Source organism: Buttiauxella massiliensis (assembly GCF_902500225.1).
GTDB classification, from domain to species: Bacteria; Pseudomonadota; Gammaproteobacteria; order Enterobacterales; family Enterobacteriaceae; genus Buttiauxella; species Buttiauxella massiliensis.
Map to the genome: position 1 here is coordinate 288,358 of NZ_LR722652.1, position 57,671 is coordinate 346,028.

At 52.3% G+C, this 57,671-nt stretch carries 42 protein-coding genes (2 of these 42 only partly in view); 33 read left to right on the forward strand and 9 right to left on the reverse strand.

Features of this window, described 5'->3' with window-relative positions:
- The 4 genes from GC128_RS10035 to GC128_RS10050 all read right to left on the reverse strand — a co-directional run.
- Nucleotides 1-712, reverse strand: the 5' portion of a protein-coding gene (locus GC128_RS10035) for a glycoside hydrolase family 1 protein (RefSeq protein WP_151994167.1). Its footprint begins 680 nt before the window's first position; only the first 712 of its 1,392 coding nucleotides appear in the window; it begins with the start codon at nt 710-712; its stop codon lies beyond the left edge, outside the window.
- A gap of 9 nt (nt 713-721) precedes the next feature.
- Nucleotides 722-1,036, reverse strand: coding sequence for a PTS sugar transporter subunit IIB (locus GC128_RS10040; RefSeq protein ID WP_064515503.1), 315 nt, complete (start codon nt 1,034-1,036; stop codon nt 722-724).
- 332 nt (nt 1,037-1,368) lie between these two features.
- Nucleotides 1,369-2,262 (reverse strand): diguanylate cyclase regulator RdcB family protein, encoded by an 894-nt coding sequence (locus tag GC128_RS10045; protein ID WP_151994168.1) that lies wholly within the window; start codon nt 2,260-2,262, stop codon nt 1,369-1,371.
- Nucleotides 2,259-4,625: a dynamin family protein gene (locus GC128_RS10050; RefSeq protein ID WP_151994169.1), complete on the reverse strand. Its 2,367-nt coding sequence runs from the start codon at nt 4,623-4,625 to the stop codon at nt 2,259-2,261. The genes GC128_RS10045 and GC128_RS10050 overlap by 4 nt, the downstream gene beginning before the upstream one ends.
- A gap of 383 nt (nt 4,626-5,008) precedes the next feature.
- Between GC128_RS10050 and GC128_RS10055 the strand changes: the two genes are divergently transcribed.
- The 3 genes from GC128_RS10055 to yjdN all read left to right on the forward strand — a co-directional run bounded on the left by GC128_RS10055 (nt 5,009) and on the right by yjdN (nt 6,474).
- On the forward strand, nt 5,009-5,344 hold the full coding sequence (locus tag GC128_RS10055) for a zinc ribbon domain-containing protein YjdM (RefSeq protein ID WP_034457014.1): 336 nt from the start codon (nt 5,009-5,011) through the stop codon (nt 5,342-5,344).
- Nucleotides 5,345-5,756: 412 nt separating this feature from the next.
- Complete coding sequence (locus GC128_RS10060) at nt 5,757-5,957, forward strand: hypothetical protein (RefSeq protein ID WP_151994170.1); 201 nt, start codon at nt 5,757-5,759, stop codon at nt 5,955-5,957.
- A gap of 79 nt (nt 5,958-6,036) precedes the next feature.
- Nucleotides 6,037-6,474: a VOC family metalloprotein YjdN gene (yjdN, locus tag GC128_RS10065; RefSeq protein WP_151994171.1), complete on the forward strand. Its 438-nt coding sequence runs from the start codon at nt 6,037-6,039 to the stop codon at nt 6,472-6,474.
- A 54-nt stretch (nt 6,475-6,528) separates the two neighbouring features.
- Here the strand turns inward: yjdN and GC128_RS10070 are convergent, their stop codons facing one another.
- A complete protein-coding gene (locus GC128_RS10070) occupies nt 6,529-7,743 on the reverse strand; it encodes a phospholipase effector Tle1 domain-containing protein (RefSeq protein WP_151994172.1) in 1,215 nt (404 codons plus the stop codon).
- 191 nt (nt 7,744-7,934) lie between these two features.
- Between GC128_RS10070 and phnC the strand changes: the two genes are divergently transcribed.
- From phnC to phnP, 14 genes are read left to right on the forward strand one after another with little or no spacing between them, the layout of a single operon-like run.
- A complete protein-coding gene (phnC, locus tag GC128_RS10075; protein ID WP_151994259.1) occupies nt 7,935-8,717 on the forward strand; it encodes a phosphonate ABC transporter ATP-binding protein in 783 nt (260 codons plus the stop codon).
- Nucleotides 8,718-8,751: 34 nt separating this feature from the next.
- The gene (gene phnD, locus GC128_RS10080) at nt 8,752-9,768 is read left to right on the forward strand and encodes a phosphonate ABC transporter substrate-binding protein (RefSeq protein ID WP_151994173.1); all 1,017 of its coding nucleotides are present in this window, start codon (nt 8,752-8,754) and stop codon (nt 9,766-9,768) included.
- Between the two features lie 59 nt (nt 9,769-9,827).
- Entirely contained in the window at nt 9,828-10,610 is a 783-nt protein-coding gene (phnE, locus tag GC128_RS10085; RefSeq protein ID WP_151994174.1) for a phosphonate ABC transporter, permease protein PhnE, read from the forward strand.
- A gap of 16 nt (nt 10,611-10,626) precedes the next feature.
- The gene (phnF, locus tag GC128_RS10090; protein WP_151994175.1) at nt 10,627-11,352 is read left to right on the forward strand and encodes a phosphonate metabolism transcriptional regulator PhnF; all 726 of its coding nucleotides are present in this window, start codon (nt 10,627-10,629) and stop codon (nt 11,350-11,352) included.
- Nucleotides 11,353-11,814 (forward strand): phosphonate C-P lyase system protein PhnG, encoded by a 462-nt coding sequence (gene phnG / locus GC128_RS10095; protein WP_151994176.1) that lies wholly within the window; start codon nt 11,353-11,355, stop codon nt 11,812-11,814. It abuts the gene before it with no gap.
- Entirely contained in the window at nt 11,811-12,395 is a 585-nt protein-coding gene (gene phnH / locus GC128_RS10100) for a phosphonate C-P lyase system protein PhnH (RefSeq protein WP_151994177.1), read from the forward strand. The genes phnG and phnH overlap by 4 nt, the downstream gene beginning before the upstream one ends.
- Nucleotides 12,395-13,459, forward strand: a complete 1,065-nt coding sequence (locus tag GC128_RS10105; protein ID WP_151994178.1) for a carbon-phosphorus lyase complex subunit PhnI — start codon at nt 12,395-12,397, stop codon at nt 13,457-13,459. Before phnH ends, GC128_RS10105 begins: the two co-directional genes overlap by 1 nt.
- Nucleotides 13,452-14,300 (forward strand): alpha-D-ribose 1-methylphosphonate 5-phosphate C-P-lyase PhnJ, encoded by an 849-nt coding sequence (locus tag GC128_RS10110; RefSeq protein WP_151994179.1) that lies wholly within the window; start codon nt 13,452-13,454, stop codon nt 14,298-14,300. The genes GC128_RS10105 and GC128_RS10110 overlap by 8 nt, the downstream gene beginning before the upstream one ends.
- A complete protein-coding gene (phnK, locus tag GC128_RS10115) occupies nt 14,297-15,055 on the forward strand; it encodes a phosphonate C-P lyase system protein PhnK (RefSeq protein WP_151994180.1) in 759 nt (252 codons plus the stop codon). Before GC128_RS10110 ends, phnK begins: the two co-directional genes overlap by 4 nt.
- Nucleotides 15,056-15,064: 9 nt before the next feature.
- Complete coding sequence (gene phnL / locus GC128_RS10120) at nt 15,065-15,766, forward strand: phosphonate C-P lyase system protein PhnL (RefSeq protein ID WP_151994181.1); 702 nt, start codon at nt 15,065-15,067, stop codon at nt 15,764-15,766.
- A complete protein-coding gene (gene phnM, locus GC128_RS10125) occupies nt 15,756-16,892 on the forward strand; it encodes an alpha-D-ribose 1-methylphosphonate 5-triphosphate diphosphatase (protein ID WP_151994182.1) in 1,137 nt (378 codons plus the stop codon). The genes phnL and phnM overlap by 11 nt, the downstream gene beginning before the upstream one ends.
- Entirely contained in the window at nt 16,892-17,479 is a 588-nt protein-coding gene (gene phnN / locus GC128_RS10130) for a ribose 1,5-bisphosphokinase (RefSeq protein ID WP_151994183.1), read from the forward strand. The genes phnM and phnN overlap by 1 nt, the downstream gene beginning before the upstream one ends.
- Nucleotides 17,472-17,930: an aminoalkylphosphonate N-acetyltransferase gene (gene phnO, locus GC128_RS10135; RefSeq protein ID WP_151994184.1), complete on the forward strand. Its 459-nt coding sequence runs from the start codon at nt 17,472-17,474 to the stop codon at nt 17,928-17,930. Before phnN ends, phnO begins: the two co-directional genes overlap by 8 nt.
- On the forward strand, nt 17,908-18,666 hold the full coding sequence (phnP, locus tag GC128_RS10140; protein WP_151994185.1) for a phosphonate metabolism protein PhnP: 759 nt from the start codon (nt 17,908-17,910) through the stop codon (nt 18,664-18,666). The genes phnO and phnP overlap by 23 nt, the downstream gene beginning before the upstream one ends.
- Here the strand turns inward: phnP and GC128_RS10145 are convergent.
- Together GC128_RS10145 and yjdP are read right to left on the reverse strand one after the other, a co-directional pair.
- A complete protein-coding gene (locus GC128_RS10145) occupies nt 18,650-19,261 on the reverse strand; it encodes a hypothetical protein (protein WP_151994186.1) in 612 nt (203 codons plus the stop codon). The genes phnP and GC128_RS10145 overlap by 17 nt on opposite strands.
- A 236-nt stretch (nt 19,262-19,497) precedes the next feature.
- Nucleotides 19,498-19,839, reverse strand: a complete 342-nt coding sequence (gene yjdP, locus GC128_RS10150) for a DDRRRQL repeat protein YjdP (protein ID WP_151994187.1) — start codon at nt 19,837-19,839, stop codon at nt 19,498-19,500.
- Nucleotides 19,840-20,263: 424 nt separating this feature from the next.
- Here yjdP and GC128_RS10155 point away from each other — a divergent pair, with 424 nt between their 5' ends.
- The 6 genes from GC128_RS10155 to GC128_RS10180 all read left to right on the forward strand — a co-directional run bounded on the left by GC128_RS10155 (nt 20,264) and on the right by GC128_RS10180 (nt 41,469).
- Complete coding sequence (locus GC128_RS10155; protein WP_151994188.1) at nt 20,264-22,042, forward strand: sodium:solute symporter family protein; 1,779 nt, start codon at nt 20,264-20,266, stop codon at nt 22,040-22,042.
- 476 nt (nt 22,043-22,518) lie between these two features.
- Nucleotides 22,519-35,238 (forward strand): Ig-like domain-containing protein, encoded by a 12,720-nt coding sequence (locus GC128_RS10160; protein ID WP_151994189.1) that lies wholly within the window; start codon nt 22,519-22,521, stop codon nt 35,236-35,238.
- Between the two features lie 36 nt (nt 35,239-35,274).
- Complete coding sequence (locus GC128_RS10165) at nt 35,275-37,182, forward strand: TolC family protein (protein WP_151994190.1); 1,908 nt, start codon at nt 35,275-35,277, stop codon at nt 37,180-37,182.
- 8 nt (nt 37,183-37,190) lie between these two features.
- Complete coding sequence (locus tag GC128_RS10170; protein WP_226812051.1) at nt 37,191-38,018, forward strand: efflux RND transporter periplasmic adaptor subunit; 828 nt, start codon at nt 37,191-37,193, stop codon at nt 38,016-38,018.
- Nucleotides 38,018-39,367: an efflux RND transporter periplasmic adaptor subunit gene (locus GC128_RS10175; protein WP_151994260.1), complete on the forward strand. Its 1,350-nt coding sequence runs from the start codon at nt 38,018-38,020 to the stop codon at nt 39,365-39,367. Before GC128_RS10170 ends, GC128_RS10175 begins: the two co-directional genes overlap by 1 nt.
- A complete protein-coding gene (locus GC128_RS10180; RefSeq protein WP_226812053.1) occupies nt 39,364-41,469 on the forward strand; it encodes an HlyD family efflux transporter periplasmic adaptor subunit in 2,106 nt (701 codons plus the stop codon). Before GC128_RS10175 ends, GC128_RS10180 begins: the two co-directional genes overlap by 4 nt.
- Nucleotides 41,470-41,704: 235 nt before the next feature.
- Here GC128_RS10180 and GC128_RS10185 read toward each other — a convergent pair whose 3' ends face one another.
- Nucleotides 41,705-44,269, reverse strand: a complete 2,565-nt coding sequence (locus GC128_RS10185) for an ATP-binding protein (RefSeq protein ID WP_151994192.1) — start codon at nt 44,267-44,269, stop codon at nt 41,705-41,707.
- Between the two features lie 151 nt (nt 44,270-44,420).
- On the opposite strand from GC128_RS10185, the gene GC128_RS10190 reads away from it, so the two are divergent.
- The 8 genes from GC128_RS10190 (at nt 44,421) to GC128_RS10225 (ending at nt 52,613) form a co-directional block, all read left to right on the forward strand.
- Entirely contained in the window at nt 44,421-45,947 is a 1,527-nt protein-coding gene (locus GC128_RS10190) for a sugar ABC transporter ATP-binding protein (RefSeq protein ID WP_151994193.1), read from the forward strand.
- Complete coding sequence (locus tag GC128_RS10195) at nt 45,937-46,959, forward strand: ABC transporter permease subunit (RefSeq protein ID WP_151994194.1); 1,023 nt, start codon at nt 45,937-45,939, stop codon at nt 46,957-46,959. The genes GC128_RS10190 and GC128_RS10195 overlap by 11 nt, the downstream gene beginning before the upstream one ends.
- A 33-nt stretch (nt 46,960-46,992) precedes the next feature.
- A complete protein-coding gene (locus GC128_RS10200; protein ID WP_151994195.1) occupies nt 46,993-47,925 on the forward strand; it encodes an ABC transporter substrate-binding protein in 933 nt (310 codons plus the stop codon).
- Between the two features lie 85 nt (nt 47,926-48,010).
- On the forward strand, nt 48,011-48,736 hold the full coding sequence (locus tag GC128_RS10205) for a D-lyxose/D-mannose isomerase (protein WP_151994196.1): 726 nt from the start codon (nt 48,011-48,013) through the stop codon (nt 48,734-48,736).
- A gap of 100 nt (nt 48,737-48,836) precedes the next feature.
- Nucleotides 48,837-49,697: a ketose 1,6-bisphosphate aldolase gene (locus GC128_RS10210; protein WP_151994197.1), complete on the forward strand. Its 861-nt coding sequence runs from the start codon at nt 48,837-48,839 to the stop codon at nt 49,695-49,697.
- Between the two features lie 9 nt (nt 49,698-49,706).
- Nucleotides 49,707-50,714: a carbohydrate kinase family protein gene (locus GC128_RS10215; protein ID WP_151994198.1), complete on the forward strand. Its 1,008-nt coding sequence runs from the start codon at nt 49,707-49,709 to the stop codon at nt 50,712-50,714.
- Nucleotides 50,715-50,856: 142 nt separating this feature from the next.
- A complete protein-coding gene (locus tag GC128_RS10220) occupies nt 50,857-51,585 on the forward strand; it encodes a fimbrial biogenesis chaperone (protein WP_151994199.1) in 729 nt (242 codons plus the stop codon).
- A 38-nt stretch (nt 51,586-51,623) separates the two neighbouring features.
- A complete protein-coding gene (locus GC128_RS10225; protein WP_151994200.1) occupies nt 51,624-52,613 on the forward strand; it encodes a fimbrial protein in 990 nt (329 codons plus the stop codon).
- A 925-nt stretch (nt 52,614-53,538) separates the two neighbouring features.
- Here the strand turns inward: GC128_RS10225 and GC128_RS10230 are convergent.
- Nucleotides 53,539-54,273 carry a response regulator transcription factor gene (locus tag GC128_RS10230; RefSeq protein ID WP_151994201.1) on the reverse strand — a complete coding sequence of 245 codons (735 nt, stop codon included), beginning with the start codon at nt 54,271-54,273 and terminating at the stop codon, nt 53,539-53,541.
- 350 nt (nt 54,274-54,623) lie between these two features.
- Here GC128_RS10230 and fdhF point away from each other — a divergent pair, with 350 nt between their 5' ends.
- The gene (gene fdhF, locus GC128_RS10235) at nt 54,624-56,771 is read left to right on the forward strand and encodes a formate dehydrogenase subunit alpha (RefSeq protein ID WP_151994202.1); all 2,148 of its coding nucleotides are present in this window, start codon (nt 54,624-54,626) and stop codon (nt 56,769-56,771) included.
- Nucleotides 56,772-57,003: 232 nt separating this feature from the next.
- Nucleotides 57,004-57,671, forward strand: partial view of an acetate--CoA ligase gene (gene acs, locus GC128_RS10240; protein ID WP_151994203.1) — the start only. 1,291 nt of this gene lie beyond the right edge of the window; only the first 668 of its 1,959 coding nucleotides appear in the window; its start codon is at nt 57,004-57,006; the stop codon falls past the right edge of the window.

The following is a 57,671-nucleotide window of genomic DNA, read 5'->3' on the forward strand; positions in this document are numbered from 1 at the left end:
CGTGTAAGTCCTCCGGCGTATCGCTGCGCGGGTAAACCGGAATAACATCCATAATGATGCCAATCTGCCCGGCAATATTGAGCTCGCGCCAGGCGGCAACCGCTTTGCAATGCGCCAAAACAATATGATGGAGTACTTGCGCAGCGCGGCGGAAACTGGTCACGTAAGGATAATGGCGAGGATGTAAATAGCCGGCTTCAGCAGGAATTAATGGTTCGTTAAAGGTGAACCAGTAGCGCACCCGGTCGCCAAAAAGCTCGTAACAAATCCGCGCGTAGCGGGCAAACGCATCCACAACTTCACGGTTTTCAAAGCCGCCTTTTTCCTGAAGTGCCATTGGCATATCGAAGTGATAAAGGTTAATAAACGGCTCGATGCCCTGAGCATTGAGCTCATCAATCACTGCGTTATAAAAATCGACTGCCTGAGGATTAATTTCCCCATCGCCATCAGGAATAAGGCGTGACCAGGAAATTGAGGTACGAAATGAATTCAGACCAATATCTTTGGCGCGTTGAATGTCTTCCCGATAGTTCTGGTAAAACGTTGAGGTATCGTCAGCCGTTACGCCACCGAAGAAGCGTTCGTTAAAATGATGTGAGGCATAATCCCAAATATTTTCGCCTTTGCCATCTCCGGCCTGGTGCCCTTCGGATTGTGTTGCGCTGGTTGCTGTACCCCACCAGAAATTCTCAGGAAAACGATATTTCATGACCCATCCTTATTGTGCATTTTTTAATAAAGACAGGGCCTGATCCAGCACCTTATCGCCCTGCATTGAGCCGTACAGCATCATATCGATCGCCGCCACTGGCACGCCGTGTGGCGCGGCTGCGCTGGATATACTCTGTAGCTGGAATTTCACCTGTGGCCCAAGCAAAATGACATCAGCGTCCGTGATGATTTGGTCAAAATCTGACACCGGCACCGCCGTAATTTCTACTTCAATATTGCGGCTGGTAGCGGACTGTTTCATTCTTTCCACTAACATACTGGTGGACATTCCAGCAGCGCAGCATAAAAAGATCTTTTTCATCACATCTCCCTGGTGTAATAAGCACGATTACCCGCAGCATGCGGCAAAATATATTCTGAGGAGTGTGGGAAAAAGCAGCAAGTGAGGCGCAACACAGAATTGGTTTTATTGTCTGGTACTTTTGCAGTGTTTGATGACAAAAGGCATAAATTAGTTATTACAAACAGAAGGATAGCACTGTTACTTTTCAGAAAATCATTGAAATTTAATATCTAAATTTGCGACATAATAAGAAAAACTTCTACGTTTAGATATATTTCAAAACCAGTGTAAACGCTGCGTTTAAAGCATATTTTTTTCATCAGCAGCCTCACACCGGAATATTAAGATCTTTATTTGGCAAATCCACCATCAATAAAGACTTCATCCACCATTGCACTTCCCAGACGCATTGCGGAACAAATACGTGGCATACCAAGTGAAACGCCCTGGTGTGTTTGGGTAGTTGCAAAACTCACGGGCTGATGCTCACTGTCACAATCGTCGCCAAACCACGCCAGAGCTTCTTTGCTTTCCATCATTCCAGCCGTCGAAGGAAACATCAGCCACTCATAGTAGTAATGGCGCGTGCGGGCTGAAGCATTCACATCGCTGGCGAGTTGGCTGATTGCCAGCGCGCGAGCTTGCTCAATTAATTCTGTGGCCTGCGATAAACGGCCAAAGCGCAGCGCGTCACCAAACGCGCCCCAGTACAGCTCCTGCAACGCGACATAGCAGCGACCAGCGGGAGAAAAGGTAAAATAATGCCCAGCCTGCCAGCGTGCAAAAACTTGCTCGCAATGTACGAAGCCCAGATGAGTGAGGTCGGTGCCCTGTAATTGTGTTTCCAGATTACTGACACGCTGCGCCAGTTGCTGCTGAACCTGAATGAGCTGCTTGCGGGCTTCTGAGGTGTCATTGGTCACCCGTGCCGAAGTTAACGCCATGGCACAGATGCTTTCATATACTTTCTCAATTGCGAGGTGCTTCTTCGCCACCCGCTGGCAAAGATGCCCAAGCATCGCCAGCATCACTTCAGGTTTTTCAAGCAGAGCCTCATCCACTGCCCACTTTTGCAACTGGCTCTGGCCAATAAACTCCCCGGTCAGCCTCTGGTAATACGCTTTGCTTTGCTGAGAACGCCACGGTTCACGAGAGATACCGCTGTTTCTGGCAAAATCGACGACAAACTTCTCTGCAACACACTCCAAAGCGCGAGTTTGAGTTCCTGGTAATACACTGCTCATTGCTGTTCTACCGTAAAAAGCGTCTGAATATCATCCCGCAACAGGCGGGTGTCCTCATGGATGTAACGTGTGATTCTTACGCACTGCTGAAGCTGTTGGCGCAAAGCGGTCACCGCTTCTTCATTTTGCTGGCGCACCACCAGGCTTTGTTGCAGGTTAAGACGTATCGCTTCCAGTGCCTGGGAAAAATCAACAAAGAACGCCGCCATTCCTTCAGTCACAGACATTTCAATTTGCGCGGCCATATTCTGATTAAGCTGCAACAGGAAATCGCTGACGTGTTGACACAGTTTGCGTTGTACATCAGCTAAAGAAATGACGTAGCGACTTTGCATCACGGTATATCCTTCCCAGCCCCAATCCTCGCTATTAAGCCAGCGCGCAACCGTTCCACGCATCCCGGCCTGGCGTCGCAGTTGGGAGACAGGAATATCCTGCTCTTCAATGAGTTGATTAAATGCCTGATTAGCATTGAAGTTTAATAAGCCAACATGAAATACCGGCAGACTGATATTGGTTCTAAATCCTGCTTGCGCTAACCCTTGTGCAACACGAGCCTCTATCGGTTTTAGGGTGTTACGCAGCGTATCTGCCAGTTCAACTTCCAGATAACTAAAAAGATGGGTTAACTCTTCAGTCATCTTTTCCTGCGCGGCGGTCAGGATGATTTCGCATGAAGCGCGGATCCTGTGCAGCGCAATCTGTGCCGATTCTTCATCGTCAAAACTGAGCGTTTCATTGCGCGCATCAAAGTCATTACCGCGCTGAGTCCCAAACGACAAAGCCTGCCGCTGGAGCTTTTCAGGTACTATTCCATGCTGAAAATAGTTCTGAATATTGTCATTAATCTGCTGTTCATAACGGCGAATAAAATCACTCATCGCTTCAACAGCCAGCTTAGTATTGCTCTGCGCAACGACGTTTGCGGCTTTCTGACTGGAAGCAGCAAGATTCATGTCATCTTCAAGGGCTGCGATATTCTGCTGCAGTTGCTGGCTGGCAATATGTAGGCCCTGGCAGCGGAAATTCAGGTAATCCTCCGCACCCTGCGTGTAATTCAGTAATTTCTGGCAGGCAGAACGCAATGCGTACATTGAAGCATTGGCATGTGCCGCATGAAGCACCGTGTGAATAGGCTCAGCAAACTGCGAGTCCTCCCACAACAGCTCAGCCGCCTGGCGCAAAGCGCCCGCATCGGCCAAATCCTCACTTTGCCAGCGGCGGCCCAGTGCAATATCAGCAAAATCCTGCACCCAACGCTGCTCATTCGGGTCCGGTAACTTGCCGTGCAATGCCAATTCATGGCGCGCACGATTAGCCAGATATCCCCACATCGATGACACAGGGAAGACATGGTGAGGCTCAATCGTTCCTTTCATGAGCGTGCCAGAAATTAACGCTTTAACCTGTTCTGCATCGTCACCATTTCTGTCTTTCTGGTCGAATTTATTCACCAGCGCATAGAGCGGGACAGATGACCCGGTGCCCAATATCGCTTTACGTACATCTTCGTCAGAAACGGATTTTAATTGGGTGTAATCCAATACTGCCAACACAGCAGAAGCCTGCGACAGCTGCTCCTGAAGCATTTTTTGTAGATGCGGCTGCCCGGCTTCGTTTGGCCCCGGAGTATCCAGTAATGTCAGTTGCCCATAGGCTTCATCCATTCCTGCTAAATGGACAAACTCCACTTCAATAACAGGAACATGCTCAATTGCGGCATAGGCCTTAAATGGAAAAGCCACATCCAGTGCTTTCGATAAACGCACTAAATCATTAAGGCTTTTCAGGCAATGGAAAATAGGTTGGGCACCAAGATAATGCTTAGCGAAAGATTCCCCTTGGGAAATACGGGTTAATAATCCCGTCATATCCCGATCAATTTCCAGGTGCTTTGACAGCGTTTCACGATCGGTTTGTTGCAAACGAATTTGCAATGTATTCATAAGCTGTTCGATGGGTTGAACATAGGGAAAATGCAGCACAGGTTCACGCTGGCCCGGGGTGTGACGAATGAGTGTCGGTAATGCTGTCATAGGGCGATTACGGTTAGGTAATACCTCAGTCCCAATAATGGCATTAATGGTGGTCGATTTTCCCGCTTTTACTGTTCCGACAATCGCTAATACCATTTCATGCTGAGTTATTTTGCGTAACTCATTTTGCAGCATTGCCTGCTGCGCCTGGATGCTGCGTGGGCTAAATTTCGCAGGGACGGCCCCTCCAGCTTGGGACTGCCCAAAATAATTAACGTCATGCTGTGTAGTAAAAGAAACTGTTTTTAGTGTATTCAGATTTTGCAGGGCGAGTTGTAATAACCGCTCCGTTTCCTGACTTAACTCAAATATTGCTTGTGTGTGCATAAAAAATCCTTACTTAAATCAAATTATCCGGATTTTTAAAAACCTTTATATTTTTTGTGCCTATTCAGTACCGGAAATTATAATTACGCGCAGAAATCATTTATTCGACAATATTATAATCAGGCTTATTTTTTCATAGCGTGAGTTTCTGGTTAAATAACCAGAAAGAAAGACCATAGCGTATTTTTATAAACTTATTCTGTATTTTCGTCGCGAATTTGGCAATTGATTAACGTTTTAAAATAGCATTTTCTTATTACGATATTCTGGCTGGCACAAGGCATAGCGGCAATCGTCCCCACAAAAGTAGGGTTTTAATGTATAATCACGCCACTTTTGGCGGGAAACCGCAATTTTTAAATCTTATTTTTGAGGATATGACGATGACACTCCCTCATTGCCCTAAATGCAATTCCGAGTACACCTACGAAGACAACGGTATGTTTATCTGCCCAGAATGTGCACATGAATGGAATGATGCCGAACCTGCTGCAGACAACGATCAACTGGTTGTTAAAGATGCCAACGGCAACCTGTTAGTTGACGGTGATAACGTCACTGTAATTAAAGATCTGAAGGTTAAAGGCAGCTCTTCAATGTTGAAGATTGGTACTAAAGTTAAAGGTATCCGTCTGGTTGAAGGCGACCATAACATCGATTGTAAAATTGATGGTTTTGGGCAAATGAAGTTGAAGTCTGAGTTTGTTAAGAAGAACTAGGTTCGTTCGCCATTGCTGTAATTGCTATGCAAGTACGGTGATTTTCCGTTCACCCGAAAGTTATTCGATCCCGCATGGATTAGTGAACGGTGAACGTATCAAGGGGTTAACGCCAACCCCTTGATAATCCTGGCGCCCGGTCTTTAAATTGCCGCTTCGCGGTAAACCCCAGCTTATCCCCAACGTTCAGGGTCGTTCGCGATTCGTTCCCGACGATCGCTCTCTTTCGCTGCTCCCGGCAGCTCAACCCTGACTTATGGGTAACGCTGGGGCAATTTATACCGGGACTCAAGGTCAAAACCTAAACCAGCCTGGCTTTTGACTTTAGGTTTTGACGTTGACCTTTATCCCCGGCTTCAATCGCGCCGTTTTTCGCCCTTCAGTCGTGGTCACGTGGTCTGGAACCACGTGAGTGAGCGATCGCCGGGAGCGAGTCGCGAACGACCGCGAATGTTGGGTGAAAAACGGTGTTTACCGCGCAGCGGCGATTGACTTGCCGGGCGCCAGGATTGCCAAGGAGAGGGCGTTCTCTCCTTGGCACGTTCACCGTTCACAGATTCATGTGGGATCGCATAACGTACAGGTGAACGGAAACTCACCGAACCAGGCATAAGATACCCCTTCCCCCGCCTGGCTTGCCCAAGCTCCCCCAACTAAACTTATTCTGCACTCCGCATTATGAGGAACGAACAATGTCTATCGGACCCTACATCTTTTTTGACGGTACCTGCGAAGAAGCAATAGCGTTCTACAAACAAGCCGTCGGTGCTGAGTTACTGTTTAAAATGACTTTTGGTGAAATGCCAAAAGACGAGAATCAGTCGGCTGAAGGATGCAGCAGCGGTTTTAATTGGCCGGACGATAAAATCATGCATGCCAATGTGCGTATTGGCGGTGGCGAAGTGATGATGAGCGACGGCAATATGTGTGCCGATAAAGTGAAACACACAGGCTATGCGCTGAGCCTAACCACCACAGATGTCGCAGAAGGCCAACGCTGGTTTGATAATCTCAGTGCAGGTGGCGATGTCACCATGCCGTGGGGGGAAACGTTCTGGGCAAAAGGATTCGGCATGCTTACCGATAAATACGGTATTCCGTGGATGGTGAATGTCGAAAAACCAATGTAACCAAACTCTGGGAAACTACCGTCAGCTCCATAACAGACGGTAGTTTCCCATTCGTTAACGTGCAATCGCCCAGTTAATGGGGATTGCACCCTCCCCGCGTAGATAATCCTGCAAAGGCTGCGGGCTATATGATTCGCTTAGCCATTCACCATTGATTGCCGACTGTTGAAGTAGCGTTGTGCCACAACTAAGACGCTCAATCACCGACTGGTGGACCATCGTTGATGAAGTAACCGGCGGCGGAAGTTGCCGGGGCATAATGCGCAAATAACGCGTGGGTGGATACCAGTCACAATGCAGCGGCCCAAGTGGGTCAGCCACCACTTCACTGGGTGCCAGATTAACGCCCAAATCGTCGAGTGCATCATGCATCCAAAGGTACGCGCCATTCGACAAGCTGCGGTCTTCGTCCGTGCCAATATAGCCCCCACCAACATCATGATGAATACCGGGAAACATCACCTGCAAAATACGATCGCGGTTATCCCACAGCACCGGCGCTAAATCGAGCCGCTGCTCATCAATGGCGATGGCCTGAAGCCCGTATTTGACCCGTGAATGCAGCTCTGTATTGTTAAAACGAAAAACGTTGTAGCGCTTGTCATTGAAATACTTAGGAATCCCCATCTGCCCAACAGTTTCCCACACGGCAACCGCTTCTATGGAGATCGGGCGAGAAATGCAGGTTGGGTCCACGCTGTCACAAAAAAATCCCGGCAACTCACGCACCACACTTCCCAAAAGGCTAGGGCTCATATCCGGAGCATGAGCAAGATATTGCGCCCATACGGATGAAGCAAAACGCCAGGCTTCATCTTTATTGCGAGCGTTTAAATTCAGCTTTTCACGATTTAATAAACCACGGTCGATAATCATCTGCGCCAGCACTCGCGCGGTATAAGCACCGTGGCTAAATCCCACCAGATAGATACGATCGCCTGCCTGCCAGTGCCGACTAATAAAGCTATACCCGCGAATGATCGGCACGATCAACTCGGCACCAAATGCACCACCGAGGCGTTTCACCAAACCATTATGCGGATCGCCCATACCATAAATGTACTTGGCAACTTGTACGATCCCGCCACTGCTATTGGTAAGGATCTTTTCTTGCTCATTGGCTAACAACAAACTCTGCTTATCAACATTTCCTTTCAGATCAACAAACAATTGATAAACATTACTCGCTGCGGCTTCGTCATCCGCTTGATTTTCTACACCGGGAGCGGTCCATGTGCCATCGGCACAAAAAATAATGTTTTTGCTCATCGCTGCTTTCCCAACACCAAAGGGTACCTGTAAGCAAAGACAAAAACGAAGCGTGAAACAATACGACAAATAGCTGATTAGCCTGATGACTTCCAGGCTGGAACTCACTCTTCATCATATCGAAACTTATCCTTAACAAAATCGTCACATTCCATCGGCACCATGAGGCAACTTTTTAAGGAGCCTGAATGATGCAAACAATTATTCGCGTCAACAAATTGAGCAAAACCTTCAACCAGCATCAGGCATTAAATGCTGTTGATTTGGAAGTTAATGAAGGTGAGATGGTCGCTCTGCTGGGGCCGTCTGGTTCAGGCAAATCCACCCTCTTACGCCACCTGAGCGGTCTGATTACTTCTGATAAATCAGCAGATTGCCATGTTGAATTGCTTGGCCGTACCGTCCAAAAAGCGGGCCGTCTGGCAGGCGACATCCGCAAGAGTCGCGCTCACACCGGCTACATCTTCCAGCAGTTCAACCTGGTGAACCGCCTGACGGTACTGGAAAACGTACTGATTGGAGCACTGGGTTCCACGCCGTTCTGGCGCACCTGTTTTAACTGGTTTACCCGCGAACAACAGCAACGTGCGTTGCAGGCGCTGACCCGCGTCGGCATGACGCAATTTGCCTATCAACGCGTGTCCACCCTGTCCGGTGGGCAACAACAGCGCGTGGCGATTGCCCGTGCGCTGATGCAGCAAGCAAAAGTGATTCTCGCCGATGAGCCCATTGCCTCCCTCGACCCGGAATCAGCACGCATCGTAATGGAAACGCTGCACGACATTAACCGCCTGGATGGCATCACCGTTGTGGTGACGCTGCATCAGGTGGACTACGCCCTGCGCTATTGCGAACGCATTGTCGCTCTGCGTCAGGGTCATGTGTTTTACGACGGAAGCAGCTCTGAGTTCGACAACGAACGTCTGGGCAATCTTTACCGCAGCATGAATCGCGTTGATGCGGTTGCTGCTTAACAACTTTGTTATCTCTTTCAAGGAACAGTCAGCCATGAGCTACAAAAAAGTTGCCGCCCTCGCCTTTACCAGCCTGCTAAGCGTCAGCACTCTGTTCAGCACCGCTCATGCGGATGAACAAGAAAAGTCCCTGAACTTCGGCATCATCTCGACTGAATCACAACAAAACCTGAAACCGCAGTGGGACCCGTTCCTGAAGGATATGGAGAAGAAACTTGGCGTGAAAGTGAATGCTTTCTTCGCACCAGATTACGCCGGGATCATTCAGGGTATGCGCTTTAACAAAGTAGATATCGCCTGGTATGGCAACCTTTCGGCCATGGAAGCAGTAGACCGCGCTAACGGCCAGGTATTTGCTCAGACGGTAGCGGCAGATGGCAGCCCGGGTTACTGGAGCGTGCTTATCGTTAACAAAGACAGCCCAATCAATAACCTGCAAGACATGTTGGCAAAACGTAAAGAGCTGACTTTCGGCAATGGTGACCCGAACTCTACTTCTGGCTACCTCGTCCCGGGATACTACGTTTTCGCCAAAAACAATGCGGCACCGAACGAATTTAAACGCTCAGTGAACGCCAACCATGAGACCAACGCGCTGGCGGTGGCAAACAAACAGGTGGATGTGGCGACCAACAACACCGAAAACCTCGATCGTTTGAAGCAAACCGCACCTGAGAAATTCAAAGATCTGAAAGTCATCTGGAAATCTCCGTTGATCCCAGGCGATCCGATCGTGTGGCGTAAAAACCTCTCCGAAGCCACCAAAGACAAAATCTATGACTTCTTCATGACTTACGGCAAAACGCCGGAAGAAGCCGCCGTGCTCAAAGGCCTGACCTGGGCGCCGTTCCGCCCATCCAGCGACCTGCAACTGGTACCGATTCGCCAGCTCGCCCTGTTTAAACAAATGCAGGGTGTGAAGGACAACAAAGGGTTAGCGGAGCCTGAGAAAGCAACCAAAGTCACCGCGCTGCAAAACCAGCTTAGTGACCTGGATCGTTTGACCGCCGCGCTTTCCGCGATGAGCAACGTGAATAAAGCGGTTCAGTAAATACAACCCTAACCCTCTCCCTGAAGGAGAGGGTTAAAGCCCCAAACACGGAGCACCCCATGCAACAAACCATTCAGGTCGCCACACCCAAACGTAGCTGGTTCTCGCTACTTGCCTGGGCGATTTTGTTAGCGGTCCTCGTTGCCTCCTGGCAAGGCGCGGAAATGGCTCCGCTGACGCTGTTCCGCGATGCGGGCAACATGGCCACCTTCGCCGCCGACTTCTTCCCGCCAGATTTCAGCCAGTGGCAACAATACCTCGGTGAAATGGGCGTCACGCTGCAAATCGCCGTCTGGGGCACCGCCCTTGCCATCGTACTTTCCATTCCTTGTGGCCTGATGTGTGCCGACAACCTGGTGCCATGGTGGGTGTATCAACCAATGCGCCGCCTGATGGACGCCTGCCGCGCCATCAACGAAATGGTCTTTGCAATGTTGTTCGTAGTCGCCGTTGGTCTTGGTCCATTCGCCGGTGTGCTGGCGCTGTTCATCCACACCACTGGCGTACTTTCCAAACTGCTTTCTGAAGCGGTTGAAGCCATTGAACCCGGCCCGGTGGAAGGCATTCGTGCAACCGGCGCTAACAAGCTTGAAGAAATTCTCTACGGCGTGCTGCCACAAGTGATGCCACTGCTTATCTCCTACTCGCTCTACCGCTTTGAATCGAACGTCCGTTCAGCAACGGTGGTTGGCATGGTAGGCGCAGGCGGGATTGGCGTAACGCTTTGGGAAGCGATTCGTGGATTCCAGTTCCAGCAAACCTGCGCGCTGATGGTCATCATCATCGTCACAGTAAGTCTGCTGGACTTTATGTCGCAACGGTTACGTAAGCATTTTATTTAACGAGGCTTTGTTGAAAATGCACTTATCCAGACATCCGACCAGTTACCCGACGCGTTACCAGGAAATTGCCGCCCTGCTTGAAGTAGAGCTGCGTAACCACTACCGCTGTGGCGACTATCTGCCAGCCGAAAGCCAACTGGCCGCACGCTACGAAGTGAATCGCCACACGTTGCGTCGCGCCATCGATCAACTCGTGGAGAAAGGTTGGGTGCAGCGCCGCCAGGGAATTGGCGTGTTAGTGCTGATGCGCCCATTCGATTACCCGTTAAATTCTCAAGCACGCTTTAGCCAGAACCTGCTCGATCAGGGAAGCCACCCCACCAGCGAGCGCTTACTCGCGGTACTGCGCCCGGCTTCAAGCCATATTGCTGATGCGCTGGGTGTAACCGAGGGCGATGACATTATTCACCTGCGCACACTAAGACGCGTTAACGATATCGCGGTGTGCCTTATCGACCACTACTTTGCCGACCTCGCCTGGTGGCCCGTGATGCAACAGTTTAATAGCGGTTCGCTGCACGACGTGATTCAGGACCAGCTCGGTATCAACCTCAGACGCACCCAAACACGTATCAGCGCGCGCCGCGCTCAGGCCAAAGAAAGCCGCCTGTTGGAGATCCCAAATATGGCTCCGCTGCTATGTGTTCGCACTCTCAACCACCGTGAAGGTCACGCAATGCCTGCGGAGTACTCCGTAAGCCTGACGCGTGCCGACATGATTGAATTCACCATGGAGCACTAAATGGACGCAACGCATTTTGATACCGCACAGCGCCAGCAGTGGATGGCCGTGCTCGCCCACAGCCTGCCTCAAGAACTGGCAGCACTTTGGGCAGAACAAAAACTCAATCCCGAATATCAGGTAATTCGTCAGCCAGAAACAGGCCTGGTACAAATTCAGGCGCGAATGGGCGCCACCGGGCAACGTTTTTTTGCTGGTGACACCACGCTGACCCGTGCGGTCGTGCAACTCGCCAACGGGACTTACGGTTACAGCTACATATCAGGGCGCGATAAAGCCCACGCCGAACGCTGTGCCGTGATCGACGCGTTGATGCAGGAACAAGTTCAGTTCCGGACATTGCAAGAAACCTTAATTGCTCCACTGGCCGCCAACCGTGAACAACGCCTGGCCGCCCGTCGCACCCAAATTAACAGCAGCCGAGTCGACTTCTTCACTCTGGTTCGCGGAGATAACGCATGACCCTGATGACCGCTTTTAACCTGCCTGTGCAGGATGCACAACAGAGCTTCCGCCGCCTGCTCAAAGCGATGAGCGAGCCGGGCGTTATCGTGGCGCTCCATTCACTGCAACATGGCTGGAAACCACTGAACATTGCTTCCACCAGCGTACTGCTGACCCTTGCCGATAACGACACGCCGGTGTGGATTAGTAACGCTCTGAGCAACGATGTGACATTGCAAAACGTCCGTTTTCATACCAACACGCCAATTTCGCAGGCACCAGAACACGCACAATTCGCCGTTGCCGACAGCACGATAACCGCCGATCAGCTTAACGCGCTGGCACAGGGAACCGACGTGGCCCCCGACACCAGCGCGACACTGATTTTACAGGTGCCGAGCCTGAGTGGTGGCCGCATGTTGCGCTTAACCGGCGCGGGCATCCGCGAAGAACGCATGATTGCTCCACAACTGCCTGATTGCGTCATTCATGAACTCACCGAGCGCCCGCACCCGTTCCCGCTGGGCATCGACCTGATACTGACCTGCGGCGACCGCCTGCTGGCGATCCCTCGCACCACTCATGTGGAGGTGTGCTGATGTACGTCGCCGTCAAAGGGGGCGAAAAGGCAATTGCCGCCGCCCATGAATTGCAGGAACACAACCGCCGTGGCGACCAAAATCTCGCCGAACTAAGCGTCGCTCAAATCGAGCAACAGCTAGGGCTGGCCGTTGATCGCGTGATGACTGAAGGCGGCATTGCCGACCGTGAACTGGCGGCACTCGCCATCAAGCAGGCCAGCGGAGACATGGTTGAAGCCATCTTCCTGCTGCGCGCTTATCGCACCACGCTACCGCGTCTGGCGGTGAGCGAACCGCTGAACACCGCTGAAATGCGTATCGAACGCCGCATTTCAGCCGTCTACAAAGACGTACCCGGCGGGCAGTTACTCGGCCCGACTTACGATTACACCCATCGCCTGCTGGATTTCACCTTGCTGGCAAACGGCGAAGCACCAACTCTTAAAACGGCTGACGAGCACAGCGAACCCGCTCCGCACGTGTTCAGTCTGCTGGCGAAACAGGGGCTGGCAAAAGCTGAAGAAGATAACGGCGAAAAGCCTGACGACATCACCCGCCAGCCGCCGGTTTACCCATGCTCGCGCTCCTCGCGTCTGCAACAGCTGGTGCGCGGCGACGAAGGCTATTTACTGGCCCTGGCCTACTCCACGCAGCGCGGTTACGGGCGCAACCACCCGTTCGCGGCAGAAATTCGCAGTGGCTATATCGATCTGGAAATTGTGCCGGAAGAGTTGGGTTTTGCAGTCAATATCGGCGAACTGCTGATAACTGAGTGCGAAATGGTTAACGGCTTTGTGGCACCCGCTGATGAAGACCCACACTTCACCCGTGGCTACGGGCTGGTGTTCGGCATGAGCGAACGCAAAGCAATGGCGATGGCGCTGGTTGACCGCGCCCTGCAAGCCCCGGACTACGACGAAACCATCGCAGGCCCGGCGCAGGACGAAGAGTTCGTGCTGGCCCACGCCGATAACGTCGAAGCCGCCGGGTTTGTCTCGCACCTGAAACTGCCGCACTACGTCGATTTCCAGGCCGAACTGGAACTGCTTAAACGTCTGCAAAAGGAACGTCATCGTGACTAAGGCACTCTCCGGCTACAACTTTGCTTATCTGGATGAACAAACCAAGCGCACCCTGCGCCGCGCGATTCTCAAAGCGGTAGCAATCCCAGGTTACCAGGTGCCGTTTGGCGGGCGCGAAATGCCGATGCCATATGGCTGGGGCACAGGCGGCATCCAGATCACCGCCAGCGTGATTGGCGAAAACGACGTGCTGAAGGTGATTGACCAGGGCGCAGACGACACCACCAACGCGGTGTCGATTCGCAACTTCTTCAAGCGCGTGACTAACGTCGCCACCACCGAATCCACCGCCGACGCCACGCTAATTCAGACGCGCCACCGCATCCCGGAAACACCACTCACTGAAGACCAGATCCTGATTTACCAGGTGCCAATTCCTGAGCCGCTGCGTTTTATCGAACCGCGCGAAACCGAAACGCGCACCATGCACGCGCTGGAAGAGTACGGCGTAATGCAGGTGAAATTGTACGAAGATATCGCCCGTTTCGGCCATATCGCCACCACTTACGCCTACCCGGTGAAAGTGAACGAGCGTTACGTGATGGACCCGTCGCCGATCCCGAAATTCGACAATCCGAAAATGGACATGATGCCTGCGCTGCAACTGTTCGGTGCCGGGCGTGAAAAACGCATCTACGCGGTGCCGCCGTATACCCGCGTCGAAAGTCTCGATTTTGACGACCATCCGTTTACCGTCCAGGAGTGGGAAGAACCGTGCGCGATTTGCGGCTCGCACCACAGTTACCTCGACGAAGTGGTGCTCGACGATGCGGGCAGCCGCATGTTCGTCTGCTCCGATACCGATTTCTGCCGCCAGAACAGCGAGGCTGCGACCAAATGACTCGACCGTTACTTTCCGTCAATAACCTGACCCACCTTTATGCACCCGGTAAAGGATTTAGCGATGTGTCATTCGAGCTTTATCCGGGCGAAGTGCTGGGAATTGTCGGTGAATCAGGCTCCGGCAAAACCACGTTGCTAAAGTCGATTTCCGCACGCCTCGCCCCGCAAAACGGCGAAGTGGTTTATCTCGACTCGTCGCTGTACGACATGAGCGAAGGCGAGCGCCGCCGCCTGCTGCGCACCGAATGGGGCGTGGTGCACCAACATGCGATGGACGGTCTACGCCGCCACGTTTCTGCCGGTGGCAACATCGGCGAGCGCTTAATGGCAACCGGTGCGCGTCATTACGGCGATATCCGTGCCACCGCCGAGCGCTGGTTAGAAGAGGTGGAAATCCCTGCCTCGCGTATCGACGACCTGCCAACCACATTTTCCGGCGGCATGCAGCAGCGCCTGCAAATCGCCCGCAACCTGGTGACGCACCCGAAACTGGTGTTTATGGACGAGCCAACGGGTGGGCTGGACGTTTCGGTACAGGCGCGTTTGCTCGACCTGCTGCGCGGCCTGGTACGTGAACTGAATCTGGCGGTGGTGATCGTTACTCATGATTTGGGCGTGGCGCGTTTGCTGGCAGACCGCCTGCTGGTGATGAAGCAAGGTCAGGTGGTGGAAAGCGGTCTGACCGACCGCGTGCTGGACGACCCGCACCACCCGTATACCCAGTTGCTTGTTTCTTCCGTCCTTCAGAATTAGGTGAACACGATGACCAGATTACGGGTTGAAAACCTGAGCAAAACCTTTGTGTTACACCATCAGCACGGTATCCGTTTGCCGGTACTGGCGAATGCTTCACTGGAAGTGGAATCGGGCGAATGCGTGGTGCTGCACGGCCATTCCGGCAGTGGGAAATCCACCCTTTTGCGCTCGCTGTACGCCAACTACTTACCCGATGAAGGGCATATCTGGGTCAAACATAACGATGAATGGCTCGACATTGTGCAGGCTCCGGCGCGTGACGTGCTGGCGGTGCGCCGCCAGACCATCGGCTGGGTGAGCCAGTTTTTGCGCGTCATCCCGCGTATTTCAGCACTTGAAGTGGTGATGCAACCGCTACTGGATTTGGGCGTGTCGCGTGACGTTTGTGAAGACAAAGCGTCGATGCTGCTGACCCGCCTGAATGTGCCGGAGCGCCTGTGGAATCTCGCGCCGTCAACCTTTTCCGGCGGTGAACAACAGCGCGTAAACATCGCCCGTGGCTTTATCGTCGATTACCCGATTTTGCTGCTTGATGAACCAACCGCCTCGCTGGATGCGAAAAACAGTGCCGCCGTGGTGGATTTAATTCTGGAAGCCAAAGCACGTGGAGCGGCAGTCGTCGGCATCTTCCACGACGAAGCGGTACGCAATCAGGTAGCGGACAGACTGCATTCCATGGCAACCATCGAGGCAAAAAATGATCATTAATAACGTCAAACTGGTGCTGGAAAATGAAGTGGTGAGTGGCTCACTGGAAGTGGCCGATGGGGTGATTCGTAATTTTGCCGATAGCCAAAGCCAGTTACCACAAGCGCACGATGGCGAAGGCGGTTGGTTGCTGCCGGGGCTTATCGAGCTGCATACCGACAACCTCGACAAATTCTTCACCCCACGCCCGAAAGTCGACTGGCCTGCGCATTCCGCGATGAGCAGCCACGACGCATTAATGGTGGCGAGCGGCATCACGACTGTGCTGGACGCCGTAGCGCTGGGCGACGTGCGCGACGGCGGCGACCGCCTGGAAAACCTCGAGAAGATGATCAATGCGGTAATGGACAGCCAGGCGCGTGGCGTTAACCGCGCCGAACACCGCCTGCACCTGCGCTGCGAACTGCCGCACCACACCACGCTGCCACTATTCCAGCAGCTAATCGAACGCAGCGGCGTGTCGCTGGTGTCATTAATGGACCACTCACCAGGCCAGCGCCAGTTCGCAAACCTGGTGAAGTATCGTGAATATTACCAGGGAAAATATTCGCTCAGCGATACGGAGATGAACAGCTACGAGGCGGACCAACTTGCGCTTGCTGAGCGCTGGTCACAGCCCAATCGCCTGGCGATTGCCGCTGAATGTCGTGCGCGCAATATCGCGCTCGCCAGCCATGATGACGCGACTGCGGCGCACGTGGTGGAATCCCACGAGTTGGGCAGCGTAATCGCTGAGTTCCCGACTACGCTTGAAGCCGCGCAAGCCTCACGCCAGCATGGTTTAAGCGTGCTGATGGGCGCGCCAAACATTGTGCGAGGCGGCTCGCATTCCGGCAATGTGGCGGCGCATGAACTCGCACAAGTCGGCCTGCTGGATATTCTCTCGTCCGACTATTACCCGGCGAGTTTGCTGGACGCTGCGTTCCGCATCGCCCAGGACGAGTCGAACAGTTTCACCCTGCCACAAGCGGTGGCACTGGTGACACGCAACCCAGCCAAAGCATTGAATCTCGATGACCGCGGCGTGCTCGCAGAAGGCAAACGTGCCGATATGGTGCTTGCGCATCTTCACGGCGATCATGTCCACGTCGGCCATGTCTGGCGTCAGGGAATACGGGTGTTCTGATGAGCAAAATAGTCTGGTTGATGGGGCCGTCAGGCTCCGGGAAAGACAGCCTGCTGACGGCACTGCGCCAGCAGGAGAATAATCAACTACTGGTAGCGCACCGCTACATTACCCGCGCCGCCGACGCCGGGTGCGAAAACCATATTGCCTTGAGTGAAAAGGAGTTCGCTCAGCGCCAAGAACAGGGGCTATTCGCGCTGTGCTGGCAGGCGCATCACCAAAGTTACGGCGTGGGTATCGAGCTGGATATCTGGCTCGATTCCGGGTTCGACGTGGTGGTGAACGGCTCGCGCCAGCATCTGGCGCAGGCGCGCGCGCGTTACGCCGAAGCGCTAGTGCCGATTTGCCTGCATGTTTCGACGGACGTTTTGCGCAAGCGCCTCGAACAACGCGGGCGTGAAACTGCGCAGCAGATCGAACAACGCCTGCAACGTGCGGCCTTTTATGCCCCGGATTTGGACGACTGTTTAATACTTAACAACGATGGCAGTCTGGCGGAGTCTGTCTTATCGTTTATGCGTCTGGTGAATGGCCAGCGCAATGCCAATATCGTCCATTTTCGTCCCAAGGAACCGCGCCATGTTTGAACTTCGCCCCGCCACTCTTGCCGATATTGATGCTGTTTACGCTCTGATCTGCGAATTAAAACAGGCAGAATTTAACCGCCAGGCGTTTAACGTCGGGTTTGCAGCAAATCTTGAAGATCACAATTTATGCTACCAACTTGCACTACTTAACGGCGAGGTTGTCGGCATGATCAGTCTGCATATGCAGTTTCATCTGCACCATGTGAATTGGGTGGGTGAAATTCAGGAACTGGTGGTAATGCCCGCTGCTCGAGGCCACGGCGTGGGTAGCAAACTGTTAGCCTGGGCTGAAGAGCAGGCGCGGATTGCCGGAGCGGAACTCACTGAGCTTTCCACCAGCGCCAAACGCCTCGACGCCCACCGTTTCTACCAGCGCGAAGGGTATCAAAATACCCATTTCCGCTTTACTAAACCGGTGGAGATAAACCGTGACTCTGACGCTAACCCTTAGCGGAACGGGGGGCGCACAACTCGTCCCCGCCTTTGGCTGTTTTTGTGCGGCCTGCGAGCGCGCTCGCACTGATCCGCAATTTCGCCGCAAGCCATGCAGCGCGGTGATGAAGTTTAACGACGCGGTGACACTGTTGGACGCAGGCATTCCCGATTTAATGGACAGCTGGCAACCGGGGGAATTTAAGCAGTTTTTACTCACCCATTACCATATGGACCACGTGCAGGGATTATTCCCACTGCGCTGGGGCGTGGGCGAAAAAATCCCGGTGTACGGCCCCGCCGATGAACAAGGCTGCGACGACCTGTTTAAACACCCCGGCATTCTGGATTTCAGCCACCAGCTTGAGCCGTTTGTCTGGTTTACCTTGCAGGCGCTACGCGTGACCCCCCTGCCTCTCAACCATTCAAAACTGACGCTGGGCTATTTTTTTGAAACCCCGCACAGCCGCGTGGCGTGGTTAAGCGATACCGCAGGTCTGCCCGATAAAACGCTGAAGTTTCTGGCAAATAATAAACCGGATGTGATCGTGATTGATTGCAGCCATGAGCCGCGTCCTGAAACACCGAAAAACCATTGCGATTTGAATACCGTTATCGAGCTTAATAAACAGATTGGCTGCCCACGCGTTGTCCTTACGCATATCAGCCACCAGTTTGATTGTTGGCTGATGGAGAATGCGTTACCGAAAGGGTTCGAGGCGGGGTTTGATGGAATGGTTATTCGGGTGGATTAGCCGCTTTAATCTTGCTAATCACTAATAGCCGATGCTGATGAATTTCAGGGTCGGTTCCCCAAGCGTACGGTGACCATTTGCTGACGAACTCCTCAGCGTTTTGGATAAGCGTTAATTCGTTATCTTCTTTTGTGCCATCCCAAATCATCACTTCAAATCGCGGGTCGGCGATAGCTTCAGTGATCCTATATTCCCAGAAACGACGACCATCAGCGGTTTGCTCATTATCAGAAACAACAATCTCATACATTTCCAATAACCAGGCAAATATCCGTTTTGCTAATCCCTGCAACGCATCCTGGTACTCCGGCATAAATGTGCGCCAAACCATGACCTGCGTACAGTGCTGTTTGCCTGGCACCACAAATTTCCCGGTAACAATTTTTACCGCATAGGCGGTGATGTCGTCTTTTAGCAGGCGGCATTGTTTACCGTCGAGCGACACCACCAGACGGTATCCCGCCGGAGGAACGTAGCCGGGTAAGCTAAAAGGTTCAACCCCTTTGGCGAGGAACGCCAGGGTGTGTTCCCGGTTACGATCTGGGGCGTTGAGCTTTCTGTTGAAATCCGCGTCGCTTATCAATCTCGGTGCCATTAGTTGTGAAATCCTTATCCTAAGTATGCTTATTTTTCCCTTTAAAGCCAGCTTAAAAAAACCACGTTTTTCCTGATATTACGGGTACTTGTAGTAACAAATCTTAAGCTTGATAAGAAAATTAACACACTAAATGAATAAAAATTCACCACTTTTTTGTTTGCTTTTAGTTTTCAGAAGACAACTCGCAAAACGCAAATTTAATGTGCTTTTTATCACTCACCGATTTTCAAAACTTACCGAAAATCATCATCCAAACGGCGTTCGTCCTCTTCAAGCTGACGGCGCTGTTGATCCAACTGACGTTGCTGGTCGTCAAGCTGGCGTCGGCGATCTTCGAGTTGACGGTGACGGTCTTCATACTGGCGGCGATCGTCATCATTTCGACGCTGGCTTTCGTCCCAGCGGCGGTCGTCGTTGTCATCACTACGGCTGTCATTCGGTTTGTAGGCATCGTTAATCGCCTGCGAAATAGACCCCACAATGGAGTTATCAAACAGGCCATCCAACGCATCGGCGTGGGCAATGGTTGTCATGGTCAGGGTGCCGAGCAGTAGCACGGTGGAGTATCGATTCATAAGCCCATCTCATGAAAATAGAGTTTAGGGACGATAAAAAAAATGCCAGAACCCTGACAGCAGAGAATTCCCAATTTTCACCTTAATTATATTTATAAGTAATATTTACCTTTAACCCAATCCAGATTTTTCATGCCATATTTTGGTGCAAAAAAAATCAGAAAAACAACCACTTCCCACCCTGTGTAATAATTCGAAAATCCCGAGCAATGCGGTTTAACTTAGCCAAAAATCAGCAATTTAGATTGAAATTACACAGTTTAGAAAAAACAATCGCTCGGAAATACCTCACTTTCACAACCACAAAAAATTCAAAAACATGATCACCATCAGTTATTTTAAATAAATAGTGAAACGTTATTTCAACTTATATGGATAGCGTGTTTTAATCTTTCCAATTCAAACTAACTCATAGGGAACTACAATGTTTTACGATTACATTGTAATAGCGGGTTATTTCTTATTAATGGTAGCGATTAGCCTACTGTTCAAAAAAATGGCCAATAACAGTACCAGCGACTACTTCCGCGGAGGCGGCAAGATGTTGTGGTGGATGGTTGGGGCAACCGCGTTTATGACGCAGTTTTCTGCCTGGACGTTCACCGGTGCGGCTGGCAAAGCCTTTACCGATGGTTTCGCAGTTCTTGCCGTGTTTGTCGGCAACATGTTTGCTTATCTTCTGGCGTGGGCATACTTCGCTCGCCGCTTCCGTCAAATGCGTGTGGATACCCCAACTGAAGCGGTACGTCGCCGTTTTGGCCCGGTCAACGAGCAGTTCTTTACCTGGGTCATTATCCCACTAAGCGTGATTAACGCAGGCGTGTGGTTAAACGGTCTTGGCGTGTTCGCATCCGCCGTCTTTAACGCTGATATCATCACCACTATCTGGATTACCGGCCTTGCGGTTCTGGCTATTTCCATGCTGAGTGGCGCGTGGGGTGTGGTAGCGTCCGACTTTATTCAAACGCTGGTTATTGCAGTTATTTCAGTCGCTTGCGCAGTAGTTGCCCTATGGGCAGTCGGTGGCCCGGCTAACATCGTGACTGAGTTCCCATCCGGTTTCTTTACTGGCCCGGATATGAACTACCCGCTGTTGATGGTTGGCACCTTCCTGTTCTTTGTGGTGAAACAGCTGCAAAGTATTAATAACATGCAGGAATCCTACCGCTTCCTGAATGCTAAAGACTCCAAAAATGCCAGCAAAGCGGCTCTGATGGCACTGCTGATGATGCTGATTGGCGCGGTAATTTGGTTCATTCCACCATGGGCAACTGCGATTCTGTACCCAAATGCCGGGGCGCAATATCCTGAGCTGGGTGCTAAAGCACGTGATGCGGTTTACCTGGTGTTTGCTCGTGAAGCCATGCCGCTGGGTACTGTAGGGCTGCTGATGGCGGGTCTGTTCGCGGCAACCATGTCCTCCATGGATTCTGCATTAAACCGTAACTCCGGTATCTTCGTACGTAGCTTCTACGCAACGATTGTGCGTAAAGGTAAAGCAACAGATAAAGAGCAACTGCGTGCCGGTCAAGTTGCCTGCCTGGTTAACGGCTTGCTGGTTATCTTCATGGCGCAGTTCTTTAACTCTCTCAAGCACCTCAGCCTGTTCGACCTGATGATGCAAGTAGCAACACTGCTGCAATCACCGATTCTGGTTCCATTGTTCTTCGGCATGTTGATTCGCAGAACCCCTTCATGGGCTCCATGGGCAACCGTCGTATTCGGCCTGGGCGTATCCTGGATGGTGGTTGATGTGTTCACGCCGCAGTATGTCATGTCCTGGTTCGGTGTTGAGAAACTGACTGGCCGTGAAGTTAGCGAGCTGAAAACAATCATTCCAATCGTTGCACATCTGGTACTGACCGGTGGCTTCTTCTGCCTGAGCGCGTTGTTCTATAAACCGCAAGCAGATACAAATGTCGAAGCAACTAATGCGTTCTTTAAAGATGTCGAAACCGAGTGTGTTGAAGACGACGCGCAGGACATCGTTGACCGTATGCAGCGTAACAAGCTGGGTGACCTGACTATCTATATGGCGATTGGCTTGTCGGCGATGATGCTGATTCCAAACCCAATGTGGGGCCGCTTGTTGTTCCTGGCCTGTGCCGCGGCGGTGTTTGCTGTCGGGTATGCGTTAAAACGCAGTGCGAAGATCGATAAAGCAGCTGTGGTTCTCAAGCCAGCAACGCAAAATAATCAATAACACTATTCACTAAACTCAAAAGCCACCCAATCTTCGGTGGCTTTTTTATTTCCCGAACAACTCAAATTGTTAACATTGCTTCGTAACCAACTATTTCTATTATAATAGTTCACATAAGCAATGCGAAAGAATTGATTATTATTTAACTCAAGAAAACTTTCTTCAATTAAACCAAGCGGCTAAAAAAACGAATCTGGCCATTGATTAAGAAGCATCTTAGCCATGAAAATTAAAAGAAAATAATAACCGAACGGTTATTTATTACATTCGATTGCAATAATTTGGCAATTTCTGCTGCAATTATGTTTTCAGCACCTCCGAACACCTCCCCACAAAAAACCGCAAAGCACGCTAAGAATAATCTCAGATACATTCGTAAATATTATGTAATGAGGTGATCTAATACATTCATACTATGTAAATCAGATGTATCATTACCGTTAATGCTACCGAGGCCGCTAACAGAGTGATGCGCTATGTCCAGACAAAGAAACGACAATCCTACCCGTCCACGCCATCACCGTTTCGCCCTGGAGCCACGGCAGTTGTTCGATGGCGCAGCCGTCACTGAGGCTGCTCATCATGCGGATAATCCGCTTGATACCCAGCACCACGATAACGCGCCAGACGCCTCCAAAGCGGTTTTTGTCCCACCTGCATCGGTGCCTGCACCAGCATCAATAACAGCACCGGCTCCCGCAGATGCGACTGCGCCGCATGAAGTTTATGTTGTCGATAGTCACGTCCAAAATTGGCAATCGCTGGTCAGCCAGTTGCCAGAAGGCAGCCGCGTGCTGGTGCTGGACTCTCAGCACTCCGGGCTTGAGCAGATTAATGAAGCGCTAAAGAACGATAAAAATATCACTGCGATTCATATCATCAGCCATGGCGCCAGCGATGAGATAACACTCGGTAGCGACAAACTTAATGACAAAACGATTGCTCAATATCAGCAGCAATTAGAAACTCTTGGCGAAAAGCTCAGTACAGACGGCGATATCTTGCTGTATGGCTGCAACGTCACGGCAAAAGACACCATCCTGATTACCCGTATGGCGGACTACACCCATGCGGATATTGCGGCTTCAAATGACGAAACGGGTAGCGCAGCAAAAGCGGCTGACTGGACACTTGAATCCCGTACCGGCGTTATCGAAACACGTTCGCTGGAGTTGGCGTACGATGGCGTGCTGCAAGCCCCTGAACTCACCACCACTAACCCGGACATGGTGGTTTCTGAGCCAAGCTCACTGCACCCAGGTGCCGAAACCGGCAGTTTCAGCGGCATAACGATTAATGCCAGTGATGCAAATGTCGCGATCAGCGTGACATTGACCAACGGTGCCGTAGGTGATTTGGTTAATGGTGCTAAATCAGGGAAGACACTGGAGTTCGTCGGCTCAGTTGCAGATGCACAAGCTTGGTTAAACTCACTTAAATTCACCGCAAGTGATACCGAACTGGGCAAACAGTCCGCCTCAACGGATGTGCAGTTTTATATCTTAAGTTTTTCAGGCAACGATAGTCTGGTCACGCATGTCACCATCACTCCATCTAACGACCCGGTAACTGTGCCAAACAAAACCTTAATCGTGCCGGAAAGGAACGGTTCGGGCACTGTGATTACCACTCAGACACTGACTGCTATAGATCCTGATGTTTCAAGCGGTGCGCAAAGTGCCTCACAAATTGTCTACAGCCTGACGGCGATGCCGCAGTATGGCTATCTGACGTTAAACGGTAATCGTCTGGGTGTTGGCTCGGTATACACTCAGCAAGATGTGCAAAATGGCGCACTGAGATATGTCCACACTGCGACAGGTGCGACGCAAAACACCGCCGACAGTTTTTCTGCCAACGTGAATGATGGGGCAACACCTATCAACCTTTCCGATAAGGTCACGGTCACGCTCCAGATTGCGCCAGAAAACCAGCTGCCAACCATATCGGGTGGTGGCATTGTTTTTGAAGGCCAGCCAGAAAACGCCGTTAATACCGGGAATGTCGGGAAATACATTGTGGCCACCAGCGGTGGCGATACGCAAGACACCGTACTGACCTTAACCATTACATCACTGCCAGCGTTCGGCACTCTTTATTTTAAGGGTTCGCCGGTGGTTCTGAATCAGCAGATTAGCTATGCCGAACGTGATCAATTGACCTATGAAAACGACGGTGCAGAAGGCAATACGCAGGACAATTTTGGCGTGCGTGTTACTGACCAGGGCGGCGGTACAGGCGTTCCTGCCAGCAGCGATGCAGTGATTGCACTGACGATTCAACCCGTTGATGACGACCCGTACCTCAATCCAGATTCGACATTGCATGCGCAAGTCACAACAGGCCCGAATAACGTCGTGCTGCAACCAGAAATGTTAGCGGCACTCGATAGCGACTCGTCGGCCGATCGCGTGAGTTTTATCGTTGATACCCGAGGGTTAACACACGGTTATCTGACCTTGAATGGTCTACTGATGAAAAGCGGCGACACCTTTACGATGGAAGATGTCGCCGAAGGTCGGGTTGTTTATACGCAATACATTGCTTCCAACGTCGGTGGACAAGACGTATTTAATTTCCGCGTCATCGACCACTCCACCGCATTGCGCTGGAACGCGGATGGCACAACGTTCACGCGCCAGGGTGGGATATGGGATGGCGAAAGTGCTACCGACCAGCTCACCCATATTCAATTCACCATTGGCCTGGCTACCACTGATAACCCCAACAACCCTGACCCTGGTGGCCTGCCGGTGTTAAATGTCCCGGCAGAGACTACAAACTCGGGGTATATCGGCACCGACGTGCAAAACCCTGGCAATGCACCCCATGGCGTACTCAACGAGGGCGGGACATTAACGCTTTCAGGTACCGGGAAAATCACTGCGAATACGCCAGGCCTGAGCTATGTCGTGCAAGGCGCGACACCTGAGCAGATCGTTTATACCTTCCTCGGCAGCGCCTCCGGGCAAACCGGCCTGAGTATCCTGAAAAGTGATGGTCAGGGTGGTTATCGGGTTATCAATGCGTTCGGTACGTTTACCCAGGCCGACTTGAACCAAGGGTTAATCAGCGTTCGTCACGACGGCGGTGAAAACTTCATGTTTGACGGCAGATTCTCGGTTTCAGCAGGCCAGGTGACGCTGGATGCACGAGGCAACCCGGTTGCGGTGACCTGGAACCCGACCATGGTCGTTTTCGTCACCCCGATTAACGATGCGCCGGTAATTGCAGGCTCTTCAAACACGATTTTAGCGGAAGGTGAAACGGTCGTTATCACCAACTCGCAGTTGCAGTTGAGCGACCCGGATGATGTAAACAGTGGCGCGTCGTGGGAAGGATCGGCTTTGCGGCCCGATGGCATTAACAATAACTACGCTTACAACAATGATGCCACCGGAACGGATGCGCTGAAATTTGGCTTCCTGACGCTGCCTGCTGGAGGTGCGCTGCAATATTATAATGGCACCACTTGGGTCACCATCACCAATGCGGATATCGGCACATTGCAGCTTGATGCCAGCATTTTAAAGGAAGATGGCACCAGCGGCCTGCGTTTTGTCAGCAATGGTTCTGAAGTCCGCAGCACCAGCTTTACGACTTATGCGGTGGACCGCTGGGGCTTGCAGTCGGCCAACAACGCCACTGTGGGCATTACCATCACCAACGTGAATGATGGCCCAAAAATCCCGCAGACCCCGGACAGCCCGGATATCGTTGTACCTCCAGATTCGCCAAACCTTGTGGGTGGTGTTGAAGGTCGCCCTCCGGCTAACAACCCGGCGACCGTGGTCGAAGGCGGCTATGTGCAAATTAATAGCTCACAGCTTCAGGCTTACGACCCGGACAGCACTCCCGAGCAGGTGCAATTTACCGTTACCACCACGCCGACGCATGGCCGCCTCGCGTACTCAACCGATGGTGTTAACTTTAGCGTCCTGGGCAACGGTTCGACCTTCACGCAGGCTGACATTAACAACGGTCGGATCTATTACCTGAATAACGGTGATGAAGTCACCGGCAACGGCCTGAACACCGACGGCTTTAATTTCACGCTGTCTGATGGTGACAAGGAACAAGCCAACAACCACTTTGCCATTAATGTCACGCCAACCAACGACAAACCCACTGTTACCGCGCCTTCCGGGCCGATTGATATCGGGATTTCTCAGGCAGTGAAAGGTTTTACAGTTGCCGACCCGGATATTACGGGTACGAACAGCTCGGTTAACATTCTTCAGACCACCGTACGCCTGCTGCACAGTGATGGCAGTGCCTTTAGCCAGGCTGAATATAATGGCATCGTGCTAGCGGCAAATGCGGCAAGCGGCGCGACAATTACGGGTGGTACAAATGGTTATCTGGTGCTGACAGGCACCGTGGCGCAAATTAATAGCGCGTTGACCGGTTTAATCGTGCGTTTCCCCAACGATCGCAACGCAGTTTACCAGGTTCAGGTTATTACTGATGACCGCCTACGGACGGCAGATGGCCAGTTAACAGGTGAAGCGAACGGCGGCCCGGTTAACCAACCGGCTAACCCGGCGTTTGGTGCATCGCCTGGCATAGTCGATAGCCAAAATTATAACTGGTATCAGAATGCTGTTCCGGGAACGAACGGCAATATCACGGCCAACCAGGTAGTGATTAACGCCTCGTCAGTTAACGATCCAGGGCATCTGGTCGTTAACAATCCCAATAAATCGACCTTTGAAGATCAGCCGACGTTTATCGGCGGCGATTTTACTATTACCGACGTGGAATCAACGGCCTTCGGTAAGCCAGTCACCGTGACGTTAACCGTCGCGCAAGGGCAATTGGGGATCGGCAGCTTAACCACTGATGACAGCAGCACCGTGATAAACGGCGTCTCGATTCAGGGTGATAATTCTGGAAAGCTGATTCTTACTGGTACTGCCGACGCGATTCAGAAATTGATTAATGACCCGGCAAACGGGCTGACCTACCAAAGTGCCGCCAATGCTAACCACGACCAAAATGGTGCTGCGGCAGGCGATGTGACGCTCAATGTACATCTGGATACGTCGACGGCTACCGTCGGGGATAATTTCGATTCCCCACCTGCTGATGTAAAGATCGCATTAACCATTATCCCGGTGAACGACCCACCAACCGTAACTGCACCTCCTGGAGCATTGTTGCTCGATAACAATGCTCCAGGAGGCAACAACGTTGGCGGGTTTGTGATTGGTGATCCTGACATTTCGGATGCAGGCGGTGTCGCAACGGGTGAAAAAGACATTGTGCAGGTCACGGTGCGCATCACCGATGAAAACGGTAACCCACTGTCCGTGTCGCAATATCGCGACCAGCAGAACTCGGCGATCAACATTTCGTCACTCAACACCACTTCCGGTGTGATTGTCCAAACCGGTAGCCCGGATGGTGTTAATCCACCATCCAATGGGCAAAACGCTCCGTTGGTCATTACCGGCACAGTCGCGCAAATCAACGCCTACCTCGCGCAATTACAAGTCAGCATGCGTGGCGCAATCCTTGATGATGCCGACCAGTATTTCCGCGTCGAAGTAATTGTGGATGACCGGGTACGCGATGCGAACGGCAACCTGACTAGTGGTGCCAACGGTGGCAATAACGTTGCAGCAAATGGCGTAGGAACCACGCTTCCTCCAAACACGGTTATCAGCCCTTACGCGGCAATTCCTGCCGGGCTTGAGCAAAACGTGGCATCAACTTACCGCACCGTGTTCCAGAGCAGTATTAACGACCCGGCGCAGATTGTGCTGGGCGGCAACCCGGCTCTGAGCACCAATGAAAACAGCGCCACCGTAACGCTCCCGCCGATTACTATCAGTGATTCGGATGCGGGTAGTCAGACCATGACGGTCACCGTCAAATTGCCAAATGGCTTTGTCTTTGTTGCGCCAACCGGCAGCGGCGGCTCATTTACCGGCACGGGTACCGACACGCTCACTGTTACCGGCTCCTACGCTCAGGTAAATACTTATCTGGCGGGGCTGCGGGTGACGCTACCTGATGCACCAGGTAGTGCGAACCGTTCTGACTGGAACGGCAGTTTCGGCGTGACCGTGACGGTCAACGATGGCGGCAACTCGGGTTCGCGCCCTGGCACGCTACCCGGCAGCGCGACTAACCCGCAACAAGATCCGGGGCAAGTTTCCTACGCAGATGGCACTTCATCGGCGCTTATCACCACACGCGCATTTACCTTCACGGTCAATGCGGTGAACGATGCACCGGTAGTGGTCGGCACGCCAACGGTAACTATACCGACCCTTGAAGAAGATACTCTCAGCGGTGCAGTGGGGGGCAAAACTGTAGGTTCACTGTTTACAGGCTTCTTTAATGACTCTCGCGACACCATCAATAACAGCGCAAATGGCGGAACTGGCGGCAGCAGCGCCGATTCGTTTTATGGCGTAGCCATCACTAACCACACCGCCAACGCTGCACAAGGTGAATGGCAATATTCTCTTGATGGCACCACCTGGCTGGCTGTCGGTAACCGCAGCGACGCGAATGCGCTGGTACTCACTGCCAACTCATCGCTGCGTTTTGTCCCGGCTCCGGACTATTTTGGCACTCCTTCAACGCTTGGCGTGCGCCTGGTCGAAACCAACAATAACGGCGATGTTTCAACTACGCCTGCGGTTCCAGCCAATGGTGCGGTGACAAATATCAGCGGCGCTGGTGGGCACGGCGGCACTTCAATTTACAGTGAAGCCCTCGTCACGCTCCGCACCGATGTCACCAACATTAACGACCGGCCAACGCTTGGCGATAAAACGATTACCATCGCTGAAGATACCAACGGTACGCAAACCATCGGGAACATGTTCCAGTCGGTTTACAGTGATGCCACCGATAACCAGACCGCTATCGCAGGTGGCGGCAACGCCAGCGGCCCTCTGGGTTATATCGCGATTTACGGCGACACCACCGATGCAAGCAAAGGCCACTGGGAATACTTCAATGGCACAACGTGGGCTGCAATCCCGTCTGATGTCACTGCAAGCAATGCCTTTGTACTGGCAAGCGATACGCAGATGCGATTTGTTCCCCAGCCAGATTACAACGGGCCTGTGACCGGCGGTTTGCAGTTACGCGCCTCAGATACCACGGACACAGGGCTTGCAGGTATCACTAACGGACGGGTGAATTTCTTCGACTTTGCCAAAGACAGCGACCCGACTTCGCACTGGTCAAATACCGCCATGCTTTCGGTCACCATCACGGCGGTAGCTGATGCCCGTGATGACACCTTCTCCACCCACTCCAACGTACCGCTGGTGATTCAGGGCACAGACCTGCTGGCTAACGACACATTCTCCAACGGAGATAAAGCCGTCACGATGGTGACTGCGCCGACAAACGGCACCCTGTCGTATGTTAATGGCGTGCTGACCTACACGCCGAACCCTGGTTTTGTGGGAACCGACAGCTATATCTATACCGTGGTAAGTGGTGGTGTGGAGGAAACCGCGAAGGTGACTATTAACGTCACCAACCTTGCGCCAGTTGTGGGCGACGAAATTAAGAGCATTGATGAAGACACCCCAGCCTTGGGCAATGTTTTAACTAACGATCGCGACCCCGATGGCGACGCGCTCACGGTGAAAACCTTCACTATTGATGGAAGAACTTACAATGCGGGTGACACCGCAACACTTGCTAATAACCACGGCACGCTGACCATGAATGCCAACGGGACTTATACTTATAAGCCTGGTGACGACTGGCATGGTGATATCGCCGTTAGCTATGTGGTTACCGATGGTAATCAAAATGGTGATACCACCGGGCAGTTGGGCGTGCATGTGGCCTCGGTTGTTGATGCCCGCGATAATATCGAAATCGAGCATACCGGTACGGTTATCACCACTGATGTGATGGCAAACGACACGTTCGTTAACTCGGACAAAACCGTCACCAGCTTTACCCAGCCAGAAAACGGCGTGGTGACTTTGGGGGAAGACAATAAGCTGATTTACACCCCGAATCCCGGTTTTATTGGTAGTGACAAATACACCTACACCGTGACCAGCGGCGGCATAGAAGAAGTTGCAAATGTGTTTATCTTTATGACTAACACGCCGCCAACCGCCAGCAACCAGTTTGCTGTGACAGACGAAGATACACCGGTTAGCGGTGATGTATTACGGTTACTAAGTGACCCGGACGGTGACCCGCTGCATGTGGTCGATTTCCAGATTGAAGGCTCGCCTACGAACCATCCGGCAGGTGCAACAGTGACGATTGACGGCAGTGGGACTTTCGTTCTCAATGCCAACGGCAGCTATACCTTTACGCCTGTTAAAGACTGGAACGGTATCGTCCCGACCATCACGTTTAACGTTTCCGATGGCACTGCCACCCCGCCAACACAAAGCTCGCTGGATATCACCGTTCGGCCAATCGTTGATATCGCCAACGACTCCGTGTCCACACATGCGGGCAAGCCGATAACCATCGATCCGTTTATCAATGACAATTTTAGCAACTCTGACAAAAAGATAACCGGCGTTACCGCGCCTGCACACGGTACGGTAACCATCAGCCCAGACGGCAAAACGGTAATCTACACGCCGAACGCCGGTTATGTCGGTAACGATGTATTTGATTACACCGTGACCAGTGGCGGCATTGAAGAAACCGCCGCGATTACCGTCACCATGAACAATGCCGTGCCGGTGTTGCGCAGCACGGCAGGCAGCACACTCGAAGACACACAGCTGGATGGCAATCTGCTCACCACGGCAAGAGATGCCGACGTAGGTGACACTATTACGGTCACCGATTTCACTATTGACGGCACGACGTATACGACGGGCGCTCCGGTGGTTCTCGATGGCAAAGGAACGCTGACCATCAATAGTAACGGAACTTACAGCTTTGAACCGGTGGCCGACTGGAATGGCATAGTGCCACCGATCTCCTTCACCATCAGCGATGGCAATAACGGAGGCCAGGCGACCAGTACTCTGGTGATTCAAGTGCGGTCAGTGGTGGATATTGCCCCAGATACCGCGACGACTCATGCGGATAACTTTGTCGCCATTAACGTGCTGGGTAACGACACCTTCAGCAACGATACGCAAATCGTCACCGCTATTCGCGACAACACCACGCTTGGGCAAGTGTTTGTGCTATCTGATAACACGATTCGCTACTCCCCACCGCCAGGATTTGTGGGCAGAGATACATTTACGTATACCGTTACCAGCGGCGGCATTACCGAAACCAGCACCGTAACGGTCATCGTCACCAACGCCGCACCAGTCACCACCGATATGAACCTGTCTATGGATGAAGATGGCGCGCAGATTAGCGGAAGGCTGACGGTTTCCGACCCGGACTCCGACGTGGTGCGCGTGACCTCCTTCCAGGTAGATGGCATGAACGGTGTGTTCGCGATTAACCGATTCGGAACTGGCACCGCCGTGATTCCGGGCGTCGGCACCTTTACGCTCTCTTATGATCGTAGTTACACCTTCAAGCCCGTCGCTGACTGGAATGGCAACGTCCCGCAAATAACCTACGTAGTAACCGACGACAACGGCGACACCCAGGTTTCCGGCAAGGTGAATATTTTCGTGAACCCTGTCGTAGATATCGCGGATGACAACATCTCGCTTCAGGCGGGAACGTCGTCTTCGGACAATCTGTTTACTAACGACAGCTTCGAGAATAGCGACAGAACAATTACCGGCGTCACTCAGGGAACCCACGGCACCGTCGTTATCGGCAGCAATGGCATTGTGACCTACACGCCACAGCCTGATTATGTCGGAACAGATTCCTACACCTACACTGTCACCAGCGGCGGCAGAACGGAAATCGCCACCGTAAACGTAACGGTAACAAACACCGTGCCAGTAGCGGCACCCGACACGCAGACCAATGTGGAAGACACTACGCTTGTCGGGAACGTGTTAAGCAACGATACCGACAGTAACGCCACCGACACTCTTAGCGTCACAAGCTTTACCTTGCCGGGTGAAACGGTGCCGCATTTGGCCGGGGAAACTGTCACTATTACCGGAATCGGCGCTCTTACGCTCAATGCTGACGGCAGCTATAAATTTGTACCGGTCGCTGACTGGAACGGGGCAGTACCCGTGGTCACCTACAACATCAGCGACGGTCATATCGGCGGCACCGCCAGCAGTACGCTGACTCTTGTGGTGACCGAAGTTGCGGACATTGTTGACGATTCAAGCTCCACCCATGCCGGGGTGCCAGTAACCATCGACGTTCTCGCCAACGATAATTTCGAAAATGGCGGCAAACAGATTACGGCCACCAGCAACGGCGCATTTGGCACCACCACCATCGTTAACGGCAAAGTGGTTTACACCCCTATTGCTGGTTATGTAGGCCGCGACAGCTTCACCTATACGGTGACAAGCGGTGGCATAAACGAAACAGCTACCGTAACCGTGGATATGACCAACACGCCACCTGTGGCGAACCCGGACACCAGCACCACGCCTGAAGACAGCACCGCCTCCGGCAATGTGCTGGCCAACGACACCGATGCGGATAATGCCGATAAAAATGCCCTCACCGTCACCGGATTTACCGTCAACGGCACACTGTATACACCAGGCACTGCGCTCACTCTCACCGGGATGGGTGTATTGACCATGCAAGCCGATGGCCGCTGGAATTTCGTGCCGGTTGCGGACTGGAACGGCACCTTACCGGTGGTGACTTACCAAATCAGCGATGGCAATACGGGTGGCGTTTCCAGTGCTGCACTGAGCATCACCATCTCCTCAGTACAGGATGCCTTTAACGATACGGTTTCGGTCCACGGCAACAGCTCGGTGACAACCGATGTGTTCGCCAACGACACCTTCACCAACGGCGATAAAATTATCCAGACTGTGACTCAAGGCAGCCACGGTACGGTCACTATCGAAAACGGCAAAATTACCTACAAGCCAAACGTGGGTTATGTCGGAACAGACAGCTACACCTACACGGTGCTGAGCGGCGGGATTCAGGAAACCGCCACGGTCAGCGTCACCGTGGAAAACACCCTGCCGATGACTCGGCCTGATATCAACATCACGCCAGAAGATAATGTCGTCACCGGTAATGTGCTGTTGAACGATTCCGATCCTGATGGTGATCCACTGACCATCACGCAGTTCAATGTCGATGGGCAGACCGCTCCGGCAGGGTATCCGGTGATTATCGCAGGCGTGGGTGAGTTCACGTTGCGTGCCGATGGCAGCTACACGCTGACTCCGGTCGCAGACTGGAACGGCAGAGTGCCGACCATCACCTACACGGTTAACGATGCGCTGATCGGCGGGAGCGCCACCAGCACGCTGAATATTATTGTGTCACCAGTAGTCGATGTTAATGCCGACAGCGCCACGACTCACGCAGGCAATTCGGTAACGACCGACGTGCTGGCTAACGACACCTTCAGTAATCCAGATGCCACTATCACCGCTGTTACAAACGGGACAAATGGCACTGCCACGCTGCAAAACGGCCAGATTATCTACACCCCTCGCAGCGGTTTTGTCGGCACGGATACCTACACCTACACCGTGACTAGCGGCGGGGTAACTGAAACCTCCACCGTGACTGTTTTTGTCACCAACGACGTGCCAGTGGTTAACCCGGAAGGGGTTATCACTCCACAAGGCGAGCCTATCTCTGGCAACGTGTTAACCAACGATCGCGACCCGAACGGCGACCCAATCCATATTTCTGGTTTCCAGGTTGGCGGCAACAGTTACAACGCGGGCGAAACAGCCGTGTTAGCGGGTGTTGGTAGCCTGACAGTTCTCAGAGACGGCAGCTATCGCTTTACCCCACTGGCCAGCTGGCGTGGCTTTGTGCCTCCGGTGACCTATACGGTGAGCGACGGCAACGAAGGCGGCGAAACCAACGGCAAACTGCGTATTCTGGTTGCACCGTCGGTGGAAATTTCGGTGCGTGAAGATGGCCTGACACCGCTTGATCCTGGTGCTCAGGAGGTTAACGGTACGCTAGATATTCTGTCGCTCGACAGGCTGCAAACGCTGACCTTCCAGGGGCGCGTTATCACCGCAGAACAGCTTCTGCGCCTGAACCCTCTGTCGCCAATTACTATCGAAACCGTAACGGGCACCATCAAGCTGCTGGCTTACTACAGTAGCGCAGACGGTGTTGCGCGGCTCGATTACAACTTCACCTTACGTGAAGCGGTGTCGCAACCGGGGCTGGCCAGTACGCACAACGACTACTCAGTCCAGGTGAACGGCACCACCATCGGGCAGCTACGCATTACCGTCTTCAATGACAACCCGAGCGCCACCGATGACAGCGCGGAGATCTTGCAGGACCAGAACCAGAAATCGGCCAGCGGTAACCTGTTTAACGATGATCGCATTGGTGCAGATGGTGCGGCGAGCAATGGTCCTGTCACGGGCGTCGTGTCAGAAAACACCGGGAATGCAGGCACCATTGGCGGCTCAAGCGGTGGCCAATACGGCACGCTAACCCTCGATAGCCAGGGCAACTGGCGCTATGAAGTCAACAGCAGCGACCCTCGTGTGGCAGCACTTGAAGCGAACGCAACACTCACTGAGGTGTTTGTTTACACCATCACCGACAGCGACGGTGGCGTAAGCGAAGCACGTCTTACGATTTTGATTCATGGCGTCACGGCGATGCCAAACGTCGATGACCGTAATGGCGACCAGATATTTGGCCGTGAGGAAGAAGAAACACTGCCCGCCTACAGCCAAAGTTACGAACCGGGCTTGTTTATTCTGCCGCTAGTCTATGATTTACAAAGTGATGCAGTTGGTCTGCAAACCCGGCTTAACAGCCGGTTTGCCGCCTATGGTTATGGGATAGAGCATGCGAATGCACCCGTTATGCAGCAGGCAGTTCTGTTCTCACGCTGGTACAGCGACAGCCGTGAGCAGCGCACTTTACCTGGCTTAGAAAGTAACGCCCTTGGGCAGAATTCGCTTGGGAACTCATTTGGCCCGTTTGGTATTGGACAAGCCGATGAGCGCAGCTCATTTGCTCAAACAGCGGCCACGCAGGAAGCGACGCAGGTTGAACAACCGACTGTTATCGCAGCGGGTGCACAACCGTTATCCATGCAGCTTGCTGCCCTGGAAAAACAAACTTTGGCGTCTGGAAAGCACATTACAGTCCCGACAATCACTCGCCGGTAAAGGCTAAAGCAACTGTTTAAGATGGAAATAACAACAATGAACGCATACGTGGTGGCTGAAGTGAAAAAACGTGGCGTGCCGTTAGTCAAACCTGTTGCTGGGTTGATTGCGGTACTGATTTTGGCTGGCTGTGGCACCATTAAACCGGAACCGTTAACTCAAGATGAGATAACCGCGCGAGTGAATCGTGACCGGGCAGAAATGTACCGTGGGCAAGAATCCTTAAGCGGCCCGATGACGTTATCCGATGCCATGGCGCGCGCGTTGAAATATAACCTCGACTACCGTCTAAAAATGATGGAAACCGCGTTGTCGCGCAGTTTGTTGGATGTCTCGCAACAAGACATGTTGCCAAAGCTGATGGCAGATGCGGGTTACCGCTGGCGTGATAACGATTCGGGCGGCACCAGTATCGGTATTGATGACGGGCTCGTCAGCTTGCGCCCTTCCACGTCGGAGGAACGCGAACACTATCTTTCCAGCGCGACATTCTCCTGGGATCTTCTCGACTTCGGTATGAGTTATTACCGCGCCAAACAACAGGCCGATGAAGTCAATATTGCGGAAGAACGCCGCCGTAAAGTGCTGCAAAACATTGTCCAGGAAGTGCGTGATGCCTACTGGCGTGCATTAGGCGCGCAGCGTTTGCTCGACGAAACCCAACCGCTGGCCGAGCAAATTGCCCAGGCGCTGGATAAAACTCGTGAAGCTGAACAGGCCGGAATCTTGCCGCCAATTGAAGGGCTGGAATATCAGCGCGCCCTGCTTGATGCCATGACCTTGCTGAACCAAAAACGCCAGCAAATGGAATTGGCAAAAAGCGAGCTGACGGCGCTTATCAACCTGCCGCCGGGCACACCGCTGGTGTTGCAAGACACACCAACGCCGCTGGCACCGCCTCCGACCAACATTGATAAGCTTGAGCAAATGGCATTGGAGCGTCGCCCGGAACTGCGTGAGGAAGATTACAAAACGCGCATCGACAGCTATGAAACCAAGCGCCAAATCGCCTCGTTATTCCCGAGTCTGAATCTGTTCGCTGGGTTGAATTACGACTCCAACGAATATCTCTACAACAACAACTGGATTGAAGGCGGCGTCGGTGTCTCGATGAACCTGTTTAAGCTGCTGAGTATTCCGGCAATCAGTACCGCCAACGATGCTCGCGCACAAACCGATGATGCACGCCGCATGGCGCTGAGCATGGCGGTTCTGACGCAAGTTCGTGTCGCCACCGAACGCTACAAACTCGCCTCCTATGACTTCCAGATTGCCGAACAATCGGCGCAAGTTGATCAGCGTCTGGCGAGCATTTCCCGCGCAGGTTCTGATAACTCACTGACCAGTGATCTGGAAACATTGCGTACTCAGGCACGCTCGATTGTTTCGCGCTTCCAGGAAGCTTCATCGTATGCCGAAGCGCAGGCCGCCTATGGGCGAGTGCTGAACTCTGTGGGTATCGATTTGCTACCAGATCAGGTTAATCAAACCGATGTTGCCAGCTTATCGCGACAAATTGCCACCAGTTTGCGCCAACAAGAGAGCAGCGTATTTGCTCGTACTGCCGGTATTGTGGTGGAAAAACACCCGATATCTGTGCAGATCACGCGCCTGCCATCTGGCGTTTCACGCTCCACCGTTTCGCAATCCGTTGGCCGGGTGATTGAAGCAAACCACCTGTCTCTTGAGCCGTCACCGAAAAGTCTCACCTTGCAAATGGGCTTCAACATTGGTGCCAGCAACGGCACACGTAAAGGTGTGTGGACAATGCGTGTGCTGGATGCAGACGGTTCTGAAGTGCTGACTCGCCAGTACACAAGCTATCTGCCAAACGAAACCAGTACGCGTTCCATCAGCGCACTTGCCGAAGCAGCAACATTATCCATTACCACTGATTTACAAAGACTTGCAGGGGCAACCCCTGTTCTGACTGCGACGCCATGAGGCTGTGTATGAATAACAATAAAAAGAGCACATCTGCTCTACTACTCTCGCTAGCCTGTTTTTCTGTGCCAGCCTTTGCCGCCAATCCTGTTTTTGCGGCTCCTGCTGAGATAAAAACACCCACCGCGCAAGGCAGTACCACGGTGCGCTTCCTGGTCCTCGCCAACCGCGAAAGCCCGCTTTCAAGCGTGGTGCCTGGGCGCATGGCGAAAATCAATGTGCAACTGGGCGACCCCGTTACCCAAGGCAAAGTGCTGGCAAGCATGGATTGTAGCGATTTAGTGGCACGTAAAAATGCCGCCGAAGCGGAGTTTCACGCCGCTCAACTGCGCTATGAAGCCAAAGCAAAACTACAGGGATTACAATCAGCTGCTGCACTTGAGGTGGGTTTAGCCGCCTCTGAAGTCAACCGTACCAAAGGTCAGGTCGGCATTTTTGACGCCCAACTGGCGCAGTGCCGTTTTGTGGCACCGTTCAATGGTCGCGTAGCCAAGATCTATGTCAAAGAAGGCCAGGGGATTGGTGCTGGTGCGCCTGTGATTGACCTGGTCGGAAGCGGCACGTTGCGCGCACGTTTAAACGTGCCTTCAAACTGGGTGGCATGGCTGAAAATTGGTTCGCAGCTTAATGCCTCCGTGGGTGAAACCGGCAAGCAATACCCGCTCACCGTGACGAATATCAGCGGCAAAGTCGATGCGGTTAGTCAGACTATCGAAATTGAAACTCGCTTCCCGGAAAAAACCGATGATGTGTTGCCGGGTATGAGCGGACAAGCCGTTGCTATCTGCCCACCTGATGAAAACCGTTGCCTGAAAAGCGGAGCTGCAAATTCGTGATGTCCAGTACAGCCTTCTACCAGCTAGCAGCCCGGGTAGAAGCGATAAGCAACTCCGCAGAGTTAGGCTTCGCTATATGTAATGAAACACGCCAACTGGTGGATTACCGCCAGGCGGCGCTGTTGTCTCTCACCTCATCCAACCGTGCAAAACTGGTCGCTCATTCAGGGCTTAGTGATACCGACAACAATACACCGTATGCCTTATGGCTCTCTGACGTAGCAAAAGAGATTGCGCCACATTGCCGCGCACTGCCGCCAGAAGCCCGTGTGCTGGCACTTTCACCCGCGCAACTTAGCGAAACCCTCGCCCCTCAGTGGGATGAATGGCTGCCTGCAAATGTCTGGGTGTTGCCATTAACCGGTGCCGACGGAGAGATTCACGCGCTATGGTTTTTGGGCCGTGACGACCCGTGGCCAACAACGCTCGCACCGACATCCCCGGAGTTTACCCTGCTGCAACTAAGCGGGTTGTACGGTTATGCATGGTGGGCCTTAACGGCACGACCTTCACGTTTCAAACAATTCTGGCAGCGCAATACCGGGCGGCGCCTCGGTTATATCGTGCTGGCGGTGCTATTGGTGTTATGTATTCCGGTGCGCGAATACACACTGGTGCCTGCCGAAATTATCTCGCTACACAGTGAAGTGATTGCCGCTCCTGACTCCGGTGTGATTAAACGCATGGTCGTGCTGCCAAACAGCGATGTGGTGAAAGGCCAGGTGCTGGCAACGCTTGATGACACCACGTTACATAACCGCCTTGCGGTGGCACAGGCGGAGTTGGAAACCACTGAAACCACGTTGCATCAGGCTTCACAACAGGCGATTGAAGACCAACAGGCTAAGTCAGAACTGGCAATGGCCGAAGGCAAATGGCGCGAGAAAAAAGTTGAAGTTGAATCGATAACACGCGACCTCGAAAAGCTGACCATTCGTGCTCCTGATAACGGCGTATTTGTCTATTCTGACCCGGACGACTGGGCTGGTCGCCCGGTACAAACGGGTGAGCGAATTGGTTTGCTGGCAGACCCTGATAATCTCGGCGTTCGTGCCTGGGCCCCGGTAAGTGAATCCACTAACCTGAAGCATGGGGCGCCGATGAAAATCTTTTTGAAAGTCGCCCCTCTTGATTCACTGGACGCAAAACTGGGATACGCGGGTTATCAAACGGTGGAAGCACCCAACGGTGTCGCCAGTTATATGCTGCGCGGCACGCTGGAAGGTAAACCTGCTGTTGCGCGTATTGGCTTGCAAGGAACCGCGCGCGTAACGGGTGATTGGGCAATGCTCGGTTACTTATTGCTACGTCGCCCTATTGCCACATTACGTGCCGGGAGCGGGTGGTGATACCTGGTGCTGCAACGGCCCCAACGTGGCCTGCGCTACGTGATGAATTGCGACTGAACAGCGCAGGTACCAACCGTGACGGATCTCCGGCATGGCACCTGGCCGACCCGGTGCGTAATCTGTTTTTTCGCCTTGGCTGGCTGGAAATTGAAATCCTCAAACGCTGGCAACTGGCGGATGCCGGGAAAATAGCGCAGGCGATTAATCAGCAAACTACGCTGAATGTCGATGAAGAAGATATCAAAGCTTTTGTGCTGTTTTTACAACAACAACAGTTGCTACGTAGCGCCCGCTATCGCCCGGCATCCTCTGCCTGGAAGTGGTTGTTACACAGCTATTTGTTTATCCGCATTCCGCTGGTTCACCCGGAAAAAGCCCTGCGTAAAGCACTGCCGTGGTTAAAGCCGCTGTTTAGCAAAACCTTCATGTGGTTAACGTTGTTTGTCGCGATTACCGGTATTGTGCTCGCCGCTCGCCAGTGGGACACCGTGGTTGCCACGTTGCATAACTCGGTGAACTGGCATGGCGCGGTGGCCTTTGCTATTGCTCTGGTGTTTTCCAAATGCTGGCATGAAATGGGCCACGCGCTCACCGCCACAAAGCATGGCGTGCGGGTCGGGCACATGGGGGTCGCGCTGCTGGTGATGTTGCCAATGGCCTACACCGACACCGGTGAAAGCTGGAAGCTCATCCGTTCACGCGACCGTTTAAAAATTGCCGTCGCCGGGATTGCCTCAGAATTAGTTCTGGCAGCATGGGCTACCTTGCTGTGGTCGTTTGCACCGGAAGGCAGCGTCAAAAACGCGTTATTTTTCCTTGCGACCACCGCCTGGGTTATGACAGTCGTGGTTAACGCCAGCCCGTTTATGCGTTTTGACGGTTATTACATTCTGAGCGACATGCTGGATTTTCCTGGGCTCCATGAACGCGCAGGAAACTGGGCGAAACGTGCGATGCGCTGGCATCTATTTGGTATCAACGATCCAAAACCCGACAACGTCACCCCGGCCTTTGCCCGTTTTCTGACGGTATTTGCCTTCGCCACCTGGATTTATCGCCTGCTGCTGTTTATCGGTATTGCGGTCGTTATCTATCACGCCTTTTTTAAGGCGTTGGGTGTGATTCTGTTTTTGATAGAGATTGTGACTTTTGTGGTGCAACCGATGATCCGAGAAATCAAACACTGTTGGGCACGGCGCGCGGAAAGCCAGCCTTTCCAGCGCCGAAGATTGCTGCTGATTGCTATCGCCGCGCTGCTGGTTATTTTTGTGCCGTGGTCGAATAAAGTGAATCTGCCAGGGGTGATTGAAGCCGGTTTTGTACAGCCGATTTATACGCCGTACAGTGCGCGCCTTGAGAAGATTCTCGTCACCGATGGGCAGGAAGTGAAAGCCGGGCAGCCGCTGTTCGAGCTGATCGCACCACTACCGGAAACCTCGCAGCGAAAAGCTGAGGAGATGCGCCGCGCATGGGAGTTCAGCGCGCGCGGTGCGTTAGGGCTTGATAAAGATGGCCCGGCAAAACAGGTTCTGGCAGAGCAAATGGCGCGCCAGTACTCGCTCCAGCAAAGTGCTGGTAATAATGAATTGCTGCGTCTGAGGCTGGTCGCAGCCTCCAGTGGCCGTATTGAAGATAGCGATATTTCGCTGCAACCCGGTAGCTGGGTTTCCCCTTCTACGCACATTGCCACTCTGGTGAATGCCGATCGCTGGCGGGTGAAAGCGCTGGTGGGTGAAGAAGATTTGGGGCGCTTACGCGTAGGGGCTCAGGCAAAAATTTATCAACATGATGAGTGGCAGCCGCTTATCGGGCGCGTGGTTTCTATCGACCACAATGTCGTCACTCGCCTGCCATCTTTGTTGCTGGCTAAAGATCACGGCGGCCCGGTGCAATTAAACCCAACCGCACAGGCAAAAGATTTGCGTCCACAGGGCGTTTGGTATCGCGTATCAATTGAAGGTGACGGAAAAGCTGCAGCCCTCAACCGGGAAAATCTCGCGGATATTTCTGTTGAGAGTAAACGCCAGAGTCTCGCGCATCGCTGGTTTAATAGCGTGTCATTGATGCTGATTCAGCAGACGGGCATGGGGAAAGATGGGTAAAGCCTAATGGGATTGGCTTCAAAGTCAGCCCCTCTTTGCAGAGGGGCTAAGTCCTTGCTACAGGATGATCAATGAGGTGCATATCAATTGATGAGGCGGCTAAGTTGCATTCCTAAACCCACCCACTTCCTCCTGGGATACTGGAAGGGGTCTTTCTATTAATGTCTGTTTCAGGACCCGGAGTCAATTGTTTGACGATGACCTTTTCATTGATTTGCAAACCTGACACAAAATTTTATTGATGCCGTGCTCGCCGTAAAGCCTGGGCCAGTTTTTGCTGATTAAATGGTTTACGCAGCAGTTCGACTTGCGGCAATTGCTGCCCGCTACGGCGCAAATCCTGGCCGCTAATTAACAGGCATGTCAGATGCGGATAATGCTCAAATGCATGCTGTACCACATCGGCGCCACTCATTGGCCCTGGTAGCATTAAATCGCTGATAAGTATTTGAATATCCGGTACCTCTTTCAGCAGTTGTATCGCCTGCTGGCTATCGCTGGTTTCTAACGTCAAATACCCCAACTGATGCAACTGCTCGCACAACGTCTGGCGCACATCGTGTTCATCTTCGAGCACCAGAACCAGTTGGTCTTCATCAGAATTCACTGCCAGCGGCTCGGGTAACGTTTCACTCACCGCCTGCACTGGTGCGCGGGGCAATTGTAAACGCACTAACGTTCCCTGCCCCGGCGCACTTTCAATTTGCACTCGCCCGCCGGACTGGCGCACAAAACCATACACCATCGACAAACCCAACCCGCTGCCACTGCCCGTCTGCTTGGTGGTGAAGAACGGTTCAAATACTTGAGCTTTTACTTCCGCCGACATGCCATGACCACTGTCGATAACTTCCAGCGCCACCATATCCTGCTTGCGCCCGCTCGAGCGCACCACGCGCTGGTTCCAGGTGCGGATTTTGATGGTGCCGCTTTGCCCCTCCATCGCGTCGCGGGCATTCATCACCAGGTTAATAATCGCATTCTCCAACTGGTTAACGTCAATCCATGCGGGCCACGCCGGGTGCTGCGCTTCAATTTCCAGCGTCAGCGCTGCCGGGAGCGAATGGCGAATCAGCGGGTCGAGGTTTTCCAGCAGGTTTTTCATCGACACCGCATGCGGGTGCAGCGATTGTTTGCGGGAAAACGCCAGTAAACGTTGAGTCAGTTGCGCCCCGCGTTCGGCGGCTTTTAAGGCGCGTTGAATACGTATGGCATCCGGTGAATCGGAAGATGTTAGCTCGAGACTGCCAATAATCACCGCCAGCAGGTTATTGAAATCATGCGCGAGGCCGCCGGTTAACTGCCCCACCGCTTTCATTTTTTGGCTGTGAACCAGCGCTTCTTCCAGCGCTTTACGCTCACTGCGCTCAAGCACCACATTCACCATGCCGCGCCCCGGCACCGGGCTAAAACGCAGCTCAATGGTGCGGTTATCTGCCAGCCGCAACTCCTGTGGTTTGGGTAGCGGGCGCGAAAGGTTTTCAAGGATGTGTTCCTGAAGCGGCGTGACCTGTTTGAGCAGGCTCATATAATGCTGGCCGCGCTGCAATCGTTCCGGTGCCAGCCCCAGTAGCAGCGGGTATTGCGGGTTCCACACCACTAAAATTCCGTCGTTATCGAACAGGGCAAAACCGTCGCGCATCGCGTGGAAGGTGGTTTCCAGTTGAGTGCTTTTCTCTTTGAGAAGTTTTGAGGTGTGTTCCAGCGATGCAGTGTTGCGTGCAAAAACGTTAAACGCTCGCGCCAGTTCGCCCAGCTCATCACGCCGCTGTAAGGCAGGCACGCTAACATCGCGCTCGCCCCGCGCCAGACGTGTCATCGCGTGGGAAATTGCCGTTAAATTGGAGCCAAGGTTGCGATAAATATACCAACCTGCAAAACCGGTGATCACCAGCGCCAGCAAGGCAAACAAGCCGATAAAGGCAATCATTGATTGCAGCTCTTTATGGCTTTGATCGGTGCGACTAAGGGACTCCTGCGCCACTTTTTGCACGTACTGGTTAATGTCCCGGTTCAAAAACGCCACCAGCGCTTTAATGTGGTACATGTACCAGGAAATACCTAAATCGCTGTTTTCAAGCTGCTGGGAAAGTGGCAACAATTGCTGCAAATGAGTCGCGAACTCCTGCAATATCCCATCGACTAAGGGCGAATTATCGTGTGCCGGAAGCTGCGCCATCACTTCGGTAAGCTGCACAACCGTGGCTTTTGGGGAAGGCGTCTGGATAGCAATCAGAATCAGCCTGTCCATTTCGGTTAACAGCCGCGCTTCCGGGGTTACCCGCCCGTCACGAGCATTAATATCCTGAATATGATGCAAGTAACTTTGGTTTTGATACAGCGCACTAAGCAGCGCGTTGCGCTCCAGATGGCGGCGATGGCCAAGTTCAAGCATGCGCGTGACGCTGCTTTCCAGTTCATTGCTGCGCTCGGTGATGCGCTTCACCAATTCCGGTTCCCGGCTGGCGAGTGGTGCATGCGCCAGGTGGTTAAGCGAGTTCTGGAGTGCCTGCTGTGTTTGCTGCAAACGCTGCGCTTCGCTCTGGTATTCCAGCGCACCCACCACCTGCGTGAGGCGCACCGCTGCTGTCGCCACATTCGCAGTATCCCGCGCCAACTCCATGCTGCCGGACATATCACTTAGCGTTTGCCCCTGCACCTGCTCCTGCAAACGGCTGGCGTGATTAAAGCCGAGAATGGCCACACCACACACCATCAACGTCACCGCCACCACCAGCAGATTAAAGGAGAGCAGGCGGCCACGTGCGCTGGTGAGAAAGGGCGTGCGGGGTGCAGGCATGGCTTGGCTCCATTCAGGTTTGTTTCAATGAGTTAAGCAGTCATATGAATTCTTCACCAACATGACAAATATGAATGGGTTCTGACATCTTGCATTTACCTGCGTGTGTTCAACTGGCAGCAATCGAAACCTTACCCGTAGGAGTCGCGCCATGAGTAGCGTTCCCATTCTGGAGATGCGCAATATTGCCAAGTCATTCGGCAAGTTTTATGCGTTGAAAGGTGTCGACTTAACGGTGTTTCCTGGCGAAATACACGCCTTGATGGGGGAAAACGGCGCGGGAAAAAGCACGCTGATGAAAATCCTCGCTGGTGCCTATACCGCCACCAGCGGCGAGATTTTAATTAACGGTGAACCGTACAGCATCAAGGGGCCAAAAGACGCACTCAACGCGGGCATCACGCTGATTTACCAGGAGATGCAACTGGCCCCGAATCTCACCGTCGCTGAAAACATCTTCCTTGGCAGCGAGCTGTCACGCGGTGGGTTAGTAAAACGCAAAGAGATGGTGATGCAGGCTCAGACGGTTATTGACCGCCTCGGCGCACAGTTTAAGGCCAGCGATTTGGTTTCGCGCCTGACCATTGCCGAACAGCAGCAGGTAGAAATCGCTCGTGCGCTACACCGCAACAGCCGCATTTTAGTAATGGATGAACCCACTGCCGCGCTCTCTTCACGTGAAACTCACCGCCTGTTCGAGCTGATTATGCGGCTACGCGATGAGGGCATGGCGATTATCTATATCAGTCACCGCATGGCGGAAGTGTATGAGCTTTCTGACCGCGTGAGCGTGCTGCGCGACGGGCAATATGTCGGCAGCCTGACGCGTGAACATCTCAATGCCAACGAGCTGGTACGCATGATGGTTGGCCGCCCGCTAAGCGATCTATTCAATAAAGAGCGCGACATTCCACAAGGTGCCGTGCGCCTGAACGTTCATCATCTGACGGACGGCGCAAAAGTGCAGCCGGTCAGCCTACAGGTGAAATCGGGCGAGATTGTCGGGCTGGCGGGGTTAGTCGGTGCCGGACGCTCAGAACTCGCACAGCTGATTTTTGGCGTGCGTAAATCCACCGGCGGCACGATAGAAATCGACGGGCTGCCCGTGAAGATTCACTCCCCTCGTGAAGCGATTAGCCACGGTATCGGTTTCCTGACCGAGAACCGCAAAGAGCAAGGCTTGTTCCTCGAACTGGCAGCGCAAGACAACATCACCATGGCAACACTTGAGCGCGACGCCCACTACGGCTGGCTGGATCGCAAAAAAGCCCAGACCATTTCTGACGACGCCATCAGCTTGCTCAATATCCGCGTGCCGCATGCACAAGTGCGCGCAGGGGGCTTGTCCGGCGGCAACCAGCAAAAACTTTTGATCTCACGCTGGGTGGCGATCGGCCCGCGCATTTTGATCCTCGATGAGCCAACCCGTGGTGTGGATGTCGGCGCGAAAAGTGAGATCTACCGGATCATGAGCCAGATGGCAAAACAGGGTGTGGCGATCCTGATGATCTCCAGCGAATTGCCCGAAGTGGTCGGTATGAGCGACCGGGTGTATGTGATGCGCGAAGGCAGCATTGCCGGGGAGTTGCACCCCGCTGAAATCACACAAGAAAACATTATGACGCTGGCAACCGGCGTTGAAGATGCCCATAAAAAGGTGGTTCAACATGGCAACTAATCAACCTAAAGAAACGCCGCTGGCGCACGCAACTCCCCAGCAAGTCGCCAAATCTGCCTCGCTGAAAAAAGCGCTGTTTGGTGATTTGATGCAAACCGTCGGGATTTTGCCGATTTTGATCCTGATCGTCGCCGTTTTTGGCTTTATCACGCCGAACTTTTTTACTGAATCTAACTTGCTGAACATCGCCCGCCAGTCGTCGATCAACATCGTGCTCGCCGCCGGGATGACGTTCATTATTTTGACCGGTGGGATCGACCTTTCCGTGGGCTCGATTCTGGGTACCACGGCGGTGACCGCAATGGTGGTTTCGCTAATGCCGGGGTGGGAATCGCTGTCGATCCCTGCCGCGCTGATGATGGGTACCGGGCTTGGGCTGTTTAACGGCATGCTTGTCGCCTGGGCCGGGCTACCGCCGTTTATCGTCACGCTTGGCACTTATACCGCGCTACGTGGAGCGGCCTATTTGCTGGCCGATGGCACCACGGTGATTAACTCCAATATCAATTTTGAATGGATAGGCAACTCGTATCTTGGCCCGATTCCGTGGCTGGTCGTGATTGCGCTGGCGGTGATTGTTGTCTGCTGGTTCATTCTGCGACGCACCACGCTCGGTGTTCATATCTACGCGGTCGGCGGCAATATGCAGGCCGCACGCCTGACGGGCATCAAAGTGTGGCTGGTATTGCTGTTCGTCTATGGCATGAGCGGTTTGCTTTCCGGGCTTGGTGGCGTGATGAGTGCTTCGCGGCTCTACAGCGCCAACGGCAACCTTGGGATGGGTTATGAGCTGGACGCCATCGCTGCGGTGATTCTTGGCGGCACCAGTTTCGTCGGCGGTATCGGCACGATCACCGGCACGCTGGTTGGCGCGCTGATTATCGCCACGCTCAACAATGGCATGACGCTGATGGGCGTCTCGTATTTCTGGCAACTGGTGATCAAGGGTGCGGTGATCATCATTGCGGTGCTGATCGACAAATACCGTACCCGTCACCATCAAAGTGCATAACAACAAAACTCTACCCTATGTGAGGAAAACACCATGCGTTTAAAGCTACTAGCTGCTGCACTCATGATTGCCGCTGTTCCTTTTGTTCAGGCAAAAGAGCTGAAATCCATCGGGGTGACGGTGGGTGACCTCGCCAACCCGTTCTTCGTACAGATTACCAAAGGTGCCGAACTTGAAGCCCGTAAACTTGCCGGTGATAACGTGAAAGTGACGCTGGTTTCCAGCGGTTACGATCTCGGCCAGCAAGTGTCGCAAATCGATAACTTTATTGCCGCCAAAGTGGACATGATCATTCTGAACGCGGCGGACTCTAAAGGGATCGGCCCGGCAGTGAAACGTGCGAAAGATGCCGGGATCGTGGTAGTTGCGGTTGATGTGGCAGCGGAAGGTGCAGATGCAACGATCACCTCGAACAACACTCAGGCGGGTGAAATGGCCTGTAAGTACATTTCGGATCGTCTGAAAAACAAAGGCAATGTGGTGATCATCAACGGACCTCCAGTTTCTGCGGTGCAGAACCGTGTCGAAGGCTGCCAGAACGAATTTAAAAAGCATCCGGATATCAAGGTCCTTTCTTCTAACCAGAATGCCAAAGGCAGCCGCGAAGGTGGCCTTGAGGTGATGACGTCTTTGCTTGCTGCAAACCCGAAGATCGACGGCGTGTTTGCGATAAACGATCCGACAGCGATCGGTGCCGATCTGGCAGCAAAACAAGCACAGCGTAACGAGTTCTTTATCGTCGGTGTGGATGGAAGCCCGGATGCAGAAGAAGCTCTGAAACGCGGCGGAAAAACACTTTTTGTGGCAACACCTGCCCAAGACCCGCAAGTGATGGCGGCGAAAGCGGTGGAGATTGGTTACGACATTCTACAAGGTAAACCAGCGCCTAAAGAGCCGGTGCTGATCCCGGTAACCATGATCGATAAAAACAATATCGGCACGTATAAGGGCTGGACGGTGAAATAACGTCTTATCCGGCCTACAAAGTGATCATTTGTAGGTCGGATAAGCGCAGCGTCATCCGACAAAAACGTGAGGAAAACCCTGCAAAATGAAACGTTCCCAGGTAAACCAAATCCTCTCCCAAACACGTCATTTCTTTATGCAGCACGACGTCCATTTACCCCCTTTCGCCTCTTTTGACCTGGCGAAATGGCAGCAGGTCGACAAACAAATCTGGCAGGAAGTGTTAGATCTCAAGCTCGGCTGGGATGTGACTGCCTTCGGCGGCAACGATTTTCTGGCTCAAGGGCTGACGCTATTCACGCTGCGTAATGGCTCGCCCGACGGCACACCGTATGCCAAATGCTATGCCGAAAAAATCATGCATGTCCGCGAAGGGCAACTCACACCGATGCATTTTCACTGGCGTAAACGCGAAGACATTATCAATCGCGGCGGCGGTAACTTGATTGTTGAATTGTGGAATTCTGACCAGTTCGAACAGACCGAAGAGAGTGATGTCACGGTCAGCATTGATGGTTGCTGCCAGACACACGCGGCGGGCAGCCAACTGCGTCTCTCACCCGGCGAGAGCATTTGTCTGGTGCCCGGTATTTACCACAGTTTTTGGGGTGAGCCAGGGTATGGCGACGTGCTGGTTGGGGAAGTGTCGATGGTCAATGACGACGACCGCGACAACCGTTTCCTCAAACCGCTTGAGCGCTTTAATTCCATCGTTGAAGACGAACCTGCGCGGCAATTGCTGTGCAACGAATATCGCCAATTTCTTTTTACCCAAAATAGTTCGAGTTGCAGGAAGGCGGCAAGTGAGTGAATCCCCTGGAGCTTACTTGAGTAAGTGACTGGGGTGAATGAACGCAGCCAACGCACAAGCAGCTTGAAGTATGAGGGGTAACAATACCAGGGGAAACATTATGTCTTTAATATCGCTCGCCGACGGACTCAAACACGCGCGCGCCAATGGCTACGCATTAGGGGCATTTAACGTTCTCGACAGCCACTTTCTGCGCGCCCTTTTTGCCGCGGCAAGGCAGGAAAACTCACCGTTTATCATCAATATTGCCGAAGTCCATTTTAAGTATGTCTCGCTGGATTCTCTGGTTGAAGCCGTCAAATTCGAAGCTGCTCGCCACGATATTCCGGTGGTGCTCAATCTTGACCACGGCCTGCACTTTGAAGCGGTAGTTCGCGCTTTACGCCTCGGTTTTAGCTCAGTCATGTTCGATGGTTCTACACTTGAATATGAAGAGAACATTCGCCAGACCCGCGAAGTGGTGAAGATGTGCCATGCGGTGGGTGTCTCGGTTGAAGCTGAGTTGGGTGCAGTGGGCGGTGATGAAGGCGGCGCATTGTATGGCGAAGCCGATAGCAACAAGTTTACCGACCCGGCAGTGGCACGCGATTTTGTCGACAGAACCGGCATCGACACGCTGGCCGTCGCCATCGGTAATGCGCACGGGAAATACAAAGGCGAACCGAAACTCGATTTCGACCGCCTGGCCGCGATTCGTAGCCAGACGGGCATACCACTGGTGTTACATGGCGGTTCCGGCATTAGTGACGAAGATTTCAGAAAAGCGATCACGCTTGGTATCCACAAAATTAATTTCTATACCGGCATGTCACAGGCCGCGTTGGGTGCAGTCGAACAACGCATGAATCAACGCCATGCCATTTATGACGAATTCGCCGAGTTATTGCTGGGTATTGAAGAGGCGATTACGGATGTCGTCGCACAACAGATGCAGATTTTTGGTAGTTCGGGTAAGGCGTAAGGAAAAATTATGACAGAACGCAGTGGAATAATCGCCGCAGGGAACATGTTGGTCGACCATGTGCATCAAATTGTGCAGTGGCCACAGCGCGGTTGGCTTGCGGAAATCGTTCACAGCGAACGCTCGACTGGTGGTGCGCCACTTAACGTTCTGCTCACCCTGGCAAAAATGCACGTTGGCCTGCCGCTTCAGGCGGTGGGTTTAGTCGGTGACGACCATGATGGTGATTACATTATGGCGATGCTCGATCAGTATCATGTGAACCGCCAGCACGTTCATCGCACCACTTTTGCGCCAACGTCGATGTCGCAGGTGATGACTGACCCCAGCGGGCAACGCACGTTTTTCCACTCGCCAGGTGCTAATCGCTTACTCGACTTACCCGCCTTTGACCGCCTTGAATCGTCATTCAAAATCTTCCATCTCGGTTATTTATTGCTGCTTGATAGCCTGGATATGGAAGATGCAGAATACGGTACGCGCAGCGCACGGTTACTCGCGCAGATGGCACAACAGGGCTATGAAACCTCGCTCGATTTAGTCTCCCGCCAGGGCGACCCACGCTATCGACCTATGGTGCTCCCTGCCCTGCGTTGGCTCGATTATCTGGTGATAAACGAACTGGAAGCCGGTGAGTTTAGCGGGCTGGAAATCCGCCGTTCCAATGGCGATCCGCATATCGAAAATATCGCCCAGGCAGCGGCTTTGCTGCTGGATTCGGGCGTTCGGCAACGAGTGGTAATCCACTGTCCGGAAGGTGCCTGGGGTGTTGAACCAGGCATGGAAGGCGTGTGGGTGCCGTCATTCAGATTAACTCAAACGGAAATTATCGGCAGCGTCGGTGCGGGCGATGCTTTCTGTGCCGGAATATTATATGGCTGCCATGAAAAATGGTCGTTGGTCGATAGCCTGAAATTGGCTCACGCGTGTGCACGTGCAAATTTATTATGTGCAAATGCAATTGATGGAGCTAAGCCATTGGTGGAATTACAGAGTTTTATTAATGAATACAAATAGTAAATTAGTTAAATAAATGAAATTCGCCTAACCAGCCAATAGGCTTATACCTCAATACTCTCAACTATGGTTTGAATGGTTGACCGCTTAAACCATACTTCTTGAGATGGTCGTCCACAGGCAAATATCTAGGAAGAAGATTATGAAGGTTTTCTCTATTGCCTTATTTGGCTTCTTACTCGTTTTCAGTTCTGCCCAGGCGGGTATTCAGATCAACAGTACGCGGGTCATCTACCCGGCAGAGAATCCTGAAGTCACACTCGGCATGACAAATAATGCCACCACGCCGCGGTTAATCCAGTCGTGGATAGATGACGGCGATGCCGATGCTTCCCCGGAAACAATATCTGTTCCTTTTATTGTCACTCCTCCCGTTTTTCGCATTAATCCCGGTCAAGGGCAGTCGCTGCGAATTGTCTTCACCGCTGGTAATGTCCCAAAAGATCGCGAATCGGTGTTCTGGCTTAACATATTAGAAATTCAGCCAAAACCAGGTGGAAAGCAAGAAGAGGTGGACAGTTATTTAAAATTTTCCGTGCGCTCCCGCTTAAAGATTTTCTACCGCCCGGTGGGGTTAACCGGCTCATCTGACGGAGCTGCCAGCACCCTGAACTGGCGTTTAATCCAGAATGGACGCGACTTTAGCCTCGAATGTGTAAACCCATCGGCATATAACGTTTCCATCAGCGAAGTTAGATTCAAAAATGAAGCGGAAAATGCTGACAATAAAAATAACGGCATGTGCCCGGCCAAAGGAAGCAAACTGTTCCGTGTTAACAAGCCAGTAGCGTCTGCGGCATCAAAAATCGTGTTTATCACAATTAACGATTTGGGTGGCTTTAAAAAAAATGAAGCTGATTATCGTCGCTGATATTTCATATCTCTACGGTTTTTAATGAGATTAATAAAATGAAAAAGCACTTAAACACGTTAATGATTTTTTTGGGGTTATTTTCATTAAGCTCCATGAGTTGGGCAGGTTGTAGTAGTGGTACTCCTTATAGCTACACAGTGACAAGCCCAAAACAAACCCTCAAGATGCCGCGAGATATAACAACACGAGGCCCAATAGGCTCCGTGATATCTATTGCTGCAGGAGCTGCCGTGAACATAAGCTGCACAGGAGGAGCAACAAGTACCTATCTGAAATTTGGTTCGCCACTGGAGCCTTCAGATATCCCTGACGTTTACAAAACGGATGTGCCCGGAATCGGTATCAAAGTATGGGATGATTTTAGTGGAACCGTCGTAGTAGGTAATGACATTAAGAAATGGTATGCCGTTTCGGCTGGTAATTATAATGGGGGGGCATGGCTTACTAATATAAAAATGCAGTACTACGTCATTGGCCCCATTGAAACAGGAACGGTTTCACTTCCTATTACCGTTGAAGCCTGGGCAAATACAACGTTAAGCACCGTAGGCGGCACCAGATATAATGTATTGAACTGGAATGGCTCTGCTGATATTACAGCATATACCTGTGAAACCCCGAATTTCCCGGTCAATCTCGGCACTCATGATAGAGGTATATTTATACAGAATGCTACCAGTCCAACCAAGTCTTTTGATTTCAAAATTAATAACTGCCCTAGCGGCATTGCCAAAGTGAGTTACTTATTTAAACCTGCACCGGGGGTGAATATTGTCGGTACTGGGAATAACCAATACCTCACCCTGGACAGCAGTTCCACAGCCAAAGGGGTTGGCATTCAGGTAATGTACGAAAATGGCAACAGCGTAACCTTTAACACGAAAACTGCTCTCACTGGCTATAGCACTAGCGGTGGCAGCTACACGATTCCGATGAAAGCGCACTATATACGTACACGAGACGTTGGAGATGTCGAAGTAGGTACAGCGAGCACCACCGTGGAGTTTGAGATGTGGTATGAATAGCCTATGGCGGTGGTTCCCTATTATGTTTGAGTAACAATAATGAACAAGCGGTCTTTTCGGGGGTGTAGCCTCTTACTTCGTTGCTGCTTAAACCAGGTGTATACAAATGTAATCACAACGAGGGCCGCATATATGGCAACTCTGAACATCCGCATCGATGACGATTTAAAAGCGCGTTCTGTTGCACCGCTTACCGATGCAGGTCGCACCGTCCGCGAACGAATGCTCCCCACAGACAAATAGCCTGCTATCGCGGGCTTTTTCATTGGAACATGTAATAACGCGTTATGGTAAATGTCAGGGATTCAGGAGCCGTAAATGATAAAAGCCCTGACTGTAGTAGTCAGGGCTTTTAAGGTACTGCTAACTTAGGATTTAACATTAAGATGCTTCGTGGATTTTACTGCTATTTGGTACTACTTTAAATGCACAAGTTCTTACAGATAATATCGGGTTTCGATCATTCCTCCCTACGTTATCGGTTTAAAACAAGATCAAGGAAAAATTATTTGACCTCGTACATTCCCCATTTCGCGATATATACTTTTGATGCGTGGCTTTACGTCTTTCGCGATATTCAAACTATTGCAGTTTAATGTTTTCGCGAACCCATAACACATGAAAAACAAAGCCTTACATCATCGCGATTTTTACTTACACTTCATGTTTCATTGACGTATTTAATACTCTTAAACCTAACGGCAATATATCTATCACACCGCCGTTAAACTCTAATTTACGTCTTTTTCCTGCTATGTCAACACTGTTTTTTATTACATGTTTATGTAGTCAGTACTTCTGAAACAAGGCGTTGAGAATGAGGGTGTTATCGGGCTGCAGGGACAAAAAAAACTGGGAGGGGCTGAATGGTGCCGAGCGTGAGGGCGCGTAACCAAAAAAGAGGCAACTTGAAGTATGACGAGTCTTAAGCCGCATTATTCTCCGCCTGAATAACATCTGCCGAAAATACATATCCCACACCTCGAATAGTCCGGATTAATGCCGGTTGATGCGGATTCGGCTCTATTTTTTTACGTAGCCGCATAATCAGCACATCAATCGTCCTGTCGAAGACTTCGAGGCTTTCGCTGTGGGTCAATTCCAGCAACCTTTCACGCGACAACACTTTGCGCGAGTTCTGCATCAACGCCAGTAGCAGGCCGTATTCCCCTTGCGTGAGCTCGACCAGTTCGGCCTGCGCATTAAAAAGCTGGCAGCGGCCGGTATCCAGCCGCCAACCGTTGAAATGCAGGCCGCTGGTTTTTGTCGTCACCGTTTCGACTGCCAGCGCGCCGGTACGACGCAGCACCGCTTTGACACGCGCCACCACCACGCGAGGATTAAAAGGCTTCGCGATGTAATCATCGGCCCCCATTTCTAGCCCCACAACAACATCCGATTCACTGCCAAGGCCCGTCAACATCACCACTGGCAAGTCCGGGCGTTGGCGCTGAATGTGCTGCAACACCAGCAGCCCATTAATATCCGGCAAAATCATATCCAGCAGTACCAGCGCAATACCTGGATGTTGAGCAATCGCTGTCAGCGCATCATTCCCGGTGTGGCACACCTTAACGTCAAAGACGTGTTCATTAAGCACATCGCGCAGCACGTCACAAATCGTTGGATCATCATCCACCAGCAAAATTGCAGGCTTCATGGTTTATCTCCGGGGAGGATGCAGGTGTGAATATAAGTGTGAGTGATTGTTGATGGACTGCCGCATAAATCCCAACGGCCCATGCTGAAAATTCAACCAGTGTCACAATCCCTGCCTCTCTCGACACGTCACTTTTGACGATGACCTGTTTTTCGTCAGCATTTTGTTGCTTTTATCACCGTAAGATGGCGGTTATTCCCACTCTTTCTATGTGGCATAGATAATGCATTAAAGCGGGTAGATATGATCAGCTGTGTGAGTGTCACACACCTTTAAGTACCCTAAATAGTTCAGGTAGCAGGAAGGCTGCAACTTGAAGTATGACGGGTGCATTGACTGGAGCAACACTGATGAAAAAAGTCGTCACGGTTTGCCCCTATTGTGCCTCGGGTTGCAAAATCAACCTCGTGGTCGATAACGGCAAAGTCGTCAAGGCGGAAGCAGCTCAGGGTAAAACTAACCAGGGTGATTTATGCCTGAAGGGTTACTACGGCTGGGATTTTATTAACGATACTAAAATCCTCACTCCACGCCTGAAATCTCCGATGATTCGTCGCCAGAAAGGCGGCAAACTCGAAAACGTTTCCTGGGATGAAGCACTGAACTACGTCAGTACTCGTCTGAGTGAAATCAAAGCGAAACACGGCTCCGATGCCATCATGACCACCGGTTCTTCCCGTGGTACAGGCAACGAAACCAATTATGTAATGCAGAAATTTGCGCGCGCCGTTATTGGTACCAATAACGTCGATTGCTGCGCACGCGTTTGACACGGCCCATCGGTTGCAGGTCTGCACCAATCGGTCGGTAACGGCGCAATGAGTAACTCAATCGTTGAGATTGAAGATACCGATTTAGTGTTTGTGTTCGGGTATAACCCGGCAGATTCACACCCTATCGTTGCTAACCGCGTGATTCGCGCGAAGCAAAAAGGGGCACAAATCATTGTTGTCGATCCGCGTAAAATTGAAACCGCGCGCATCGCTGACATGCATTTGCAGTTAAAAAATGGTTCTAACATCGCCCTGCTTAACGCAATTGGGCACGTGATTATCGAAGAAAATCTGTACGACCAGTCATTTGTGGCTTCCCGTACCGAAGGTTTCGACGAGTATCGCAAAATTGTTGCGGGCTACACGCCTGAGTCTGTTGAAGAAATTACCGGTGTTACTGCGGCGGAAATTCGCAGCGCAGCACGCATGTACGCGAAGGCGAAAACTGCCACGATCCTGTGGGGCATGGGTGTAACCCAGTTCTATCAGGGCGTGGAAACTGTTCGCTCGTTGACAAGCCTTGCGCTGATGACAGGCAACCTGGGTAAACCGAACGTGGGTGTTAACCCGGTTCGTGGCCAGAACAACGTTCAGGGTGCCTGTGATATGGGCGCATTGCCGGATACTTATCCTGGCTACCAGTACGTGAAAGACGAAGTCAGCCGCGAGAAATTCGCGAAAGCGTGGGGCGTACCCTCGCTGCCTGCTCACACCGGCTATCGCATCAGCGAACTGCCGCACCGTGTGGCACATGGCGAAGTGTATGCCGCGTACATCATGGGCGAAGATCCACTTCAAACCGATGCGGAGCTTTCGGCGGTTCGTCAGGCGTTTGCCGATATGGAACTGGTGATTGTACAAGACATCTTCATGACCAAAACCGCGGCTGCGGCCGATGTGATTTTGCCATCCACCTCCTGGGGTGAACATGAAGGCGTTTATACCGCCGCTGACCGTGGCTTCCAGCGCTTCTTTAAAGCAGTTGAGCCGAAGTGGGACCTGAAAACGGACTGGCAGATTATCAGTGAAATCGCCACTCGTATGGGTTACCCAATGAGCTACAACAACACCCAGGAAATCTGGGATGAGTTGCGCGGCCTTTGCCCAGATTTCTACGGGGCAACGTACGAGAAAATGGGCGAGCTGGGTTATATCCAGTGGCCTTGCCGCGATGTAGCTGAGTCAGATCAGGGCACCTCGTTCCTCTACGACGGCAAGTTCGACCGTGCAAACGGCCTGGGTGAGTTCTTTACTTGTGACTGGGCGCCGCCAATCGACAAAGTCACCGAAGAGTACCCGATGGTGCTTTCCACGGTGCGTGAAGTGGGCCACTACTCTTGCCGTTCAATGACCGGCAACTGTGCGGCACTGGCAGCCCTTGCGGATGAACCAGGTTATGCGCAAATCCACATCGATGATGCCGCCCGTTTGGGTATCGAAGATGAAGCGTTAATCTGGGTGAATTCACGTAAAGGTCGAGTCATCACACGTGCGAATGTAAGCGAGCGTCCTAACAAAGGTGCCGTTTATATGACTTACCAGTGGTGGATTGGTGCCTGTAACGAGTTGGTGACTGAAAACCTCAGCCCGATTACTAAAACGCCGGAGTATAAATACTGCGCCGTACGTGTCGAGCCTATCGCCGATCAGAAAGCTGCTGAGCAGTATGTGATTGACGAGTACAACAAGCTAAAAGCCAGTTTGCGCGAAAGCGCGGCGGGTTAAATCAGAAAGAGCTGCCGCCCGGCGGCTCTTTTTTTATCTGCCTCACATCTCATTGTTATCACAATAAATAAGCCGTTCATTCCCCTTCTCCATGCAGGATTCATTGATTAAATTTTCAACACTTTAATTAATGCGTGATCTGTCGCCCAAATAATAAACAAAGCTCTCCTTGGCACCCTGCGGTTAACGTTTACGTGACATATTATTAACATCCTAAAAGGAGAAAAAAAGCATGAGCCAAATACATAAACACGCCATTCCCGCCAATATCGCGGACAATTGCCTGATAACCCCGGAGCAGTACCAATCCATGTACCAACACTCGGTACATGACCCCGACGCATTTTGGGGCGAACAAGGTAAGATCCTTGACTGGATCAAGCCCTACCAGAAGGTGAAAAACACCTCTTTCGCACCTGGAAACGTCTCAATCAAATGGTATGAAGACGGCACACTAAACCTGGCCGCCAACTGCCTCGATCGCCACCTGAAAGATCGTGGCGATCAGACTGCGATCATCTGGGAAGGCGATGACGCCACCCAGAGTAAAACTATTACCTACCGTGAACTGCATCGTGAAGTGTGCCGTTTTGCCAATACCCTGGTAGAACTGGGCATCAAGAAAGGCGATGTGGTGGCGATTTATATGCCGATGGTGCCGGAAGCCGCCGTTGCGATGCTGGCCTGCGCGCGCATTGGCGCGGTGCATTCAGTGATTTTTGGTGGTTTCTCACCGGAAGCCGTCGCCGGGCGCATTATCGATTCCAGCTCCAAACTGGTCATTACCGCCGACGAAGGCGTTCGTGCCGGACGCTCCATTCCGCTGAAGAAAAACGTCGATGAGGCGCTGAAAAACCCAAGCGTTAAAACCGTTGAACACGTCGTGGTGCTCAAACGCAC

What these genes read in the sequence shown, in the direction of transcription:
- GC128_RS10105 (WP_151994178.1), top strand. Translation starts at nt 12,395, where the DNA reads ATGTACGTCGCCGTCAAAGGGGGCGAAAAGGCAATTGCCGCCGCCCAT.
- phnG (WP_151994176.1), top strand. Translation starts at nt 11,353, where the DNA reads ATGGACGCAACGCATTTTGATACCGCACAGCGCCAGCAGTGGATGGCC.
- phnE (WP_151994174.1), top strand. Translation starts at nt 9,828, where the DNA reads ATGCAACAAACCATTCAGGTCGCCACACCCAAACGTAGCTGGTTCTCG.
- GC128_RS10230 (WP_151994201.1), bottom strand. Translation starts at nt 54,273, where the DNA reads ATGAAGCCTGCAATTTTGCTGGTGGATGATGATCCAACGATTTGTGAC.
- phnO (WP_151994184.1), top strand. Translation starts at nt 17,472, where the DNA reads ATGTTTGAACTTCGCCCCGCCACTCTTGCCGATATTGATGCTGTTTAC.
- GC128_RS10175 (WP_151994260.1), top strand. Translation starts at nt 38,018, where the DNA reads ATGTCCAGTACAGCCTTCTACCAGCTAGCAGCCCGGGTAGAAGCGATA.
- phnM (WP_151994182.1), top strand. Translation starts at nt 15,756, where the DNA reads ATGATCATTAATAACGTCAAACTGGTGCTGGAAAATGAAGTGGTGAGT.
- GC128_RS10190 (WP_151994193.1), top strand. Translation starts at nt 44,421, where the DNA reads ATGAGTAGCGTTCCCATTCTGGAGATGCGCAATATTGCCAAGTCATTC.
- GC128_RS10195 (WP_151994194.1), top strand. Translation starts at nt 45,937, where the DNA reads ATGGCAACTAATCAACCTAAAGAAACGCCGCTGGCGCACGCAACTCCC.
- GC128_RS10225 (WP_151994200.1), top strand. Translation starts at nt 51,624, where the DNA reads ATGAAAAAGCACTTAAACACGTTAATGATTTTTTTGGGGTTATTTTCA.
- GC128_RS10055 (WP_034457014.1), top strand. Translation starts at nt 5,009, where the DNA reads ATGACACTCCCTCATTGCCCTAAATGCAATTCCGAGTACACCTACGAA.
- yjdP (WP_151994187.1), bottom strand. Translation starts at nt 19,839, where the DNA reads ATGAATCGATACTCCACCGTGCTACTGCTCGGCACCCTGACCATGACA.
- GC128_RS10185 (WP_151994192.1), bottom strand. Translation starts at nt 44,269, where the DNA reads ATGCCTGCACCCCGCACGCCCTTTCTCACCAGCGCACGTGGCCGCCTG.
- phnD (WP_151994173.1), top strand. Translation starts at nt 8,752, where the DNA reads ATGAGCTACAAAAAAGTTGCCGCCCTCGCCTTTACCAGCCTGCTAAGC.
- GC128_RS10040 (WP_064515503.1), bottom strand. Translation starts at nt 1,036, where the DNA reads ATGAAAAAGATCTTTTTATGCTGCGCTGCTGGAATGTCCACCAGTATG.
- phnN (WP_151994183.1), top strand. Translation starts at nt 16,892, where the DNA reads ATGAGCAAAATAGTCTGGTTGATGGGGCCGTCAGGCTCCGGGAAAGAC.
- GC128_RS10200 (WP_151994195.1), top strand. Translation starts at nt 46,993, where the DNA reads ATGCGTTTAAAGCTACTAGCTGCTGCACTCATGATTGCCGCTGTTCCT.
- GC128_RS10155 (WP_151994188.1), top strand. Translation starts at nt 20,264, where the DNA reads ATGTTTTACGATTACATTGTAATAGCGGGTTATTTCTTATTAATGGTA.
- GC128_RS10160 (WP_151994189.1), top strand. Translation starts at nt 22,519, where the DNA reads ATGTCCAGACAAAGAAACGACAATCCTACCCGTCCACGCCATCACCGT.
- GC128_RS10210 (WP_151994197.1), top strand. Translation starts at nt 48,837, where the DNA reads ATGTCTTTAATATCGCTCGCCGACGGACTCAAACACGCGCGCGCCAAT.
- phnF (WP_151994175.1), top strand. Translation starts at nt 10,627, where the DNA reads ATGCACTTATCCAGACATCCGACCAGTTACCCGACGCGTTACCAGGAA.
- phnH (WP_151994177.1), top strand. Translation starts at nt 11,811, where the DNA reads ATGACCCTGATGACCGCTTTTAACCTGCCTGTGCAGGATGCACAACAG.
- GC128_RS10215 (WP_151994198.1), top strand. Translation starts at nt 49,707, where the DNA reads ATGACAGAACGCAGTGGAATAATCGCCGCAGGGAACATGTTGGTCGAC.
- GC128_RS10165 (WP_151994190.1), top strand. Translation starts at nt 35,275, where the DNA reads ATGAACGCATACGTGGTGGCTGAAGTGAAAAAACGTGGCGTGCCGTTA.
- GC128_RS10070 (WP_151994172.1), bottom strand. Translation starts at nt 7,743, where the DNA reads ATGAGCAAAAACATTATTTTTTGTGCCGATGGCACATGGACCGCTCCC.
- phnK (WP_151994180.1), top strand. Translation starts at nt 14,297, where the DNA reads ATGACTCGACCGTTACTTTCCGTCAATAACCTGACCCACCTTTATGCA.
- yjdN (WP_151994171.1), top strand. Translation starts at nt 6,037, where the DNA reads ATGTCTATCGGACCCTACATCTTTTTTGACGGTACCTGCGAAGAAGCA.
- GC128_RS10145 (WP_151994186.1), bottom strand. Translation starts at nt 19,261, where the DNA reads ATGGCACCGAGATTGATAAGCGACGCGGATTTCAACAGAAAGCTCAAC.
- GC128_RS10045 (WP_151994168.1), bottom strand. Translation starts at nt 2,262, where the DNA reads ATGAGCAGTGTATTACCAGGAACTCAAACTCGCGCTTTGGAGTGTGTT.
- phnC (WP_151994259.1), top strand. Translation starts at nt 7,935, where the DNA reads ATGCAAACAATTATTCGCGTCAACAAATTGAGCAAAACCTTCAACCAG.
- phnL (WP_151994181.1), top strand. Translation starts at nt 15,065, where the DNA reads ATGACCAGATTACGGGTTGAAAACCTGAGCAAAACCTTTGTGTTACAC.
- GC128_RS10050 (WP_151994169.1), bottom strand. Translation starts at nt 4,625, where the DNA reads ATGCACACACAAGCAATATTTGAGTTAAGTCAGGAAACGGAGCGGTTA.
- GC128_RS10220 (WP_151994199.1), top strand. Translation starts at nt 50,857, where the DNA reads ATGAAGGTTTTCTCTATTGCCTTATTTGGCTTCTTACTCGTTTTCAGT.
- GC128_RS10205 (WP_151994196.1), top strand. Translation starts at nt 48,011, where the DNA reads ATGAAACGTTCCCAGGTAAACCAAATCCTCTCCCAAACACGTCATTTC.
- GC128_RS10170 (WP_226812051.1), top strand. Translation starts at nt 37,191, where the DNA reads ATGAATAACAATAAAAAGAGCACATCTGCTCTACTACTCTCGCTAGCC.